55 protein-coding genes, 3 tRNA genes and 2 pseudogenes (2 of these 60 only partly in view) are annotated in these 55949 nt (G+C 64.5%); 31 read left to right on the forward strand and 29 right to left on the reverse strand.

Annotation, left to right across the window (positions count from 1 at the left end; translation table 11 throughout):
* From priS to NO887_RS04735, 3 genes are all read left to right on the forward strand, one after another.
* Nucleotides 1–578: the 3' end of a DNA primase small subunit PriS gene (gene priS, locus NO887_RS04725; RefSeq protein ID WP_256417314.1), read on the forward strand. The gene continues 586 nt to the left of window position 1, outside the view; only the last 578 of its 1164 coding nucleotides appear in the window; its start codon lies off the left edge, out of view; its stop codon occupies nt 576–578.
* Complete coding sequence (locus tag NO887_RS04730; RefSeq protein WP_256417315.1) at nt 575–1714, forward strand: DNA replication complex subunit Gins51; 1140 nt, start codon at nt 575–577, stop codon at nt 1712–1714. The genes priS and NO887_RS04730 overlap by 4 nt, the downstream gene beginning before the upstream one ends.
* 71 nt (nt 1715–1785) lie before the next feature.
* The gene (locus tag NO887_RS04735; protein WP_256417316.1) at nt 1786–3081 is read left to right on the forward strand and encodes an MBL fold metallo-hydrolase; all 1296 of its coding nucleotides are present in this window, start codon (nt 1786–1788) and stop codon (nt 3079–3081) included.
* A gap of 22 nt (nt 3082–3103) precedes the next feature.
* Here the strand turns inward: NO887_RS04735 and NO887_RS04740 are convergent, their stop codons facing one another.
* Complete coding sequence (locus NO887_RS04740; RefSeq protein WP_256417317.1) at nt 3104–3361, reverse strand: hypothetical protein; 258 nt, start codon at nt 3359–3361, stop codon at nt 3104–3106.
* A gap of 181 nt (nt 3362–3542) precedes the next feature.
* Here NO887_RS04740 and NO887_RS04745 point away from each other — a divergent pair, with 181 nt between their 5' ends.
* The gene (locus NO887_RS04745) at nt 3543–4361 is read left to right on the forward strand and encodes an inositol monophosphatase family protein (protein WP_256417571.1); all 819 of its coding nucleotides are present in this window, start codon (nt 3543–3545) and stop codon (nt 4359–4361) included.
* 61 nt (nt 4362–4422) lie between these two features.
* Here NO887_RS04745 and NO887_RS04750 read toward each other — a convergent pair whose 3' ends face one another.
* Complete coding sequence (locus NO887_RS04750; RefSeq protein ID WP_256417318.1) at nt 4423–5691, reverse strand: hypothetical protein; 1269 nt, start codon at nt 5689–5691, stop codon at nt 4423–4425.
* 313 nt (nt 5692–6004) lie between these two features.
* On the opposite strand from NO887_RS04750, the gene NO887_RS04755 reads away from it, so the two are divergent.
* A complete protein-coding gene (locus NO887_RS04755; protein WP_256417319.1) occupies nt 6005–6226 on the forward strand; it encodes a DUF8028 family protein in 222 nt (73 codons plus the stop codon).
* Nucleotides 6227–6412: 186 nt separating this feature from the next.
* The gene (locus NO887_RS04760; protein WP_256417320.1) at nt 6413–8071 is read left to right on the forward strand and encodes a DUF255 domain-containing protein; all 1659 of its coding nucleotides are present in this window, start codon (nt 6413–6415) and stop codon (nt 8069–8071) included.
* Nucleotides 8072–8125: 54 nt separating this feature from the next.
* On the opposite strand, the gene mptA is transcribed toward NO887_RS04760, so the two are convergent.
* The gene (mptA, locus tag NO887_RS04765; protein WP_256417321.1) at nt 8126–9055 is read right to left on the reverse strand and encodes a GTP cyclohydrolase MptA; all 930 of its coding nucleotides are present in this window, start codon (nt 9053–9055) and stop codon (nt 8126–8128) included.
* Between the two features lie 205 nt (nt 9056–9260).
* Between mptA and NO887_RS04770 the strand changes: the two genes are divergently transcribed.
* Nucleotides 9261–9554 carry a 50S ribosomal protein L21e gene (locus NO887_RS04770; RefSeq protein WP_256417322.1) on the forward strand — a complete coding sequence of 98 codons (294 nt, stop codon included), beginning with the start codon at nt 9261–9263 and terminating at the stop codon, nt 9552–9554.
* A 1-nt stretch (nt 9555) separates the two neighbouring features.
* Nucleotides 9556–9912 (forward strand): RNA polymerase Rpb4 family protein, encoded by a 357-nt coding sequence (locus NO887_RS04775; RefSeq protein WP_256417323.1) that lies wholly within the window; start codon nt 9556–9558, stop codon nt 9910–9912.
* Nucleotides 9913–10020: 108 nt separating this feature from the next.
* On the opposite strand, the gene NO887_RS04780 is transcribed toward NO887_RS04775, so the two are convergent.
* The 4 genes from NO887_RS04780 to NO887_RS04795 form a co-directional block, all read right to left on the reverse strand.
* On the reverse strand, nt 10021–10785 hold the full coding sequence (locus NO887_RS04780; RefSeq protein ID WP_256417324.1) for an ABC transporter ATP-binding protein: 765 nt from the start codon (nt 10783–10785) through the stop codon (nt 10021–10023).
* Nucleotides 10785–11501 (reverse strand): ABC transporter permease, encoded by a 717-nt coding sequence (locus NO887_RS04785; protein ID WP_256417325.1) that lies wholly within the window; start codon nt 11499–11501, stop codon nt 10785–10787. The genes NO887_RS04780 and NO887_RS04785 overlap by 1 nt, the downstream gene beginning before the upstream one ends.
* A 2-nt stretch (nt 11502–11503) precedes the next feature.
* Entirely contained in the window at nt 11504–12493 is a 990-nt protein-coding gene (locus NO887_RS04790) for an ABC transporter substrate-binding protein (RefSeq protein ID WP_256417326.1), read from the reverse strand.
* 509 nt (nt 12494–13002) lie between these two features.
* The gene (locus NO887_RS04795) at nt 13003–14241 is read right to left on the reverse strand and encodes a mandelate racemase/muconate lactonizing enzyme family protein (RefSeq protein ID WP_256417327.1); all 1239 of its coding nucleotides are present in this window, start codon (nt 14239–14241) and stop codon (nt 13003–13005) included.
* 138 nt (nt 14242–14379) lie between these two features.
* Here NO887_RS04795 and NO887_RS04800 point away from each other — a divergent pair, with 138 nt between their 5' ends.
* The gene (locus NO887_RS04800) at nt 14380–14847 is read left to right on the forward strand and encodes a TRAM domain-containing protein (RefSeq protein ID WP_256417328.1); all 468 of its coding nucleotides are present in this window, start codon (nt 14380–14382) and stop codon (nt 14845–14847) included.
* Nucleotides 14848–14875: 28 nt separating this feature from the next.
* Here the strand turns inward: NO887_RS04800 and NO887_RS04805 are convergent, their stop codons facing one another.
* Together NO887_RS04805 and NO887_RS04810 are read right to left on the reverse strand one after the other, a co-directional pair.
* Nucleotides 14876–15976 (reverse strand): geranylgeranyl reductase family protein, encoded by a 1101-nt coding sequence (locus tag NO887_RS04805; RefSeq protein ID WP_256417329.1) that lies wholly within the window; start codon nt 15974–15976, stop codon nt 14876–14878.
* Between the two features lie 131 nt (nt 15977–16107).
* Nucleotides 16108–17400, reverse strand: coding sequence for an HAD family hydrolase (locus NO887_RS04810; RefSeq protein WP_256417330.1), 1293 nt, complete (start codon nt 17398–17400; stop codon nt 16108–16110).
* Between the two features lie 143 nt (nt 17401–17543).
* Between NO887_RS04810 and pyrE the strand changes: the two genes are divergently transcribed.
* From pyrE to NO887_RS04825, 3 genes are all read left to right on the forward strand, one after another.
* Complete coding sequence (gene pyrE, locus NO887_RS04815; protein WP_256417331.1) at nt 17544–18092, forward strand: orotate phosphoribosyltransferase; 549 nt, start codon at nt 17544–17546, stop codon at nt 18090–18092.
* Between the two features lie 70 nt (nt 18093–18162).
* A tRNA-Ser gene (locus NO887_RS04820) sits at nt 18163–18247 on the forward strand.
* 121 nt (nt 18248–18368) lie between these two features.
* Nucleotides 18369–18743, forward strand: coding sequence for a group I truncated hemoglobin (locus tag NO887_RS04825; protein ID WP_256417332.1), 375 nt, complete (start codon nt 18369–18371; stop codon nt 18741–18743).
* Between the two features lie 12 nt (nt 18744–18755).
* Here NO887_RS04825 and NO887_RS04830 read toward each other — a convergent pair whose 3' ends face one another.
* The 4 genes from NO887_RS04830 to NO887_RS04845 form a co-directional block, all read right to left on the reverse strand.
* Nucleotides 18756–19067, reverse strand: a complete 312-nt coding sequence (locus NO887_RS04830; RefSeq protein ID WP_256417333.1) for a DUF8081 domain-containing protein — start codon at nt 19065–19067, stop codon at nt 18756–18758.
* A 61-nt stretch (nt 19068–19128) separates the two neighbouring features.
* Nucleotides 19129–20697 carry a (R)-citramalate synthase gene (locus NO887_RS04835; RefSeq protein ID WP_256417572.1) on the reverse strand — a complete coding sequence of 523 codons (1569 nt, stop codon included), beginning with the start codon at nt 20695–20697 and terminating at the stop codon, nt 19129–19131.
* 244 nt (nt 20698–20941) lie between these two features.
* Entirely contained in the window at nt 20942–21658 is a 717-nt protein-coding gene (locus tag NO887_RS04840; protein WP_256417334.1) for a CRISPR-associated protein Cas4, read from the reverse strand.
* A 55-nt stretch (nt 21659–21713) separates the two neighbouring features.
* Entirely contained in the window at nt 21714–22973 is a 1260-nt protein-coding gene (locus NO887_RS04845) for a DUF7115 domain-containing protein (protein WP_256417335.1), read from the reverse strand.
* A gap of 172 nt (nt 22974–23145) precedes the next feature.
* Here NO887_RS04845 and NO887_RS04850 point away from each other — a divergent pair.
* Nucleotides 23146–23299 (forward strand) — tRNA-Met (locus NO887_RS04850).
* Nucleotides 23300–23325: 26 nt separating this feature from the next.
* Here NO887_RS04850 and NO887_RS04855 read toward each other — a convergent pair.
* Nucleotides 23326–23595 (reverse strand): hypothetical protein, encoded by a 270-nt coding sequence (locus tag NO887_RS04855; RefSeq protein ID WP_256417336.1) that lies wholly within the window; start codon nt 23593–23595, stop codon nt 23326–23328.
* Between the two features lie 135 nt (nt 23596–23730).
* On the opposite strand from NO887_RS04855, the gene NO887_RS04860 reads away from it, so the two are divergent.
* The 4 genes from NO887_RS04860 to NO887_RS04875 all read left to right on the forward strand — a co-directional run bounded on the left by NO887_RS04860 (nt 23731) and on the right by NO887_RS04875 (nt 27476).
* The gene (locus tag NO887_RS04860) at nt 23731–24225 is read left to right on the forward strand and encodes a CBS domain-containing protein (protein ID WP_256417337.1); all 495 of its coding nucleotides are present in this window, start codon (nt 23731–23733) and stop codon (nt 24223–24225) included.
* Between the two features lie 91 nt (nt 24226–24316).
* Nucleotides 24317–26089: a glutamate--tRNA ligase gene (locus NO887_RS04865; protein ID WP_256417338.1), complete on the forward strand. Its 1773-nt coding sequence runs from the start codon at nt 24317–24319 to the stop codon at nt 26087–26089.
* Between the two features lie 112 nt (nt 26090–26201).
* Nucleotides 26202–26531: a 4Fe-4S dicluster domain-containing protein gene (locus NO887_RS04870; RefSeq protein ID WP_256417339.1), complete on the forward strand. Its 330-nt coding sequence runs from the start codon at nt 26202–26204 to the stop codon at nt 26529–26531.
* Nucleotides 26532–26555: 24 nt separating this feature from the next.
* The gene (locus tag NO887_RS04875; protein WP_256417340.1) at nt 26556–27476 is read left to right on the forward strand and encodes an ATP-grasp domain-containing protein; all 921 of its coding nucleotides are present in this window, start codon (nt 26556–26558) and stop codon (nt 27474–27476) included.
* A gap of 40 nt (nt 27477–27516) precedes the next feature.
* On the opposite strand, the gene NO887_RS04880 is transcribed toward NO887_RS04875, so the two are convergent.
* Complete coding sequence (locus NO887_RS04880; protein WP_256417341.1) at nt 27517–27906, reverse strand: Hsp20/alpha crystallin family protein; 390 nt, start codon at nt 27904–27906, stop codon at nt 27517–27519.
* 175 nt (nt 27907–28081) lie between these two features.
* On the opposite strand from NO887_RS04880, the gene gap reads away from it, so the two are divergent.
* Both gap and NO887_RS04890 read left to right on the forward strand, forming a co-directional pair.
* The gene (gap, locus tag NO887_RS04885) at nt 28082–29134 is read left to right on the forward strand and encodes a type I glyceraldehyde-3-phosphate dehydrogenase (protein WP_256417342.1); all 1053 of its coding nucleotides are present in this window, start codon (nt 28082–28084) and stop codon (nt 29132–29134) included.
* 95 nt (nt 29135–29229) lie between these two features.
* The gene (locus NO887_RS04890) at nt 29230–30453 is read left to right on the forward strand and encodes a phosphoglycerate kinase (protein ID WP_256417343.1); all 1224 of its coding nucleotides are present in this window, start codon (nt 29230–29232) and stop codon (nt 30451–30453) included.
* 24 nt (nt 30454–30477) lie between these two features.
* On the opposite strand, the gene lrp is transcribed toward NO887_RS04890, so the two are convergent.
* Entirely contained in the window at nt 30478–30939 is a 462-nt protein-coding gene (gene lrp / locus NO887_RS04895; protein ID WP_256417344.1) for an HTH-type transcriptional regulator Lrp, read from the reverse strand.
* A 126-nt stretch (nt 30940–31065) separates the two neighbouring features.
* Between lrp and glnA the strand changes: the two genes are divergently transcribed.
* Entirely contained in the window at nt 31066–32436 is a 1371-nt protein-coding gene (glnA, locus tag NO887_RS04900; RefSeq protein WP_256417345.1) for a type I glutamate--ammonia ligase, read from the forward strand.
* A gap of 197 nt (nt 32437–32633) precedes the next feature.
* On the opposite strand, the gene NO887_RS04905 is transcribed toward glnA, so the two are convergent.
* From NO887_RS04905 to NO887_RS04915, 3 genes are all read right to left on the reverse strand, one after another.
* The gene (locus tag NO887_RS04905) at nt 32634–33620 is read right to left on the reverse strand and encodes a phosphatase PAP2 family protein (protein WP_256417346.1); all 987 of its coding nucleotides are present in this window, start codon (nt 33618–33620) and stop codon (nt 32634–32636) included.
* A gap of 43 nt (nt 33621–33663) precedes the next feature.
* Nucleotides 33664–34980 carry a YihY/virulence factor BrkB family protein gene (locus NO887_RS04910; RefSeq protein WP_256417347.1) on the reverse strand — a complete coding sequence of 439 codons (1317 nt, stop codon included), beginning with the start codon at nt 34978–34980 and terminating at the stop codon, nt 33664–33666.
* A 104-nt stretch (nt 34981–35084) separates the two neighbouring features.
* Nucleotides 35085–36221: a tRNA (guanine(26)-N(2))-dimethyltransferase gene (locus NO887_RS04915; protein ID WP_256417348.1), complete on the reverse strand. Its 1137-nt coding sequence runs from the start codon at nt 36219–36221 to the stop codon at nt 35085–35087.
* Nucleotides 36222–36450: 229 nt separating this feature from the next.
* Between NO887_RS04915 and NO887_RS04920 the strand changes: the two genes are divergently transcribed.
* Complete coding sequence (locus tag NO887_RS04920; protein ID WP_256417349.1) at nt 36451–37395, forward strand: hypothetical protein; 945 nt, start codon at nt 36451–36453, stop codon at nt 37393–37395.
* 71 nt (nt 37396–37466) lie between these two features.
* On the opposite strand, the gene NO887_RS04925 is transcribed toward NO887_RS04920, so the two are convergent.
* The gene (locus tag NO887_RS04925; RefSeq protein WP_256417350.1) at nt 37467–38438 is read right to left on the reverse strand and encodes a zinc-dependent metalloprotease; all 972 of its coding nucleotides are present in this window, start codon (nt 38436–38438) and stop codon (nt 37467–37469) included.
* 170 nt (nt 38439–38608) lie between these two features.
* On the opposite strand from NO887_RS04925, the gene NO887_RS04930 reads away from it, so the two are divergent.
* The 4 genes from NO887_RS04930 (at nt 38609) to NO887_RS04945 (ending at nt 45518) form a co-directional block, all read left to right on the forward strand.
* Entirely contained in the window at nt 38609–39673 is a 1065-nt protein-coding gene (locus tag NO887_RS04930) for a zinc-binding metallopeptidase family protein (protein ID WP_256417351.1), read from the forward strand.
* A gap of 115 nt (nt 39674–39788) precedes the next feature.
* Nucleotides 39789–39863, forward strand: a tRNA-Glu gene (locus tag NO887_RS04935).
* Nucleotides 39864–40092: 229 nt separating this feature from the next.
* On the forward strand, nt 40093–42678 hold the full coding sequence (locus tag NO887_RS04940; RefSeq protein ID WP_256417352.1) for a PD-(D/E)XK nuclease family protein: 2586 nt from the start codon (nt 40093–40095) through the stop codon (nt 42676–42678).
* On the forward strand, nt 42675–45518 hold the full coding sequence (locus tag NO887_RS04945; RefSeq protein ID WP_256417353.1) for a UvrD-helicase domain-containing protein: 2844 nt from the start codon (nt 42675–42677) through the stop codon (nt 45516–45518). Before NO887_RS04940 ends, NO887_RS04945 begins: the two co-directional genes overlap by 4 nt.
* A 70-nt stretch (nt 45519–45588) precedes the next feature.
* Here the strand turns inward: NO887_RS04945 and NO887_RS04950 are convergent, their stop codons facing one another.
* From NO887_RS04950 to NO887_RS04970, 5 genes are read right to left on the reverse strand one after another with little or no spacing between them, the layout of a single operon-like run.
* Nucleotides 45589–46053 (reverse strand): PTS fructose transporter subunit IIB, encoded by a 465-nt coding sequence (locus NO887_RS04950; protein ID WP_303652233.1) that lies wholly within the window; start codon nt 46051–46053, stop codon nt 45589–45591.
* Entirely contained in the window at nt 46050–47738 is a 1689-nt protein-coding gene (gene ptsP, locus NO887_RS04955; RefSeq protein WP_256417354.1) for a phosphoenolpyruvate--protein phosphotransferase, read from the reverse strand. Before ptsP ends, NO887_RS04950 begins: the two co-directional genes overlap by 4 nt.
* A gap of 2 nt (nt 47739–47740) precedes the next feature.
* Nucleotides 47741–48001 carry an HPr family phosphocarrier protein gene (locus tag NO887_RS04960; RefSeq protein ID WP_256417573.1) on the reverse strand — a complete coding sequence of 87 codons (261 nt, stop codon included), beginning with the start codon at nt 47999–48001 and terminating at the stop codon, nt 47741–47743.
* Complete coding sequence (locus tag NO887_RS04965; protein ID WP_256417355.1) at nt 48001–48468, reverse strand: PTS sugar transporter subunit IIA; 468 nt, start codon at nt 48466–48468, stop codon at nt 48001–48003. Before NO887_RS04965 ends, NO887_RS04960 begins: the two co-directional genes overlap by 1 nt.
* 55 nt (nt 48469–48523) lie before the next feature.
* Complete coding sequence (locus tag NO887_RS04970; RefSeq protein WP_256417356.1) at nt 48524–49678, reverse strand: PTS fructose transporter subunit IIC; 1155 nt, start codon at nt 49676–49678, stop codon at nt 48524–48526.
* A gap of 357 nt (nt 49679–50035) precedes the next feature.
* Here NO887_RS04970 and glpR point away from each other — a divergent pair, with 357 nt between their 5' ends.
* On the forward strand, nt 50036–50797 hold the full coding sequence (gene glpR / locus NO887_RS04975; protein WP_256417574.1) for an HTH-type transcriptional regulator GlpR: 762 nt from the start codon (nt 50036–50038) through the stop codon (nt 50795–50797).
* Nucleotides 50794–51717: a 1-phosphofructokinase gene (gene pfkB / locus NO887_RS04980; RefSeq protein WP_256417357.1), complete on the forward strand. Its 924-nt coding sequence runs from the start codon at nt 50794–50796 to the stop codon at nt 51715–51717. The genes glpR and pfkB overlap by 4 nt, the downstream gene beginning before the upstream one ends.
* Before the next feature lie 50 nt (nt 51718–51767).
* On the opposite strand, the gene NO887_RS04985 is transcribed toward pfkB, so the two are convergent.
* The gene (locus tag NO887_RS04985; protein WP_256417358.1) at nt 51768–52676 is read right to left on the reverse strand and encodes a class 1 fructose-bisphosphatase; all 909 of its coding nucleotides are present in this window, start codon (nt 52674–52676) and stop codon (nt 51768–51770) included.
* A 235-nt stretch (nt 52677–52911) separates the two neighbouring features.
* On the opposite strand from NO887_RS04985, the pseudogene NO887_RS18630 reads away from it, so the two are divergent.
* Nucleotides 52912–53025, forward strand: a pseudogene (locus NO887_RS18630) (IS6 family transposase); the annotation flags it as partial.
* A gap of 285 nt (nt 53026–53310) precedes the next feature.
* Here NO887_RS18630 and NO887_RS18570 read toward each other — a convergent pair.
* Nucleotides 53311–53529: pseudogene (locus tag NO887_RS18570) on the reverse strand (RNA-guided endonuclease TnpB family protein); the annotation flags it as partial.
* A gap of 185 nt (nt 53530–53714) precedes the next feature.
* The gene (locus tag NO887_RS18635; RefSeq protein ID WP_379811647.1) at nt 53715–53804 is read right to left on the reverse strand and encodes a hypothetical protein; all 90 of its coding nucleotides are present in this window, start codon (nt 53802–53804) and stop codon (nt 53715–53717) included.
* Nucleotides 53805–53814: 10 nt separating this feature from the next.
* Here NO887_RS18635 and NO887_RS04990 point away from each other — a divergent pair, with 10 nt between their 5' ends.
* From NO887_RS04990 to NO887_RS18640, 3 genes are all read left to right on the forward strand, one after another.
* Entirely contained in the window at nt 53815–54162 is a 348-nt protein-coding gene (locus tag NO887_RS04990; RefSeq protein ID WP_256417359.1) for a hypothetical protein, read from the forward strand.
* Nucleotides 54162–55094: a tyrosine-type recombinase/integrase gene (locus NO887_RS04995; RefSeq protein ID WP_256417360.1), complete on the forward strand. Its 933-nt coding sequence runs from the start codon at nt 54162–54164 to the stop codon at nt 55092–55094. Before NO887_RS04990 ends, NO887_RS04995 begins: the two co-directional genes overlap by 1 nt.
* 153 nt (nt 55095–55247) lie before the next feature.
* Complete coding sequence (locus tag NO887_RS18640; RefSeq protein ID WP_425601546.1) at nt 55248–55448, forward strand: DUF7534 family protein; 201 nt, start codon at nt 55248–55250, stop codon at nt 55446–55448.
* A gap of 126 nt (nt 55449–55574) precedes the next feature.
* Here NO887_RS18640 and NO887_RS05000 read toward each other — a convergent pair whose 3' ends face one another.
* A protein-coding gene (locus NO887_RS05000) for a hypothetical protein (protein ID WP_256417361.1) crosses the window boundary here: on the reverse strand, nt 55575–55949 show its 3' portion. It continues 96 nt past the right edge of the window; only the last 375 of its 471 coding nucleotides appear in the window; its start codon lies beyond the right edge, outside the window; it ends in the stop codon at nt 55575–55577.

The following is a 55949-nucleotide window of genomic DNA, read 5'->3' on the forward strand; positions in this document are numbered from 1 at the left end:
AGCGCGTGCTCCGCACCGAGGGCGGGTGGGGCGCGCGCGTTCACGAGGCGCTCGTCGAGTACGCGGACGACCTCCGCGACATGGACGAGGACGCCGCCCGCGAGCGGTTGATGGAGTTGGAGGGGATCGGCGAGGGGCGCGCGGAGACGATCCTCGGCGCGTTCGAGCGCAACCCGACCGCGGTCCGCGAGGGCAACGTCGAAGCCGGCGGGCCCGGGGTGCGGCGGCTCGTCTCTGCGCTCGCCGCGCGCGTAGCCGCGACCGACACGGCCCCGATCGACGAGCCGGTCACGACGGACACGCGGCGGCTCATTCGGCTCCCGAGAACGCTCCACGGCGGCTCCGGGCTCGTCGTCACCCCGATCGACCGCGACGACCTCGACGACTTCGACCCGCTTCGAGACGCGGTTCCGGAGCGGTTCGTCGGCCGCGACATCCGGATCGAAAGCGACGCGGATCGGACGGTAGAACTAAACGGGGAGAGGGTGTTAGTGGAATCCGGTAGAAACACCGTGCCCGAGTTCGCGGGGATATTTCTGATGACCCGCGGCGAGGCGCGGAAATCCTCCGAACGATGAATCTCGACGAACTCAGGTCGGCGCAGGCCAAGGAACGCCGTAAGGACAGCCTCCAGCACCTGCGGGACTCGTTTTACGACGACGTGGCCGCGTACGTCGCTGACCTGCGCGCGGCCCGCGACCGGCGCGCAGCGCAGGTGGACAAGCCGTTCTCCGACGACGACGTGCGGCGCATGTCGGACGAGGTCGAGACCGCAGAGGAGGTCGCAGAGGCCCTGTACGAGCGCCGCGTCGGCAAGGTCGTCAAGCTCGCCTCCTTCGCCGCGGCCGACATGCCCGTCGAAGACGAGGGGATGACGACGGAGGAACGCGAGCTGTTCGACGACCTCGTCGACCGGATCGGCGAGAACAAGTCCCGCGTTCTCGACGTGCTCTCGGGTGAAACGCCGCCGTCCGGCTCGGATGAGTCCTCTCCCCTGTCCGAGCCGGACGCGAGGGCGTCGCCCGCGGCGTCAGAATCGACCGCCGAACCGGACGGGCTGACGCCCGGTTCGGCCGCAGCAGAGTCAGACGCCGCCGTGTCAACATCTGATACGTCGGCAGCCGATGCTACCTCGACACCCGACGCTACTCCCCCACCCGATGCCGCGGATTCCGGCGCGCTCGCGGGAGCGATGGGGGGATCGGAGTCCGACGCGGCCGAGGACGTGTCGCTCGGAGACGCCGACGAAGCGTCTCCCGCAGGCGCTGGCAGTGCGGCCTCAGAGAGCGCTGGCGACGCGGTTCCCGACATCCCCAACGCGCCGGCCGCGGACCCGACAGACGCAGCTGACGGATCGACTGCGTCGGGGGAGGCGACCGCAGTGCCGCCGGAGCCCGCGCCGCCGGGTGCGCCGGGCGTGGAGGACGCGGAGCCGCGGGGCGACGCATCGGACGCAGCCGGCGACGCGGGTACCGACCCCGAGCAGCGCGGGGACGGCGGCGTCGCCCGCCACGCCGAGAACACCGAAAATCCCGATACGGCCGACCCGTCGGCGCGCGACGACCGCACCACGGTCAAGATCACCCGCGACGTGGGCGCGATCCTCGGCGTCGATGACCGGGAGTACGAGCTCGCGAGCGAAGACGTGGTGACGCTGCCGGCGGAGAACGCGGATCCGCTCGTCCAGCGCGACGCCGCCGAGCGGCTGGACTGACGGCGCGGGTCCGATTTTCCGCGAGACTCCGACCGACGGACACTAACACCGAGAGCGACTATGCTCCGGCGATGGAGATCGAGTTTCTCGGCGGAGCCCGCGAGGTCGGTCGAAGCGCCGTCCTCGTCGACGACGCCCTCCTGCTCGATTACGGGCTGTTGACCGGCGAGCCTCCGCAGTATCCGATCCGCGATCCCGAACCCGACGCGGTCGTCGTCTCGCATGGCCACCTCGACCACGTCGGGGCCGTTCCGGCGCTGTTGAAGGGGTCGCGCCGGCCGACCGTACACTGGACGCCGCCGACCGCGGAACTCGCTCGGACCCTCGCACGCGACACGCTCAAGCTCCACGGAACCAGCCCGCTGTGTCCCTTTTCGCAGGAGCACGTCGCGCGCCTCGGCGAAGTCGAGGATCGACACGGGTACGCGGAGCCGTTCGAGGTGTGCGGCGGCCCCGCGGCCGGCGGCTACGAGGTGACGCTGTTCGACGCGGGTCACATCCCCGGCTCTGCACACGTGCTGGTGGACGACAGCGTGGGACGGAGTCCCACTGGCGATCGGACGAAGTCCGATAACGGAGACACCCGGCTCCTGTACACCGGCGACTTCCACACCGACGACCAGCGGTTGGTGTCCGGAACGACCGCCCGGCCCGACGCCGACATCGTGATCTGTGAGGCCACGTACGCCGACGTGTGCCACGAGGACCGGCGCAGGGTCGAAGAGCGCTGGATCGAGCGCGTTCGGACGACCATGTGGGAGGGTGGGACGGTCGTCGCGCCCGCGTTCGCCATCGGCCGGACCCAAGAGATGCTGCTCGTCGCCGACGCCGCCGACCTGCATCCGTACGTCGACGGGATGGGCGTGGACGTGACGCGGATGCTTCGGCAGTACCCGACCTTCCTGCGCGATCCGGACGCGTTCGGTCGGGCGACGAGCGCGGCCCGGTTCGTGACGGGGCGAGACGGCCAGCGCGAGCGGATCGCCGGCGACAACGAGCTGATCGTCACCACGTCGGGGATGCTCGCCGGCGGCCCGGTCCGCTCGTACCTCCCCGCGATCCGGGCGAATCCGACGAACGCGGTCACGCTGACCGGCTATCAGGTGGCGGGAACGCCCGGCCGCGAGCTACAGGACCACGGGCGAATGGAGATCGACGGGCGAGTCCGACCCGTGAGCGCGGCCGTCGAGTCGTACGACTTCTCCGCGCACGCGGACCGAGGCGGACTGGAGTCGTTCCTCGGCGACTACGCCGACGCGCGGGTGATGATTGTCCACGGGGACCGATGCGAACCGTTCGCCGACGATCTGAAAAAAGCGGGATTCGACGCGATCGCACCCGAACTTGGGGAGCGAATCGACGCGTGAAGCGGAGGCCGCAGCGGACGAGTCAGGCTCCGCCGTCGGTGTACGCCCAGCCGTCGAGCACGCGCTCCGCGGTCGCGTTCGCCTCCGCCGGGGTGGGACAGCAACCGTCGTCGACCTCGTCGGAAAGCGCTCCCGCGAGCGCGTAGACAGCAGCCCCGTCCGCGCGGTCGGCGACGCGCTCGAACGTCGGCCGGTAACCGGCGGCGGCGCGCTGTCCGATCTCGTCGAGCGAAGCGTCGATGGCGTATTCGAGCTGCCGGACCGCTTCCTCTGGTTCCATATCCGTCCCTCCGCGTCCGACTCACTTAAAGGTACTCTGATTCGGAATCGAGTTAATAGCGGTGGAGATTCGACGGTGTTCACCCGATGGTTCTGTTCGTGACCACCCAATGGCGCTGTTCGACCCGATGGCGCTGTTCGTGATCGACGCGCATACGCGTCGCGAGCGCGGAGGACGCGGCATGAGTGATACGGACGACGACACGGTCGACGCAGCCGAGCGCGCCGCCGTCGCGGAGCGCGCGGCCCGGGCCGGCGCGCGGGTCGCACACGACAGGTTCCGGAGCGACATCGCGGTCGAGACGAAAGGCCAGATTGACGTGGTGACCGAGGCCGACCGCGCGGCCCAGCGAACCGTGATCGCGGAGATTCGAGAGTCATTCCCCGACGACGCGATCGTCGGCGAGGAGGAGGACGAGCGGAAGACCGTTCCCGACGAGGGTACAGCGTGGGTGATCGACCCGATCGACGGCACGAGCAACTACGTCAGAGACATTCGCGTGTGGGGGACGGCGGTCGCGGCGGTCGTCGACGGCGAGCCCGTCGCGGCCGCGGTCGTCGCGCCCGCGCTCGGCGACGCCTACACCGCCGACGCCGACGGCGCGTACCGCAACGGCAAGCCCATCGTGGTCAGCGACGTGAGTGACGTGCGTCGGAGCACCGTCGCTCCGACGCTCTGGTGGGACCTCGACGCCCGCGACGAGTACGCGGCGGCCTGCGAGGCGATTGTTCACCGATTCGGCGACATGCGACGGCTCGGCTCGGCACAGGTCACGCTCTCGACGGTCGCCGCCGGCGGGCTCGAAGGGACCGTCTCGAACCTGCGCGCGAACCCGTGGGACTCCGTCGCGGGCGTGTTCATCGTTCGGCAGGCTGGCGGCCGCGCCACGGATCTCGCGGGCGACCGCTGGCGACACGACTCGACCGGACTCGTCGTCTCGAACGGCTGCCTCCACGACGAACTACTCGCGGCCGCGAGAGCGATCGGCGAGTCGACGTGACCTTGTCGGGGCCACGTCGTCGATATCGGATTCGTCAGAGGTTGGATTCGTCGGAGGTCGGTCAGCCAACGTAGTCGAACGCGACGGCGAGGTCGTCGCCGCCCCAGAAGACGAACCGGTAGCGACCGGCCGCAAGATCGGGACAGACACGGAGAACGTCTGCGTGCGGCCCCCCCTCGATCAGTCCCGATTCCGTCATCTCGAACTCCCACGTGAGCGACTCGCCCGGATCGACGCCGATCGCCTCGTCTGTGTATCCGAATGGCCCCTCGCCGTCGGTACCGCGGATCTCCGTCCAGCCGGCCTCCGTCCGGAGTTCGAGGTTGTACTTGCCCTGATTGCCGATGTGAGCCGGCCGATCGGAGACGTTCGTCAGCTCGATCCGGAAGGGGTCGCCGCGAGCGAGTGGGCCGGCAACGGGGGCGGTATCGCCGCCGGTTCCGTCCTCGTCTTCCATTTCATCGCCAGCGCTGTCACTTCTCTCGTCGTCGGGACTCACGATCCGGAGCGCGAGCGGCCCCGCGTCATCGTCGTCGTCGGAGCCAGCGTCGTCGGCGTCGGATCCGTCGTCGCCGTCGCCACCCACTCCGCCACCGCCGCCCCAGTTGACCGCGCCCTCGTACACCTGCGGATGTCGCTCGAACCCCTCGGTCTCGCAGTCGAATGAGGCGGGGATCGCGGTCGGCTCGCCGTCGGGACGGACGACGCCGGGCAGCACATCGGGGTCGACCACGCCGTCGTCGCAGACTGTTCCCGTCTCACCCCAGCCGTCAGTGACCTGTAGCCGCACCGACACCGGGCGGGGATCGGACTCGATCCGCACCATCGCGGCGGGATAGGTGATCGCCTGTCCGCACCCCTCGTCGACTGCCGCGGTGTCTTCGACTCGGACGCTCGCGGTCAGCGTCCCGTCCTCGATGGTGATGTCCTCAAACGACAGCGCGGAGTGACACGTCGTCGGTCCGACCGACTCGACGTACACGACGACGGCGCGCTCGAAGTCGGTCTCCGAGACGAACGTGCGCGTCTCCTCGGACGCGTCGTCGAGCAGCCAAGTCGCGTCTTCCTCCGCCGCGATGCGCGTGCAGAATCCCCGCCGCGACCGACGGTCCCACGCCGGCCCGGACAGCGGCGACTCGACCTGCAGCACGGTCCGTTCGGTCGGGGCGTCCGCGTCGCCGTCAGTTCCGTCGTCTCCGTCGCCACCGTCGGTTCCGTCACCGTCGCTGCCGGGTCCATCGCTACCGTCTCCGCCCGTACAGCCGGCGAGCGCGCCGACACTTCCCGCGACGACGCTGCGGATCGCCAGTCGACGCGTGATCTCGGTCATACCTCTTCTACGGCGGGAGCAGATAAGTGTCTCGTGTACGGACAACCGACTGTTTGTGTTATCCCGCTCTCCGTGCCACTCGGGATCTTCGCTGGGGAATGGCCGAACCAGTTGCCCACGACCGGAGCGGCCGAGATCGACGTCGGTTCGGAACAATAACGAGAATCTGAGAAAAAGGATGAGAATAGTCGATAAACGATTAAACGCATTCTGCGTGCGTTGTAAAACGTCCCGCGACCGCCGAGAAATGAGGTGAAAATCCCCGAACCCTCTCCCGGCTATATGTGGGTCCCCGTCGTAGGCAGAAGTGAGCATGTCAACCCCCGCTTCCACTCGCCTCGTCTCCGGTCGGCACGTCGCCGACCTGATGACCGGCACGGTGAAGGCGGTCGCCTTCTGGGCGGCCATCGCCATCCCGCTCGCGTACCCCGTGTTGCTGTACGAAGGGCTCGACGGAACGACCGGACTGTGGTTCGTCGGTTTACTGATCGCCAACGTCGCCGCGCTCGCGCTCGGTCACGACCACAAACGCTGACTGTCACAAACGCTGACCGTCACGATCACGGGCGTTGATCGGCCGACTGCACGCGGCCGGCATCGCGCGGTGCGTCCCGCCGACATCTCCCCGGCGGCCACCGGATCCACGCCCTCCACAGCCGTCGACCGCCCGCGCGCCGGCCCGTCTCGAAGCGCTTACCCGCGATCCGACCCGACTGCGCGTATGACCGACGAGACGCACGTCGAGTGGCGCGACTGGGGCCCCGAGGCGTTCGCCGAGGCAGACGATCGGAACTGTCCGGTGCTGCTGTCGCTGTCCGCGACGTGGTGCGAGGGCTGTCACGAGATGGATGCGGTCACGTACGCCGAGCCGCGGATCGCCGCCAACGTCAACGAGGGGTTCGTCCCGATCCGCGTAGACGTCGACCGCCACCCGCGGGTGCGCGAGCGGTACAACATGGGCGGGTTCCCGACGACCGCCTTCCTCACGCCCGAGGGCGAACTTCTCACCGGTGCCGGCTACCTCGACGTGGACGGGATGCGGCAGGTACTCGAATCTGTCCGACAGATGTGGACCGAGAAGGGCCGCGAGGCCGGCCGCGTCCCGCGCGCGCTCGACGCCGACCTGCCGCCCCGCGGCGAGCTGACCGACGCCGTCGAGAGTCACCTCGCCGGACAACTGGAGGTGAAGTACGACGAGGAGTACGCCGGCTGGGGGACGGACGCGAAGTTCCCGCTCCCTCGGACCGTCGAATTCGCCCTGAAGCGCGACCGGGACCGCGCGCTCCGCACGCTCGACGCGGTCCGTGATCACCTCGCCGACGAGGTCGACGGCGGCTTCTTCCGATTCGCGGGGACCCGCGACTGGGGCGACGTGGCCTACGAGAAGCCCCTCGACACGAACGCCGCGGTCACCCGCGCATTCGCGAACGCCTACCTCTACACCGGCGACGAGGCGTACCTCGACCCCGCGCTCGACGCCGTCGGCTTCCTCACCGACGACCTCTGGACCGGCTACGGCGTCGGCGGGAGCCTCGGCCCCGGGCTCGGCCGCGCCTACTACGCCGCGTCCGCCGAGGACCGCGCCGATCTCGACGCACCGCGACGCGACTTCACCGTCTTCGCCGGCGGGAACGCGCTGGCGGCCGACGCGCTGCTCACCGTCGCCGCCTACACCGACGACGACCGCGCCCGCGAGTACGCGAGCCGGATCCTCGACGGACTCGAACGCGACCTGATCGACGCCGACACCGGAAAGGTGACCCGCTACCGCGGCAGCGACGCAGTCGGGGAGTCTGACCTCCTCGACGACGCCGCTCACGTCGTGAGCGCGTACGCCCGCGCGGCGGGCGTGCTCGGTGAGGGAGTGGCCGTCGCCCGAACCGTGGCGGACCGTGCGATAGAGCGACTGCACGTCGACGGCTCGTTCGTCGACGGCCCCCGATCAGGAGCTGGTCTGCTCGACCGTCCGTTCCGGCCGCTCGACGGGAATGTGGAGATGGCGACCGCGCTGCTCGATTTAGCGGCGCTGACCGGCGAGGATCGGTACCGGGCGGTCGCTCTGGAGACCGCCGAGTCGTTCGCGGGTGCGACCGAGCGGCTCGGCGTCCAAGTCGCCGGGTACGGCAGCCTCGTCGGCCGACTCCTGCGCGGGACGACGGCAATCGCCGTCGGCGACGAGCCGGGAAGCGACTTGCACCGCGCCGCGTGGCGCGTCGCGGACCACGAGAAGGTCGTCGCGCCGAACGCCAATCTACCGGGCGCACCAACTCCCGAGACGGTTCCGGAGGGAGCGGCGGTGGTCATCGCCGGCGACGCCGTCTCGGACCCCGCAGACTCGCCCGACGCGCTGCTGGAGCGGGTAGCGACGCTCGCTGAGTAGGTCCTCCAGTCTGTGGCGCGAGAGACGCCTGCGCGACATCCCTGCGTGATATCCCTACGCGGCGTCCACTTCGTTGCGGAGGTTGCCCATGCGAACCTCGCGTTCGGCGTGGGCGTTGTGCTGGTGGATCGACTCGTCGTTCGACTGTTTCATGTGGATGACGGCGTCGTCCGAGAGGTGATCGAACTCCGTGACGGTCCCCTCAGCCAGCGCGCGGACACAGTCCTCAACGAACTTCGCGTCGGCGTGGGCTGCATAGGTCATGTGGTCTTCGTCGGGGCGCTTCGCCATGTTGTAGATGCGCGCGCTCATCGCGTCGCGGGCGACGTCGATCACGTCTCGGAGGTCGATTTCGGGGTGGCCGTCGGTCGTGATCGTTAGCGTCGCGTGGCCGCGCTGAGAGTGGCCCGGCTGCGGGACGGCCTCTAGGAACTCCTCTGTCGTCTCCTCGTCGACGCCAAGTTCGGCGAGTTTCTCTCTCGCACGCGACTCGCTCATCCCCTGTGAGCACGGACAGACGGTCATACCCGTGACCTCCGCACCGATCTCCTCGCGGGTCCCCTCCTCGGTCGCGGTGGCGCTGGCGACGATCTTCGCCGTGCTCTGCGTCTCGATACCGGACGCGGGCGTGTCCTCGCGGGTGACGAGCTCCGCCGACATCGACACCTCGGCGGTGGTGGTGTAGTCGTGTTTCTCCAAGAGTCGCTCGGCGGCGTCGCCGCAGACCTCCTCGACGCGATACGCTTCCTCGCGGGTTATCTCCTCCAATATCTCATCGATGGTCGCGAGGTTCCGGGACATGTCGATCCCCTTGCGGCCGCTCGGGAGGTCGACGAACACCTCGAACTCGGCCATGAGGACGATCGGCCGATCGCCGTTCCGCGAGATCTTGACGAGCTTCTCGACGCCGGTGACGCCGACCTGCGAGAGCCCGACGGTCACGTCGGGTGCCGACGCCTGTACGTCCGGCAGCTGATGACTCATTACGTTCCCGGTAGGGAAGTCACGGGATTAGCCCTTTCGAAAGGGGGGGCTCCGATCGGGTGTTCTCGGCATCGGTGGCCGGATTTTCGAGTGCGGCCGCGAAACGACGAAGCCGCGATCGCGCGGTCACGGTGTGCGATCGGCTCCCGGTCTCGGACCGTAACGCACCATTTATAACCGCGGCAGCGGAAGAGTGCGCAAGACCATGCCGAGTTCCAATGGGCCTCAGAAGGCGACTCGCGACAAGCTCTCGAACAAACCCCGCGACCGCGGCACGTCGCCCCCGCAGCGCGCGATTCAGGAGTTCGAGGAGGGATCGCGGGTCCACCTCAAGATCGACCCGAGCGTCCAAGAGGGTCGCTTCCATCCGCGGTTTGACGGCCGCACCGGAACGGTAACGGGTAAACAGGGCGCTGCGTTCACCGTGGAGATCTCCGACGGCGGCAAGACGAAGACGCTCATCGTCCGAGCCGCCCACATGAGCGCGCAGCAGAACTGAGATGACGATATTCAAAGAGAAGGTTGACGAAGAGTTTGTCACCACGTCGGAGGCGAAAGAGATCCTCGTCGAGATCGAGGCCGAGCGAGCGGACGACGAGGACCGCGACCTCCGATACGAACTCGCCCGCGCGATCGAGCACGTCAACCGGTTCGCCCGCCTCGACGCCGACGAGTCCCGCGAACTCGTCGAGGAACTGACCGAGTTAGAGCCGATCGACGTTCCGACGGCCGTGAAGATCGCCGACCTCCTGCCCGAGGACCGGACCGAACTGCGCTCGGTGTTCGCCCAAGAACGCTATTCGCTCGACGGCGACGAACTCGACGATGTCCTCAACGTCGTCGCGAAGTACGCCTGAGCAGACGGCTTCACGACCCGCGGACCGCCGCATATTTCTCGAAGTTCGTCGCAGACCCCAACAAGGGTTCCGGCGGTCTCGACCGCACCGTTCTAACGCCGGTCCGCGTCAGTACACAAGTTCGCCGTCGATGAACTTCTGCGTACGCTCGTCGGACGGGTTCTCGAAGACGACTTCCGTCGGAGCCATCTCGGTGATTCCCTGATCTAAGAGCACCGCGACGCGGTCGGCCACGCGGCGCGCTTGATGCATGTCGTGTGTCGCCACGACGACGCCGATACCGCGGTCTCGTGCCGCCGCGATCGCCGATTCGATGACCGCGGTGTTTCGCGGATCGAGGTCGGAGGTCGGTTCGTCGAGCAGTAGGACATCGGGTTGATACGCCAGTGCGCGGGCAAAGGACACACGCTGGGCCTCGCCGCCCGATAGCGATCCCGCGTCCTGCTCTACTGCGTCCGCGAGGCCGACGACATCGAGGGCGTCGTGAACGGCGTCCGCGGTGGAATTCGATCCGACGAGCGACGCGACCGTACTCCGGAGTCGATCGCGCCAAGGTCGCCGAATCCGGAGGCCGTACTCGACGTTGCGGGCGACGGGGGCGTCGAAGAGACTCGCCTCTTGAAAGACCATGCCGACACGTCGCCGAAGCGAGAGCCGCGCCGATTCGTCCGCGGCCCAGACATCCGTTCCGTCGAGCGTGACGGCACCTTCGTCCGGTTCGAGCGAGAGTGAGAGCAGTCTGAGAAGTGTCGTCTTCCCGACGCCCGAGGGGCCGATGACGGCGACGACTTCGCCCGCGTCAACGCCCATCGAGAGGGTTCGAAAGACGGGGTCGGATCCGTACGACATCGTCACGTCCGTCGCGCGCAACATCACTGCTGCACCCCCCGATCGCCGAAGCGGACGACCACGGCGTTAACGAGCAACACGAGCGCGACGAGCACGGTCCCGAGAACCAGCGCAGTCTCGTACTGTCCCTGTCGGGCTTCGAGCTGGATGGCGGTCGTGAGCGTTCGGGTCTTCGAGATGCCGTCCGCGCTCGTGATGTTGCCGCCGACGATGAGCACGGATCCGACCTCGCTGATCGCGCGACCGAACCCGGCCAACACGGCCGTCGCGATGCCGTACCGCGCCTCCTTAACGACCACCAGTGCAACGTCGAACCGGGTGCCGCCGAGCGTCCGCGCGGCGTCGCGAACACCCTCGTCCACGCCGGTGACCGCCGCGAGGCTGATCGCCGTGATCGGCGGCGTCGCGAGCACGAACTGCGACATGATCATCGCCTGTTTGGTGAAGATAAGGTCGAGCGAGCCGAGCGGCCCCTGATTCGAGACGGCGAAAAGCACCATCAGTCCGACGACGACGCTCGGAAAACCCATCCCCGTGTTGATGACCGACTTCACGAACTGCTTTCCGGGGAACTCGCTCAGGCCCACGACGATCGCGACCGGAATGCTGAACAGGGTGCTCAGCGCCACGGCGGCGAGGCTCACGTACAGCGAGACGTAGATGATACTGGAGACGTACCCCTCTCTGAACGAGACGTCGAGAAGGGCCGGAACGACCTGTGCGATCGGTTCGAGCGGCACGCTCACTCCTCTGTGGACTCGCCACTCCAGCCTTCCGGAACGTACTGCTGGAAGTTCGGGTCCTCCGAGACCGCCTCGGGGAAGAACAGCTGCTCGCCGTTCACTTGGTACTCCGAGACAGCGTCTTGGACGCCGGGGCTCGTGATCCAGCCGATGTACGCCATCGCGAGGTCGTAGTTGGCGTTGTCGTGCACGCCGGGGTTGACGGCCATGATTCCGTAGGGGTTCGCGAGAATTTCCGGTCCGTCCTCGATGGGTCCCTGCACGAGTATCGTCAGGTCAATCTCCGACCGCTGCGAGATGAACGTCCCTCGGTCGGCGAGCGTGTACGCCCTCTGCTGGTTCGCGACGTTCAGCGCCTCACCCATCCCGGTGCCGGTCTCCTGGTACCACTCGCCGCCCGGATCGGTTCCGGCGGCCTCCCAGAGGTTGAGTTCCTTGGTGTGTGTCCCCGAGTTGTCGCCACGCGAGACGAACATCGCCTCGGCGTCGGCGATGCTCGTGAGCGCGTCGGTCGCCGACTCCATCCCTTGGATCCCCGCGGGGTCGTCTTCGGGCCCGACGATCACGAAGTCGTTGAACATCAGGTCGCGACGGTTGACCCCGTACCCGTTGCGCAGGAACTCGTCTTCGAGCCCGCGGGCGTGGACCATCACCACGTCGGCGTCGCCGTTGCGAGCCGATTCGAGGGCGGCACCCGTCCCCTGTGCGACCGCGTCGACGGACACGTCGTACATGTCTTCGAAGTCGGTGTGGATCTCGTCGAGAAGTCCCGTGTCGTAGGTACTCGTCGTCGTCGTGAGCGTGAGCGTCTCGCCTGCGACGCCCACCTCGCTCCCGTCGGAGCCGTCGCTCCCGCTCCCCCCGTCGGTACCGTCCTCGCCGTCGGCACCGTTTCCGCCACTGTCTCCGTTCGACTGCGAACAGCCGGCCGTGCTCGCGACCGCCCCAGCGCCGAGCGCGGCGATAAGTTCTCGTCGTTGTATCGTCATAGACACACCGTTGGACTGATACTAAATATAGCTTATGCCGCGTAGTGCAGGTGGCGTGGTGGAAATAACCGAGCGAGCGGCGTCGCTAGCGGGTATTTGTCTGTCGTTACTGACACCGGGAATGATCTCGAAGTCCAGCCCGCACGATCCCCGCACCTCACGCCTCCCCAGCCTCGCGGCTCGCTGCTCGCGGTTTCACCGCTCGCAATCGAGGTGTTCGCTCCGCTCACACCTCGCTCGCCGCATCCCTCGCGGGCGGTTCGCGCCGCGCCGCGTCGCTCACCGGCGCGCCGACCGCCGCGTTCGGTTGTCAGCCGTCGCCGACGCTCGTCGCTGGCTCGACTTCGCTCCGCTCGGTCGAACTGCGGAAATCGAAGATTTCCGCGCTTGACTTCGGCTTACACCCCGTCAAACAACGCCTGACTGCGTCAGGCGGGCTCGACGAGGAGTGAAACGACTCGTCGAACACCGATAGACTCGCTTCGCTCGTCTATCGAGCCCGATCCGGCTTACGCCGGATCGAACAGCGTCTCGCCCTCGACCATGTGCGCCTCGACGGCGTCCATGTCGAGCGTGACGCCGAGCCCCGGCTCCTCGGGGACCTCGATGTGGCCGTCCTCGATGACGTTCTCTTCGACGAGGTCGCCCCACCAGCCGAGCTCGTAGGAGTGGTACTCGATCGCGAGCGAGTTCGGGATCGACGCGCCGACGTGGGCGGCCGCCATCGTCGCCACCGGCGACGCGACGTTGTGCATCGCGACCGGCACGTAGTACTGGTTCGCCACGTCGGCGATCTTCCGCGTCTCGCGCATGCCGCCGACCTTCGGCAGATCGGGCGCGACGATGTCGACGGCCTGATTCTCGATGAGCCGACGCAGTTCGGTGACGCGGTAGCGGTTCTCGCCGACCGCGATGGGCGTGACGGTGTTTTTCGTCACTTCCTCCTGTACGTCGAGGTTCTCCGGCGGCACCGGGTCTTCGAGCCACCACACGTCGTACTCCTCGATCGCGTCTGCGAGGCGCTTCGCCGACCCGCCGGAGAACGTCCAGTGGCAGTCGAAGGAGACATCGGCCTTGTCTTTGACGCGCTCCGTTACTTTCTCGACAATCTCCGCCTTGTGGCGGATCTCGCCGGGGCGGAGGTGGCGGTTCGCGCGGTCCTTCTCGTGACCCGAGGGCACGTCGAGGTCGAACTTCAGCGCGTCGTAGCCGAGTTCGTCGACGACGCGCTCGGCCTCGTCAGCGCAGGCCTCGGGGTCTGCCTCGTCTTCGGTGTGGCAATCGCAGTAGACGCGCATCCGGTCGCGGTACTTCCCGCCGAGCAGCTGGTAGGCGGGCACGTCGAGGATCTTCCCCGCGAGGTCGTGGAGCGCCACCTCTATACCGGAAATTGCGGTGACCGTGACACCCTCGACGGAGCCCTCACCGGACATCTTCTGGATCAGGTGCTCGTACAGCCGATCGATGTCGAGCGGGTTCTCGCCGATCACGAACGGCTTCATGCGCTCGATGAGTTCCGGCACGCCAGCACCCCAGTACGCCTCACCGGTACCGACGACTCCCGCGTCGGTGTACACGCGGACGAGCGTCCACGGGAAGTTCCCGTCGACCATCGTCGTCTGCACGTCCGTGATCTCGACATCGCGGCCGCCGCCCCGAGACCCGGTAACGCCCATCGTTCCCGCAGAGAGTTCCCGCATCGTGTACTCCGCGTTCGGGTCGTGAAGCGACTCGTAGTTTCGGCTCATGGTCGAGTCGTTTATTCGAAACAGGGTAAACTTTTATGTTCGATCGCGGGTCAGTTGCCTCGGGACGCCGCCGCTGACGGCGGCCGGCCCGGACACGAAGATAGGGAACTTTTCAATGCCGCGCCTGCAACGGGCCGCATGGTCGAAATCACCGACTCGCTGGCGTGTCTCTTTACCGGCGAGATCGAAGAGCGAGACGGCGAGCACGTCGTCACAGTCCCGGAAAGCGAGATCGAACACGGCACCCTCGAACCGGGGAAATCGTACCGCGTCGCGCTGATCGCCCGCGAGACGGCGGAGTCGACGAGCGACGGATCCGAGACGGATCCCGGACAGACGTCCGGTCGGTCTCGCTCCGGTAACGGCGCAACCCCCGGCACTTCGAGCAGCTCGGCGACCGACACTGCCCCGTCCGGACCGCCGGTTTCAGAAGGAGACATCCGAGAAGTGACGATCGAGACGCTCGGCGACAAAGGCGACGGGATCGCGAAGATTGAGCGAGGCTACGTCGTCATCGTCCCCGACTCCGAACCGGGCGATCAGCCGACAGTGGAGATAACGAGCGTCCGCGAGAACGTCTCGTTCGCCGACGTCATCGACGAGTAGCGGGAGTCCGTTTCGGTTCAGCGGCGTGTCACTCCGGCGGATCGCTCCGCGAGAACAGCGTCCGGAGGTGTGTCGGCGAGAAGACGGAGGACGGGCGGTCCATGTGCACGCCGATCTCACCCGACAGAGCCCACAATCCGGCTCGCTGGATCGGTTCCGGCAGCGAGTAGCAGGATCGGATCGCGTGACCGAGCCTGATCTCCGTTCCGAGTTCGTCGCGCCACGCCGACTCGTAGTCGGCGAGCGTATCGGGGTCGGCCGGGTCGATCGTCTCCGCAGCCGCGTCCGCCGCGGTCATCCCGTACAGAATCCCGCCGCCCGTGAACGGTTTCGTCTGTGCGGCGGCGTCGCCGATCAGGAACGCTCGGTCGGTTGTCACGCGATCCGGAGGACCGATCGGGATCGCGCCCGAGCAGAACCGGTCAGTCGTCACGCCGTAGGCGTCGGTGAGCGCGTCGAATCGTGCGGAGACGTCTTCGCCCGGCGGCGCAGCGAGCCCGTACTCCACGCCGGCGTCGCCGCGGGGGATCCGCCACGCGAAGAACGTCGGAGCGGTGAGGTGCACGTCCACGAGGTCACCGTCGTCCGGCTCGTCGTCGAACGCGAGCACGCCGTGGAGCAGCTCGTCTGGCTCGGGCAGGTCGAGCGACCGGCGGACCCGCGAGGTGGGACCGTCACAGCCGGCGATCATCCGCGCCTCGAAGCGCTCGGTGTCGCCGTCGCCGACGCTCGCCTCGACGGCGACGCGGTCCGCACGCTCCTCGACCGAGACGACCGTGTGGCCCTCGCGCACGTCGGCACCCGCGTCGCGGGCGGCGACGGCGAGCCTCCGGTCCATGCCGACCCGATCGATCACGTTCGACACCGGCTCGCGCTTGTAGAACGGGGACGCTCGCGACTCCGGCCCGCCGACGTGAAACCGTGCGCCGTACACGCTGTTCTGGAGCAGCCGCTCGCGCGCGTCGTCGGGGACGAACTCCCAGATGTCGTCGGAGACGTGTCCGGAGCAGGCCAGCGGCTCGCCGACCCTCCCCTTCTCGAGGACGAGCACGTCGCTGCCCGCGGCGGCCGCGCGACGGGCGAACCGCGAGCCCGGCGGGCCGGCCCCGACCACCACGAAGTCGTACATGTGCCGATGGTCGTCACGCTCACACATAACTGCGACGAGGACAGCGCAGGGCGTGGCGATTCAAGGACACTCAGCCAATCGACAAACGAGAGGACACTCGATCGACCCGCCACTCCGCGACCCGACTGGGGCTACTCCAATCTAGCGAACAGGTTGAGGACGTAGGCCGTCCGAAGCATCTTCGCGGACTGTCCTCGATCGAATACCAGTTCGTCGCGGTCGAGAACGTGTGAAAGCACGTCGGCGGAGGCGTGCTCCGGCGCGGCCGCGACGCCGGCGTCGTTGGCAGCGGTCCACTCCATCACCCGGAGGTCCGACTTGCTGTCGCCCATCACGAGTGCGAAGGGGTCGGGTACGTCGAGCACATCGAGAGCGGCCTCCACACCGGCGACCTTGTCGAGTTCCAGCGATCCGACCTCCGCGGCGTCCCCCCGGTAGTACGCGACATCGATCCGGTCGAACAGCGACGCGACGGGATCGGGGATGTCGGTCGACGCGTCCGTCTCACCGGCCACCGATGCTGCCTCCGACGCCTCTAGAACCTCCTGTATCTCCGGGTCTGCAGCCGCGTAGTGTGCTCGCGCCCACGCGGCACCGTGGTCTTCGTGGTCCTCCGTGTCGTCGATCTTCGGGTCGTCGATCTCATCGACGACTCGTTCGACCACCGACGCGCCGAGCACGTCGATCAGGTGGACCAGTCCGTCGTCGATCACGGCCTCGGCGTCCGCGCTCCCCGTCTCGAAGTTCGGCTTCAGCGTCACGTTAAACTCGTTGCCTTGGAGGTGACAGCCGCGACGGACGTTCTCGGGCGCGGCCGACAGCGCGCGCGATCGAACGGTCTCGAAGGTTTCTCGCACGTCGGGGCCGAGGTCCTGATACAGCAGGCGCTTCGTGCGTGACCCGTGGCCCGGCGTAAACACGCCGTTTCCGGCCTCGTAGACGATAGAGAGGTTCCCAGAGTGGACCAGTTCGTTGCCGAGTCCCTGGATCATGAACCCCTTCACGTTCTCCAGCGTCTGGCCGGTACAGATGACGATTGGAACGCCAGATTCGTATATCTCCGTTAGGATGTGGAGCGTTTCGCGGGGGATCTCATTGTCGGTCTGTCCCGCCGACCGGAGCGTCTCGTCGACATCCAACACGAGCGCGTTGATCGCGCGGTCGTATCGCGCAAACAGGTCGAGCGCAGTGAACGCCGTTTCCCGATCGGCGTGCGCCGCGATCTCCGCGAACGTGCCCCCGGCGGGGAACGATTCGTGGATCTGGCGTTTCAGTCGTTCGAGTTCGTCGTTGACTTCCTCCCAGTGGTCGAGCGCCACGCGCGAGTCGACCAGCGGAAAGAGATCTACGAACGTCTGGTGCTCTCGCAGCACCTCCACGTCGAACTCGTCGTACAGCCGATAGAGGAGATCGTACCGCTCCATGGCAGCCCTCCGGTCCGAGGTCCGTAAAACGTGCCGTCTCGGATCGGGCCCGACGACAAGCGCACCGTGCGCAGAGCGGAACCCGGAAAGCGTCACCGAGACGTTCCGACTGGTTTATAATCGCCCGCGAGCGCCTCACGGGTATGATCGACGACGAGCGACGACGCGACCTCATCGCCGCGCTCCGGGCGGCCGACGCCGTCAGATTCGGCGAGTTTGAACTCTCACACGGCGGGACGAGCGACTACTACGTCGACAAGTACCGGTTCGAGACGGACCCGGATGCGCTGACGCTCGTCAGCGAGGCGTTCGCCGACGAACTCGCCGCGACAGACGCGAAGCTCGCTGGCGTCGCGCTCGGCGCGGTGCCGCTCGTCGCCGTGACCGCCGCCGAGTTGGGACGCCCCTATGTGATCGCCCGCAAACAGGCGAAAGCGTACGGCACGGGTAACCGGATCGAGGGCAAGTTGGAGGACGGCGAGGAGGTCGTCGTGATCGAGGACATCGCGACGACTGGGCAGTCCGCCGTCGACGCCGTCGAAGCCCTACGCGAGGCTGGCGCGACCGTGAACCGCGTGCTCGTGGTCGTGGATCGAGAGGAGGGCGCTGCGGAGTTGCTCGCCGACCACGACGTGAAGTTGGAGTCGCTTATCACCGCATCGGCGCTGTTGGCGGAGCGCGACGACGAGTAGACGAGCGGATCGCCCCGCCGCGGTCCGCGATCGAAACGCATAACAGCGGAACCGGCCAACCGGGAGACGAGCCGAGGTAGCCTAGCCTGGCCAAGGCGGTAGATTCGAAATCTACTGTCCATTCGGACACCGGAGTTCAAATCTCCGCCTCGGCGCTTCTTTCGCGTTTCCGACCGACGAGCGATGTCACCGCCGCGCGTCGCGTCCGTACTCGATCACACGGGCACCGTCCGTCCCGAGGGAAAGAGCCATACATCGAGGCCACGACCCCGGAGTATGTCCGACGCGACGCTGTACGACCGACTGGGCGGCGAGCCGGCGGTCGGAGCGGTCGTCACCGAGTTCTACGACCGAGTGCTGGCCGACGACGAGGTCGCACACCACTTCGACGACATCGACATGAGCGAGCAGCGCTCCCACCAGACGAAGTTCCTGAGCGCGGTCGCCGGCGGCCCGATGCAGTACGAGGGCGACGACATGGAGACGGCCCACGAGGGGCTAGAGATTACGGACGCCGAGTTCGACGCGATCGCCGCACACCTCGACGGCGCGCTCCGCGAGTTCGATGTCGACGACGCGGACCGCGAGGCCGTGCTGGAGGCTGTGGAAGGGTTTCGGGACGATATCGTGGAGGCGGCGTACGGTCTGTGAGCGGAGACGGCGTCACGGCTCTCCGCCGAGCGACCGCTGTTCGGGCGTGGGATCGCCGCGGAGCCGACGGCGGCGCTTGTCGTAGGCCGCTTCAAGCTTCGCGTTCGTCGCCCGAGAGACGAGGTAGAGGTCGGCGTCGTCGCCGTCGCGCGGATGCGCGCTCGCGACCCAGACGTGGCCGTCGCCCGTCGAGAGGTCGTCGGCCCACCGCTCGGCGGCGACGCGGCTCTCGAAGGCGTGGCGGGTCCCGTCCTCGAAGACTAGCCGTCCCACCTTCGCGTTGCGCTTGCGAGCGGACGGTTTGACCGCGACGACGACGCTCACGGGTTCCACTAGGGCGTCATCGATTAAAATCCCCGTCAGACGAGCGCGCGCTCGAACGATTTCAGTCGTCGGCGACCGCGCTCGGCTCCGCGCCCGCGGCGTCGGCCTCGGCGGCCAAGAGGCGATCGAGCCCGTCGACCATCGCGACGACGCTGGCGCGGGTGATGTCCGCGTCCGTCGCGGAGACGCTCACCGACCGGTCCCCGCGCGAGAGATCGACCTCGACGGTGACGACCGCGTCGGTGCCGCCCGTGATCGCGTCGACGTGGTAGGAGTCGAGATCGAAGGAGACGCCGGCCGACCCGTCGGCGTCCGCGCCGTCGGCGTTGCCACCGGCGAGCGCGGTCCGGACAGCTTCGAGCCCCGCGTCGACGGGACCGGCACCGGTGCCGGACGCGACGCGCTCGTCGTCGCCGACGCGGAGCCGGACCGACGCGGTCGGGAGGTTTCCGCCGGAGGTCGCAGACAGATCGACGAGCTCGACGTGGCGGTCGCGCTCGCGGCCTTGGACGTCTTCCGTGATCGCGAGTAGGTCGGCGTCGGTGACGCGCTTGCCGCGGTCGCCGAGTTCCTTCACGCGGCTCACGACCTCGCTCAGTTCGTCGTCGTCGACGGCCACGTCCTGTTCGGCGAGCGCGGCCTTGACGCCCGCGCGTCCCGCGTGCTTCCCGAGCACGAGGCGGCGCTCTCTGCCGACCGTCTCCGGCGGGTACGGCTCGTACATCGTTCCGTCTTTGAGCGTGCCGTCGGTGTGGATGCCGGACTCGTGTGCGAAGGCGTTGGTCCCGCAGACCGCCTTGTTGGGCGGGAGCGCGACGCCGGTCGCCTCGCTCACCGTGCGACAGAGCCGATAGAGCCGCGCCAACTCGACGGTGTCGACGTCGTACGAGCGATCGAGCGCGATAGCGATCTCTTCGAGCGCGACGTTGCCGGCGCGTTCGCCGACGCCCATCACCGTGCCGTGAACGGTGTCGGCACCGGCGCGCAGCCCCGCGTGGACGTTCGCCATCCCGAAGCCGAGGTCGTCGTGTGTGTGGAGGCTCGTCGGACCGAGGTCGGCGAGCCGGGAGACGACCTCGGCGGTTCGCTCGGGGTCCGCCGCGCCGACGGTGTCACAATAGCAGATCCGGTCCGCGCCGGCGTCGAGGCCGGCACCGAGCAGGCGTTCGAGGTAGTCGAGGTCCGCCCGCGAGCCGTCCTCGCCGAGCACCTCGACCCACAGCCCGTGATCGGTGGCGTACTCGACGAGTTCGACGGTCGTCTCGACGACCTCGTCACGGCTCGACCCGACCTTCGTCTCGACGTGTTTGTCGGAGGCGGGGACGACGAGGTTCACGCCGTCGACGCCGCAATCGAGCGCGTGGTCGACATCGGCTTTGACCCCACGAGCGAAGCTCGTCACCGTCGCGTCGAGGCCCTCGGCGGCCACCCGACGGATGGCCTCGCGCTCTCCCTCAGAGGTACACGCAGAGCCCGCCTCGACGAGGTGGACGCCCGCCGCATCGAGCTCGCGCGCGATGTCCACCTTTTCTTCGGGAGAGAGCGAGACCCCCGGCATCTGCTCGCCGTCGCGCAGGGTGGTGTCTAAGAGCTGTACCTCGTCGAGGGTAGTGAGTGGTGTCTGAGTCAAGAGCGGATCCGTAGCTGTGTCGGCTGTCTCGGGGCCAGTGCCGCCGTGGGGCGGACGCGCCCCGGAGTCGTTATCGTCGGAGAATTTCGCAGCCAGCCGCCGCAAGGCGACTTCCTCTATCCCCCGAACGATCACGATCGTCTCGTGTCATTCGTGTGCGTGCCGACGCGTCACACACTGATAAATGGTCGGATTCCGACGGTCGCAGCGAGACCCGTCGAGTCTTGGATTCGCGGCCTGTAAGTCACCCTAGAAGCGATCGGAGAGATCGCCTTCCGACGCCGCACTGTTCGCGGTAGTCGCACCCGGAACAGCGGTCGTCGTCGATGCGGGGCGGCGGACCGTCTATCGCGCGAGCGGCCCGCAACGCCCGTCGATAGGCGGCGCGCGTCCGACGCGTGAGACGGACCGACCGGACGACGCCGACGGTCGGGTACTCGACGAGCGCGCTCGGCACCGTCCGCTTGCGCTCCCACGAGAGCGCCTTCGCGGCCGCAACGGCCCTGACCGTCTGCGGTTCCCAGACGCCGTTCTCCGGCGGTTCCCCCGGCGAGACGATCACCGGCGTGGGCGGGGGGTTGTCGGACGCGTCGTCTGTCTCGGCGTCGCCCGATTCGTCGTCCGTCGCATCGCCGTCCGCGCCGGTCGTGAGCACCTTGTGGACCGTGCCGTGACAGTCCTTTCCGGCACAGAACGCGCGCGTTCGGTCGGGAGCGACGAGCCGGTCGTAGTCGTCGCGCTCGTGGAGCCGCGAGAGGTTCCGTCGGTAGGCGGCCGGCGACCGGCGGATCGGGAGGCGGCGGAGTGTCGCGTCCGACGCGTCGACGAGCGACGGATACCGAAACGCGAGATCGATGCGAGCGCGCGCTTCCGGCGGAACCTGTCGATCATCTTCGCGCCGCGCGTAGTAGAGCTGCCTCGGACAGTAGGCCGCGCGGGCCACGTCGCTGAACGGGATCACAGCGGTGGTGGGTCGGATTCAGTGATAAGGTGCGTGGCGATTTCGGGCCGACCGTTCAGCGACCGCGGCGGAGCTCTTCGATCAGCTGTTCGATGAGTGCGGACTGTCGTTCGAGCCGTTCAGACTGCGTCTCGACCTCCCGGCGGAGCGCGGCGACCTCCGTCGCCAGATCCTCTCCTTCGAGGCCGGCACTCTCAAACGGCGATCCGTCGAACGCGTCGGCGTCGATCGGCCCGTCGCCGGAGGCGTCCGAGACGGGCTCGTCGAGCACGTCGGTCTCGGTCGAAGTCCCTGTTGCGGAAGGGTCCGCCGATCCGGCCGCCGCGTTGCCGGCGCGGTGCGTCTCGGCGGTCGGATCGTCCGTCGCCGCGTGTCCGGACGCCGTCGACTGGTCCGTCGCGGTTGAGGCCGGCTCGGTCGGTGACTCGGCCGCCCGAGCGTCCGCCGTGTCGGCCGTTGGATCGGTTTCCGGTTCGGTCGCCGCGTCGCCCGCCGCTCCCGAGTCGGCCTCGCGGATACCCCGTACCGCCTCGTCACTGGCGTCGACACCCGGTTCGGCAGAAACGGCGTCGGACTCGGCTTCCGCGTCCGCGACGGGCGACGCCGACAGCGGGTCGGGACCCTCGCCGAAGTCCGTGGTGCTTTCGGCCTCCGATCCGTCGGCATCGTCCGCATCTGCGGCGACGGTCGCACGGAACTCGCCGAGACTGTCGACATCGTAGAACGAACAGACCGCGTCGACGAGGGTTTCGCGGACCGCCCGTGCGGACTCGTTCGGAGCCTTGAACCGCTCTGAGCGGTTGTCAAGCGCGAGTACCACCGCCGTCGCGACCGTCCCCTCCTCGAAGTCGAGGTCGGTCAGATCGGCGTAGGGGAACTCTTCGAACTCCTGGTCCCAGACTACCGATCCAACGTGTTTAACCAGCCGGTCGCTGGTGACGACGAGGGTCAGCTCCGAGAACCGGAACGTCCGCACCACGGACTCTCCGGGGTCCGTGACGCCCGTCGCCGAGAGGATGCCGGCGAGGATCGGGTGGAGCACGTCGTCGACGCGCTTCGCCGGCACCGATATCGTCTCGTCGCCGTCGAGACCGTGGCTGAGGGTGAGTTTCGCCTTGCGGCGGCCCGCAGAGACCGCGAGTCGCTCGACATCGTGGGAGTGCTCCGCGACCGACTCGTCCGACAGCAGCCCGTCGCTACGGTACACGAGCGTCCGGGTCGGCGTGACTGCGAGCCGGTCGGCTCCCCCGAGCGAGACCTCGGCGACGACGTTCTCGTCGCCGATGGCCTCGGCGAGCAGGTCGGGAAGGCTCATGTCGCGGATATCCGCCCCGCCCGTGATAAATCCGCGGGGTCCGCGGCGGTCGACAGCTCGGAGCGCTCGCGTCGCGTCGTCGCTGCTGTACCTCGATCCATATCTGTCACGGACTCGCACGCGTCGAGCGGATGGGAAGGTTAAAGAGTATCATGGCGGTACGGAGACGTGAGGCCGGGTGGCTTAGCTGGACATAGCGCCGCACTCATAGGGTTCAGAGATTCGGTGCGGTGACGCCTTGGAAGCGTCCGCGTCCTTCCCGTGGCTCCGCCGAGCCTCGGACCTGGGACATGCGGAGATCGTGGGTTCGGAGCCCACCCCGGCCATTTCCTTTCGAGCCGTACCACGTCTCTCAGCGGAGTCTCGCGGTCGATAGCAGTTTCACTATCACCGGAAACACGAGGAAGAACACGAGCACGCCGCCGAAGGTGCGAAGCAGCACGAACAGCACGTCTCGCGCGCCGAGGTCGACGAGCCGGTCACCGGAGACGAGGATCAGCACCGTCACCGAGAGGAACGTGAGCGTCCAGAGGACCGCGCCGAGCACCTTGATACGACCGTCGTGGAGACTCGCAGCCGGCCCGTCGATCGGCTCGTCGCCACCCGGCGGCGATCCGGTCATACCCGCTATTTGATTCTCGATTGATAAATAACGGTCTGTTTGGTATCAGGTACCGTACCTAACTCGACCTCGCGACGACACGGTTCGCGTCGGGCGGCCGAAACGCCTACCACGGCGCGACGAGACGGCGACCACATGCAAGCGCGCGACCTGATGGTGACCGACGTGAAGACCGTCGCTCCCGACGACGACGTGGCGGACGCGTTCAAGCGATTCGCTCGCTACCCCTTCAGCGGGTTTCCGGTCGTCGACGGCGAGGGACGCGTCGTCGGCGTCGTCACCGAGTCCGACCTCGTCGACCTGTTCGAGCCCGACGACGAGACGCTGTGGATCCCGATCGGGCTTCCACCGTTCGTCGACACGCTCACGTATCAGGTGAAGCCCCCGTGGGCCGACCTCGATCTGGGCGTCGACATGGTTCGCAATGCCGACCGTCCCATCTCCGACGTGATGAGCACCGACGTGGTGACGGTAACGCCGGAAACGGACGTAGACGAAGTTCTCGACCTGCTCGCGGGCGACGATCCGGATATCAACCGCGTTCCCGTGGTCGATGACGAGGGAACACTCGTCGGTATCATCGCTCGACAGGACGTGGTTCGAGCGTTTCGGGACCGCCGGCTGGAGTGAGCACGAACGCAGCGAACCACGGACGAGGCGTCCGGTCCGCTGCGCCCGCGGTTCCGCGGCGTTTTTTTAGCCACCCCGGGTAGCGAGGGGCATGGACGACGAACTTCGCGAGCGCGTCGAGGCGGCGGGCGAGACCGCCGCGCTGTACAACGCGCTCAAACACGACAGCGACCCGGACGTGGGCGCGATCATGGGGCCGCTCATGGGAGAGAACCCCGAGTTCCGCCCGCACGGCGACGAGATCCCCGGTGTCGTCGCGCCGGTCGTGAACCGCGTCGCCGGAATGAACGAGGCGGAGCGCCGGGATCGACTCGCCGAGTTGGCCCCCGATCGACTCGCCGAACTGGAGGCCGACGACGAGGAAGACGAGCACGTCCTCCCCGACCTGCCGAACGCCGAGGACGGCGAGGTCGTGATGCGCGCGGCCCCGAACCCCAACGGTCCGTGGCACATGGGTCACGCGCGGATGCCGGCCGTCATCGGGACGTACAAACGGCGGTACGACGGCGAGTTTATCTGCCGGTTCGACGACACCGATCCCGAGACGAAGCGACCGGATCTGGACGCGTACGACGCCATTCTGGAGGATATTTCGTATCTTGGATTCGAGGTCGACCGCGTGCTGAAGGCCTCAGACCGGCTGGAGACGTACTACGACCACGCCCGCGACCTCATCGACGCCGGCGGGGCGTACACCTGCTCGTGTTCCGGCGAGGCGTTCTCCGAGTTGAAAAACGCCGGCGAGTCGTGTCCACACCGCGGGAAGGACGCGGAGACCGTCCACGAGGAGTTTTCCGCGATGGTCAACGGCGAGTACGACGCCGGCGAGATGGTCCTCCGCGTCCGGACCGACATCGAGCACAAGAATCCCGCGCTGCGCGACTGGGTCGCCTTCCGGATGATCGACACTCCCCACCCGCGCGAGGTGGCCGCCGACTACCGCTGCTGGCCCATGCTCGACTTTCAGTCCGGTGTCGACGATCACCTTACCGGGGTCACCCACATCATCCGCGGCATCGACCTCCAAGACTCCGCGAAGCGCCAGCGGTTCGTCTACGACTACTTCGACTGGGAGTACCCCGAGGTGCTCCACTGGGGCCACGTCCAGGTCGACGAGTACGACGTGAAACTCTCCACATCGACGATCAAGGAGCTGATCGAGACCGGCGAGTTGACGGGGTGGGACGACCCGCGCGCGCCGACGATCCGGTCCGTCCGTCGTCGCGGCATTCGCGGCGAGGCGCTCGTCGAGTCGATGACCGAACTCGGGATGTCCACCTCCGATGTCGACCTCGCAATGTCGTCCGTCTACGCGAACAACCGGGACATCGTCGACGACGAGGCGGACCGCTACTTCCTCGTGCGCGACCGCGCTGACGACCCGGCGGTCGAACTCGACGTGGTCGACGGCGACGCGCCGGCACCCGAGGCGGGCCACCCGCCGCTCCACCCCGACCACCCGGACCGCGGCGACCGCGAGGTGCCCGCCGGTCGAGTCGTCGTCGAGTCCTCCGATCTCCCGCCCGAAGGCGAGCGGGTCTGGCTCAAGGGATACGGCTGCGTCCGGTACGCCGGCGACGAGCTCGCGTTCCTCGACGCCGACATCGACGTGGTCCGCGACGGCGACGTGGATGTCGTCCACTGGGCTCCGGCCGCGGAGAGCCGCGAGACGCTTCTGCGGACGGTCGAGGGCGACGTGCGGGGCTACGCCGAACCGGCGGTCGCCGACGCCGCCGTCGACGACGTGGTCCAGTTCGAACGGATCGGGTTCGCCCGGATCGACGCGTTCGAGCCGGAGGCGACCGACGAGGCCGACGGGCCCGACGGCACCGAGGACCTGCTCGCGTACTACGCCCACCGGTAAGTCGGGGTAAGTCGGGAGATGCGGGGGTCGAGCGGGCCCTCTGTGCCACCCTCTCCCGGCCGAGGGCGTCCGTCGCGGAGTTTAAACCCTCGACCGGCGAATCACGGGTACGATGGCCATCGACCCGAACTTCGAACAGAACCGCGAGCAGGTCGGCGAGGAGGACGGCGTCGCCGTGTGGGGGCCGGTCGAGCCGCCGGAAAAGCAGGGGATCCGCGGCACGCACGTCGCGGTCGACTTCGACATCTGTCTCGCCGACGGCGCGTGTCTCGAAGACTGCCCCGTGGACGTGTTCGAGTGGGTCGACACTCCGGGCCACTCCGAGTCCGAGCGGAAGGCGAATCCCGCAGACGAGGATCAGTGTATCGACTGCATGCTCTGCGTCGATGTCTGCCCGGTCGACGCGATCGACGTGGACCCCGGCCGCGAGAACCGACTTTAAGTCCGAACGACCCGCAGCTAGCGCATGCTCCGGCTCGCGATGACCACCGACGCCGAGACGTTTGAGCGCGTGCGCGAGCCGCTCGCCGACCGCGACATCGCCGTCGAACACGTGCAGGCGAAAGAGCGCGCGCTGTCCGTGTCTGGGAGCGGAGCGCGCGACGACGAGACGGAGTGCGACGATCCCGCCGATCGCGGTGAGTTCGACGAATTCGACGTCGGACTCGTTTATCCCTCCCGGCTCATGGAGGGCGCGGTCGTCGACCGGCGGCTGGGCGTCCCGTGGGTGAATGGCCGCGACACGGTGGTGACCTCGCGGAACAAGGCCGGTGTGCTCGCGGCGCTCGATGATGCGAGACTCCCCACCCCGCAGACGACGCTTGTGTCGAACCCCGTCGACGAGTCGGTCGTCGAGGCGGCGGCGGCCGACCTCTCGTATCCGATCGTGGTCAAGCCGAACTCCGCGACTCGCGGCGTCGGCGTCGCGGTCGTGGACGACCCCGACTCCCTGCTCGGCGTCGTCGACTACCTGAACCTCGTTCACGACTACCGCGCGACCGGCGACAAGTCGTATCTCTTACAGGAGTTCCTCCCGAACGCCGCCGACTACCGGGTGATGGTCGTCGACGGCGCGGTCGCCGGGGCGGTCCGCCGGATACTCTCATCGGACGCGATCAAGGCAGGGCGGTGGAAGCACAACGTCCATCGCGGAGCGGAGGCGGTCGGCGTCGACCTCAGCGACGAGGCCCGGGAACTCGCCGAGCGCGCCGCGACAGTTCTCGGGATCGACTACCTCGGCGTCGACCTGTTGGAGACGGACGGCCGATTCGTCGTCAACGAGACGAACGCGCGTCCGACCGTCGACGCGGCGACGAAGTACGAACCGGATTTTTACGATAGGCTCGCGGGACTGATACGGCGGACGGCGAACAAACGTGAGAGCTGAAGAACGGGCGTGAAAACTGCGGTCGACCGCGGAGTGCTGGCTACGAGAGGTCGATTGACGCGGAGTCGTCGTTACGGTCGAATTCGACCTCTAGCACGCCGTTGTTGAACGTCGCGTCCGCGGAGTGCTCGTCGACCGGGGCGGGGAGGTCGATCGTCTCGTCGTACTCCCGCCGGTCTGAGACCGCGGAGATGGTGAGCGCCTCGCCGTCACACTGCAGGGAGAGTTCCTCTTTCGAAACGGCCGGGAGGTCCGCGATGAGTCGGACGCCGTCGTCGGTCGCGTACGCGTCCACGTGTGTCGCGGAGCCGAACCCAGCGTCGTCAGCGCCGGGTCCCGCGCCGGCGCTGGCGTTGGCCATCTCGTTCATCATCCGCTCGATCTCCTCGAAGAAATCGCCGAACGGATCGTCACGGTCGTCTCTGTCCATACGTCACCTGAAGCGGGTAATCCCGATAAGCCTTCTGTCGGTCACCGTATTGACCGCAGATTGACACGGAGCGGCCGCCAAGTCACCGATACCGTCCGTAACAAATACGAACGTCTGTGACGGACACAGCCCGACTGAGTCGGATTTAAGTGCCTGCGGGTGTCCTATTTCGGATATGAGTAAATCATATCTCGCTGCGGGTGATGACGTGAGCGACGATGAGGTCGTCCGCGTGGGGCTCAACGGGTTCGGCCGGATCGGGCGGAACGTGTTTCGCGCGGTCCTAGAGAGTCCGCGGATCGAACTGGTGGGAATCAACGACGTGATGGACTTCGACGACATGGCGTACCTCGCGAAGTACGACACCGTCATGGGCCGGCTCGACGGCGTCGAGCGCGACGGCGACGCGCTCGCGGTCGGCGGCACGTCGGTCGATCTGTACAACGTCCAAGACCCGGCCGGCCTCCCGTGGGACGAACTCGACGTGGACGTGGCCTTGGAGTGTACGGGCGTCTTCCGCACCCGCGAGGACGCGAGCGCGCACCTCGACGGCGGCGCGGACACCGTCATCATCTCCGCGCCGCCGAAGGGCGAGGAACCGGTCAAACAGCTCGTCTACGGCGTCAACCACGACGAGTACGACGGTGACGACGTGATCTCGAACGCCTCCTGTACGACGAACTCCATCACGCCCGTCGCGAAGGTTCTCGACGCGGAGTTCGGCATCGACGCCGGTACGCTCACCACGGTCCACGCGTACACCGGCTCCCAGAGCCTGATCGACGGGCCGAAGGCAAAGACCCGACGCGGCCGCGCCGCGGCTGAGAACATTGTTCCCACGTCGACCGGAGCCGCCGGGGCCGCCCAAGAAGTCCTCCCGCAACTCGATGGAAAGATCGACGGGATGGCGATGCGCGTTCCCGTCCCCTCTGGCTCTATCACCGAGTTTGTGGTCAGCCTCGACGAGACCGTCACCGCCGAAGAGGTCAACGCCGCCTTCCGCGACGCCGCCGACTCCGGCCCGCTCGCGGGCGTCCTCGGCTACACGGACGACGAGGTTGTCTCAAGTGACATCGTCGGGCTCCCCTTCTCCAGCTACGTCGACCTCCAGTCGACGAACGTGATCGCCGGCGGGAAGCTGCTGAAGATCCTGACGTGGTACGACAACGAGTACGGCTTCTCAAACCGCATGCTCGACATGGCCGCGTACGTCCACGACGAGGCGTAATCCGCCGCGTCGAAGTCGTCGCGTCGAAATCGCCGCATCCCCAATCGACCGCCCGGAAACCCACCACTAAGTAGCATACCGTTCACCATTCGCTCATGTCTACGTTCGCAACCATCGACGATCTGCCAGCCGACTCGCGCGTCCTCGTTCGACTCGATCTGAACTCGCCGATAGAGGAGGGACACCCGCAGGACAACCGCCGCTTCGAGCGTCACGCGGAGACCGTCCGCGAACTCGCCGATGCGGGCCACCGCGTCGTCTGTCTGGCCCACCAAGGCCGCCCCGGCCGCGACGACTTCACCAGCCTCGCGGGGCACGCCGACATCCTCGCCGAGCACGTCGGCCGCGTGGTCGGCTTCGTCGCTGATACCTACGGCGACGAGGCACTGGACGCGATCGACGCCCTCGACGCCGGCGAGATACTCCTCTTGGAGAACACGCGGATGTGCGACGACGAGCTGCCGGAGGAGTCGCCCGAAGAGAAGGCCGAAACCGAGTTCGTTCGGACGCTCGCGGCGCACGTCGACGCGTACGTCAACGACGCCTACTCGGCGGCGCATCGCAAGCACGCGTCGCTGGTCGGCTTCCCGCTCGTCCTCCCGTCGTACGCCGGTCGCGTGATGGAGACGGAGTACGAGGCCAACACCGCCATCGCGACCCGCGAGTTCGACGGCCCGGTGACGATGGTCGTTGGCGGAACCAAAGCGACTGACGTGATCGGCGTGATGGACGCCCTAGACGACCGGGTCGATCGCTTCCTGCTGGGCGGCGTCGCCGGCGAGCTGTTCCTGCGTGCCGCGGGCCACCCGGTCGGCCACGACGTGGGCGAGATGGACCTGTTCGACGAGCAGTGGGAGCGGAACCGCGAACTGATCGAGTCGGTATTCGACGATCGCGGCGACGCGATCCGCCTCGCGACCGACCTCGCGTACGTGGGGGAAGACGGCGGTCGCGCCGAGGTCGCCGTCAACGACATCGACGAGAAGACCGAGGGGTTCCTCGACGTGGGGTCGGAGACGGTCGCCGACTACGAGCCGCCGATCCGCGAGTCCGACGCCGTCTTCGTGAAGGGGGCACTCGGAGTCTTCGAGGACGAGCGGTTCGCCGACGGCACCGTCGGCGTGCTGGAGTCGATCGCCGAGACGGACTGCTTCTCCGTCGTCGGCGGCGGCGACACCTCGCGGGCCATCGAGATGTACGGCCTCGACGAGGGCGACTTCTCGCACGTCTCCATCGCGGGCGGCGCGTACATCCGCGCGCTCACCGGCGAGCCGCTCCCGGCGGTCGAGGTACTGGAGGCGGCAGCGGACCGACAATAGGCACGTAGCGGCGCGTTCGACGGTCTATTCCTCGTTGAGGTCGAGATCGAACTGTTCGTTTTCGGAGACCGCGTTGAGCACAACGCTCGTGTTCGACTCGCGGATGTCGGCGTCGGTGAGGATCGACTTGATCTGGTCGTTCATTCCGTCTGTGTCAGTGAACTTCCCGATCGCGATCACGTCGTAGTCGCCCGTGACCTCGTAGACGCTCACCATCTGTTTCTCCTGACGGAGCTTCTCCGTCACGTCGGGGAGCGCGCTGCCCTCTACCTTGAGCTGGAGCACTGCCGTCACGTCGTAGCCGAGCTTGTCGTAATCAACGATAGGCGTGTAGCCGCGGATCACACCCTCGTCTTCGAGGTCCCGCAGATGATTCGAGACGGTCGTGACCGACACGTCGAGATCGTCGCCGAGGCTTCGGAGGCTCGCGCGGCCGTTACTGAGAAGGGAGTTGACGAGTTTCGCGTCGAGGTTTTCGTACGTCATCACACCTAACCACGTGCTCGGGGGTTTATAATTTTACGAACGTCCAGCATTCTCGCGCCACTGGCGGTTCATGCGCCAAGCGATAAGGCCTTTATACTGGCAGATAACGAATGAACCGTCCAGAACATGACGGACGAACACGCAAAACCTGACGGCGGTCTGACAGAGAAGGAACAGGCGGTACTCGACGAGATCGAAGAGGAGAACGTCGACTTCCTCCGCCTCCAGTTCACCGACATCCTCGGGGTCGTGAAGAACGTCTCCGTCCCCGCCCACCAGGCGGAGAAGGCGTTTACCGAGGGCATCTACTTCGACGGCTCCTCCATCGAGGGGTTCGTGCGCATCCAAGAGTCGGACATGCGGCTCGTCCCCGACCCCGACACGTTCGCGGTGCTCCCGTGGCGCAGCGACGGTAACGGCGACAGCGGGACCGCGCGGCTTATCTGTGACATCGTGACCACGGAGGGAGAACCGTTCGTTGGTGGCCCGCGTCAGGTTCTCAAGAGCGTTCTCGAGGACGCAGAGGAGATGGGGTACTCCGTTTCGGTCGGTCCCGAGCCGGAATTCTTCCTGTTCGAGAAGGACGACGACGGCAACGCGACGACGATCCCGCACGACAACGGCGGCTACTTCGATCTGGCTCCCAAAGACCTCGCGAGCGACGTCCGCAAGGAGATCATCTTCACGCTCGAAGACATGGGCTTCGAAATCGAGGCATCCCACCACGAGGTCGCCGAGGGCCAACACGAGATCAACTTCAAGTACGACGACGCGCTCACGACCGCGGACAACATCGCGACGTTCCGCGCCGTCGTCCGCGCGGTCGCGGAACAGCACGACCTCCACGCGACGTTCATGCCCAAGCCGATCTCGGCGATCAACGGCTCGGGGATGCACAGCCACATCTCGCTTTTCGACGAGGACGGCAACGCCTTCGCCGACGACGACGACGAATTCAACCTGAGCGAGACCGCCTACCAGTTCATGGGCGGCATCCTGAACCACGCGCAGGCGTTCACGGCTGTCACCAACCCGACCGTGAACTCCTACAAGCGGCTGGTGCCCGGCTACGAGGCACCGATCTACGTCGCGTGGTCCGACACGAACCGCTCGGCGCTCGTCCGTGTCCCCGACGCCGCGGGGGTCTCGGCGCGCTTCGAGGTTCGCAGCCCCGACCCGTCGTGTAACCCCTACCTCGGCATGGCGTCGCTCATCGCCGCCGGCCTCGACGGGATCAAAAACGACGCCGACCCCGGCGATCCGGTCCGCGAGGACATCTACGAGTTCGACGACGAAAAGCGCGAGGAGTACGGCATCGACACGCTCCCGCCGAATCTCGGCGCTGCCGTCGAGGCCCTCGAAGCCGACGACGTGATCCAAGACGCACTCGGTCCCCACACCTCCGAGAAGTTCGCTGAGGCCAAGTCTCAGGAGTTCAGCGAGTACCTCACCCAAGTCTCGGAGTGGGAAGAAGATCGCTACCTAGAGACGTTCTAAGAGCACTCTCGACGCCGCGTTCTGTCTTTCTATTTTTCCGCTTCGCTACGTCTCTCAGTCCGTTTGTCGCTGCTCCCCGCACTATCGACGGTCCGTCTCGCGCGACTGGATCGTTCTCGCATCGTTCGCTCGCAACAGCGGTGCGGCCGCAGTCGCCGAATTCGATCGGCGGCGCGGACGGAATCCGAATTCACCGGTCAGTGCCGTCCGGGACGGGTTGCGTCGCGTCCGCGATCGGCCACGGCCGGCAGCGCGATGACGACCACGACCGCGACGGTAGTCGCGACGAGCGTGACGAGAAGCGAGTCCGAGAGCGCGTACGCGCCGACCCAGAGCCCGCCCGTGAGCGCCAGCGCCGGGATGACGACCCGAACCGGCACGGGAGGTTCGTCGCCGTCGACGAACCGCCAGCCGACCGCGCCGCCGACGCCGGTGGCGATCCCGATGCCCGCCTCGACGACCTCACCGGTGTGACCGGCGGTGACCGCGAGGCCGGCGGCGACGACGGAAAGGGCCGCGGCCGCTAAGAACGCCGGCGTGGGATGGAGCGCGGCGGTCGGGTCGTGCGGTGCGGTGTCGCGTTTGCACCGGAACCGGGGATCGCCAGCGAGCCGGAGTCCGCCGGCGACGACGCCAGCGCCCATGGCGACACCGACGACCACGTCGACGAGGTAGTGAACCTCGATGACAACGCGGGAGGCGGCGACCGCCGCCGCGACCACGCCCGCGCCGAGGAGACGGGACCGCTGCGTCCAGAATCGGTCGTACAGCAGCGCAAGCGCGCCGTACGCGGCCGCTCCGCCAGTCGCGTGGCCGCTCGGGAAGCCGAATCCGTCCGAGAGCACCTGCGCCTCAAACCAACCGGCGAGCAGTCCGGGAAGCCACGTCGGTACGTCCGCTGGCGACATCGCACCGGGCGGTCGCGGCACCGCGAACCACGCCTTGCCCACCGCGACGACGGCGTACGCGCAGGTGACGACCGCGATCGCCGTCGCACCGGCGCGTCGCGGCGAGCCCGCGATCCCGTCGCCGGCGAACCAGTAGCCGACCGCGAGCAGCGCGAAGAGAAACCACGGATCCGCGAGGTGGGTGACGGCCGCGAAGACGACGACCGCGAACTCCGGGATCGCGTCGACTGCGACCGTCTCGCCGACACCGCGCTCGGTTGGGACGAGTCCGGTCACGCCGAGACCACAACCCGACGGACGGCCTCACTATTCATACCACTCATTTTCGATCGCGTGCGTAGTCGAGCGCCTGTCCCGGCGTCTCGAGTAGGTTCAGACCGACGCCGACGAGGATGAAGAGCGTGTACAGCCCGAGCGTTGACAGCCCGAGGATCACCATCGCGGCGATCGCGTAGAGCCCGTTGAGCAGCGAGAACGCCCCGAGCGTCAGCACCGTTCCGTACAGCAACACGAGGTACGGCCCCCAACCCCGGGCGTGGCCACGGCGCATCCGGCTGCGAACGTATCGTTTTAGCTCGGCTTCGACCGCGGGTTTGTCGACGGTACGCTGCTCGACGTCGTCCTCGAACTCGTCGAACTCCGCGCGCAGGTCGCTGAGTTCCTCTCGCAGCGCCGCGACGTCCGGGGCCCCGCGCGGACGCTCCTCGTCGCCGGTACCGGCGGCACCGTCCGACTCGCCGTTCATACCCGTGGGTCGACCGCGGCCGTGTTGTAACTGCCGGTCCACGCCGTGGTGGCGCGGGGCGTCACCGGAGCCGACCGGAGGGTCCCCACCCGGGGACGCCCGGAGCCGATCGCGGTCGGCGAGCACGACGTTGACCACGCCGCCAACGACGACGACGACGGCGGCGAGGTACAGCCACGTGACGAGCAGCAGAATTCCGCCGATGACGCCATACACCTGATACTGTCCGGCGCTCGCGGCGTACACCTGAAACCCGGCCTGCAGGAGCGTCCAGCCGATCGCCGCGAACACCGCGCCGGGGAGCGCCTCCCGAACGGAGACCGACGGCTCCGGGAGCAGGAGGTACAGCGGAAGGAACACGACCGCGAGCACGGCCGGGAGGACGAGAATGCTTGCCACCTCGACCGCCGGGATGGCGTCCGCGGCCGCGACGAACGCGCCGACCCCGACCATCGTCCCGATACCGACGCCAACGGCAATCACGACCGCGATCGCGTCGGCGATCTGCTCGGAGAGGGTCGGCCGATCCTCGACGCCGTACAGCGTGCCGAACGCGGTGTCGAGCCCGCGGAACACCTTCAACGTCGACCAGAGCAGAACTGCCAGTCCCAGCACGCCCGCCCCGGTTCGGCCGCCGGCCGAGGAGATTGCGGCGGCGACCGTGTCCTGTGCGGCCGGCGTGAGGAACTCGCCGGTGGCCGCGACGAGTCGTGCGGCGATCGCCTCGCCGAACACCGCGCTCGCGACGACGACGAGCAACAGCAGGGCGGGGACGAGCGAGACGAACGCGTAGTAAGCGATCGCGGCGGCGAGAAACGTCACCTGCCGATCGGCGGCGACGCCGGCGACGCGGCGAACGGTGTCGACTGCGGCTGTCGGGAAGCGGGACACGCTCGGGAGTTCGCGCGATCGCGACAAAAACGGAGGGGTACGGCGGGACGCCGGCGACGCGCGTCCTCGACGAGACTGCCGCCCGGGCGGGCGGCGACGTGGTATCAGACGTCTGTGCCCTCGCTACCGAGCACCGCCTCGCGCATCGCCGGGATCGACGCCGTGCTCTTGACCGCAGTACCGCGGTAGTGGGCGCGGCTCGCCTCGTAGCCGGCCGCCCGCAGGCGCTCGACGAACTCGTCCATGCCGATCGCGGGCTCGCCCCACTGCTTGTACAGCCGGTGCTGGTCGTAGTGTGTGGGGGTGTCGATCTCGATCGCGACCGTGTCGAGCAGCTTCCGCGCGCGCTTCGCCTCGCCCATGTCGTCTGTGACGCGGTCGCGGACCGCGCTCGCGAAGTTGGGGTCGGCGACGGGACCGAGCCAGATCGGGCCGGCCGTGAGCACGCGATCGCTCTCACAGACCGGACACGACTCGACGGGGTCGGCTATCAGCCCGGGGGTCGGTTCGCGCCAGAGGCAGTCCTCGCAGCCGTCGACGTAGCCGAGTTCGTCGATGCAGGCGTCGGCGGCCTGCGCGCCGGACTCCAGTTCGAGGTACGTCCGCGCGTAGTGACGCGAGACGTGCGAGCAGATCGGCCGGGCCGCCTTGTCGTAGCGCGCGGCGGTCCGGACGAGCGCCGATATCAGGGTCCGAAGACCCATCTCGGGATGATAGTCGGTGTTGCGGGGGACGGCACCGTACTTGCGGATCCCGCTCTGCAGGTGCGCGCCACAGAGCGGAGCGGTGTCGGTGGCCGTGACGCAGATCAGGTTCCGCCCGTTCGCGAACGCGGCGTCGGCGAAGGGGATCGGGGTCCCGTACGGGTCGAGATCGACGATGTCGAACGGCCCCTCATCGTACAGGAGGGCGTTCACGTCTCGCTTGACAGCCGCTCCATCGAGGCCGTTGTCGGCGAGGTTCTCGGCCGCGAGGTCGACGGCGTCGGGGTCGATGTCGGCGCACGTCACGTCGTATCCCTCCGCGGCGGCGCGGACGCCCCGGACGCCGGAGGCCGCCATGGCGTCGAGGTACGACGCCGCGCGGGGCTCGCGGTCGCGGTACGCGCGCAGCACCGCGACGGTGACGTCGCGGTTCAGCTCCTGTGTTGGGTTGAAGAAGACGCCGCCGCCGGTTCCCTCGCTCGCCCCGTCGCGTGCTTCCGGTACGGAGACGGTGACGCCGCCCTCCTCGATGTCCATGCTCCGCGTTCGCCCATCCGGCACAAAAGGATCGCGCTCCGCGAGCGACGGGGAGACCGACGAGAACGGGGCACCAATCGCGGCGTCGCGGCAGAAGCACGGTGACTTTAGCCCGTCAGCGCGGATACACGGATATGTTCGTGACCACACCGAAGCGGCGAGTGGAGACCGAAGGGTTCTGGCAGCCGGGAGCGGCGGGCCGGATTTTCGGTACGGAGGGGATGTGACGATGGCGAGTCCCGCCCGCGTCGACGCGCTCACAGACATCGCGTACGGCGCGCTGATCGTGTTGTCCATCGCGCTCATCGCGACGTTCGAGCCGAACAACATCGGCGTCGCGTTCGGTATCGGCGTGTTCGCGTCCTACGTTGTCCACGTCGTCTGGAAGATGGCCCGGTTCGATCCCGACTGGATGACCCGCGAGGTCGCAGACCAAGTCGGCAAGGAAGTCGAGAAAACCGTCGGGGACACCGTCGACAAGGAAGTGGCCGGTAAAGTCGAGGAGACCGTCGGCGAGACGGTCGAGAAGACGGTGGAGAAAACTGTCGACGAAAAGGTAGGCGAGACGATGGAGAAGACTGTCGGTGAGACGGTCGAGAAGACTGTCGACGAAAAGGTAGGCGAGACAGTGGAGAAGACCGTCGGAGAGAAGGTCGAGGAAACGGTGGAGAAAACCGTCGGCGAATCGGTGGAGAAAACCGTCGGCGAATCGGTGGAGAAAACCGTCGAAGAAACCGTCGGCGAATCGGTGGAGAAAACCGTCGAAGAAACCGTCGGCGAGAAGGTTGAGGAAACGGTGGAGAAAACCGTCGGCGAATCGGTGGAGAAAACTGTCGAAGAAACCGTCGGCGAGAAGGTCGAGGAAACGATGGAGAAGACCGTCGGCGAATCGGTGGAAAAGACCGTCGAGGAAACTGTCGGGGACAAAGTCGAGGAGACCGTCGAGGAAACTGTCGACGAAAAGGTCGAAGAGACCGTCGAGGAAACGGTCGATGAAAAGGTGGAGGAAACGGTGGAGAAAACGGTCGTCGAAAAGGTCGAAGAGACCGTCCAGAACGCCGATGTAGACGATGAGGAGTCCGGTGAAGAGAACGGCGACGAGGCTGACGAAGACGACGAGGCTGACGAAGACGACGAGGCCGACGACGAAGCGACGGACGACCGAAAACAGTAGGGCGACCGTAGCGTCCGCAGCGCTGTTCGGCCTCTCAGGCGAACATTTTGCGTTTCAGCGAAGGACAGTTGTCACGGATCGACGCGCGTGATCCACGCCGCCGGGTTTTCGATCTCGTCGTCTGTCGGGAGGAAGTCCGGACTGTCCCAGACGACGCTTGCAGCCTCGATACCGCGGGCGTCGGCGACGTGAGAGAAGAAGGCCGCACCGCGCTCGTACTGCCGACGTTTGAGTCCGAGACCGAGCAGTCGGCGCGCGAGCCGCTGTACCGGGCCGCCACCCCCGCGGCGGGCGTCGAGCTTCCGGCGCAGGTCGGCGTACTCGCCGTCGAACGCGCGGTCCATGAGCAGTTCCGCGTACCCCTCGACCGCCGTCATCGCGGTCTGCAGCTCCGCGAACGCGGCGGGGTCGAACCCGCCGGATGAGAGCCCATCGACGCCCCGCTCGACGCGGGATTCGAGGTATTCGGGGAGCCACGGTGCCGCGCCGAACTCCGCCGCGTGTGTTACCTCGTGGAAGGCGATCCACCGCCTGAACCGGGGCGTCTCGACATCGAGCATCGACGCGACCCGGACGATGTTTGGGTGAACGAAGTACAGCCCGTGGTCGGCGTCGGGCTCGTCGGCGAGCAACAGCGGGTCGTACTGGCCGAGCACGTTTCGCGCGAGGAACCCGAGCGCGAACGCCATCGATCCGGTGTTGGCGATTCGAGAGAGGTCACGAACCGGACTCCACGGCACGCCGCTCGCGGTCGCCTCGATCGGGGCCATCACCCGACGGAAGGTGCCGGCACTCGCGTCGATCCAGTGGTGTCGGTTCTGTACCTCGATCGACGCCGGCACGTCGAAGTCGATCCCCGCCACCTCGCGGAGCCGCGCGTTCGCGTCGCGGACGTCGGTCGCGTATCCTTCGCGCTCCGCGCTCGTGAGCGCGATCGACCCGGGATCGGTGCTCTCCTTCGCGGCCGCGGCGGCCCGATCCCAGTCGACGACGCCCGAACCGGCGGCCTCGGAGACGACTCGGGCGCTTCGGAGGAAGTCCATACGGACTGGAGGCAGAGCCGCCTCAAATCCCTTGTGCCGCTTTCGTCGACGAGCGGGGAGTGCGGGTGGCGGCGGCGACCGTCGTGGCGAGTACGGATACCGGAGACAGTCATTGTGCCGTCAGGCGTCGGATCCGGCGGTTTCTTACTCGTGCCGCGACTGTCGTACCCATGAACGAACCACAGCGAGCGTTCCTCGACGACCTGCTCGCGACAGCCAGCCCGTCCGGCTTCGAGACGGCGAGCCAGCGCGTCTGGACGGAGTACGTCCGCGAGTTCGCGGACGACGTGTCGACGGACGCCTACGGTAACGCGGTTGCCGTCCACGAGGGAGAACCCGACGCGCCGACAATCGCATTCACTGGCCACGCCGACGAGATCGGGTTCATCGTCCGAGACATCCTCGACGACGGCTACCTCCGGATCGGCCGGATCGGCGGGTCCGACCGCACCGTCTCGAAGGGGCAACACGTCACTGTCCACGCCGACGAGCCCGTCAACGGCGTGATCGGGCAGACCGCGATTCACCTCCGGGACACCGGCGACGACGAGTACGAGGACATCGCGGGGCAGTTCGTCGACATCGGCGCGACGGACGCCGACGAGGCCCGCAACTACGTCGAGATCGGCGACCCGGTTACGTTCTCGACCGCTGCGGCAGAGTTGGTCGGTGACCGGATCGCCGCGCGCGGGATTGACAACCGGACCGGGACGTGGGCGGCCGCCGAGGGGCTCCGGCGCGCCGTCGACGCCGACGCGGAGCCGACCGTCTACGCCGTGTCCACGGTGCAAGAGGAGGTGGGACTCCAAGGCGCTCGGATGGTCGGCGTCGATCTCGACGACGTCGACGCGTTCGTCACAGTCGACGTGACCCACGCCACCGACAACCCCGATGTCGACAGAGAGCACCGGGGACCGATCGAACTGGGAGCCGGGCCGGTCGTGAGTCGAGGGAGCGCGAACCACCCCGCGCTCGTCGACCTCGCTACGACCGCCGCGGCCGATGCCGACGTCGAGGTGCAGCTGCAGGCCGCGGGCACGCGGACCGGCACCGACGCGGACGCGTTCTACACCGCTCGCGGGGGCGTCCCGTCTCTCACCGTCTCGATCCCCAACCGCTACATGCACACGCCCGTCGAAGTGATCGACACCGGCGACCTCGCTGCGGTCGCCGACCTCCTCGCTGCGGTCGCCGAGGGCGCGTCCGACGCGATGCCGCTCGCCGTCGACGTGTGATCAGGTGCCGGCAGGTAACGTCTCGCCGTCCCACGGTAAACCGGGACACGGAAGCGGTGAAACGGAACTGTTTTACAATCACCATTCGTACCGACAGGTACGTCAGAAGACGTGCGCTCTGGTGGTGTAGTCCGGCCAATCATATTGCCCTCTCACGGCAATGACCTGGGTTCGAATCCCAGCCGGAGCATCCTTTCCTCTCGCAGTTTTGGGGTTTAGCTAAAAGTAGACGCTACGCCCCTTCCTCAGCGAGCACCGACTGAGGGGAAGGCGCGAGCAGGGGGGATACAGCGTTCACGAGAGTGAACTCCCGTGCGCGGACGAGACGCGAGCGTCTCGTCCGCGCACGGTTCCTATATACGATTCGGAGTTGTAGTATTCTAACGAAGATTTAACCGACACCGCAGACTTCTCAGAGTGTGCCAGTCCCCCGCGCAAAATCGCCACGCCGACTCTACGATGAGGTCAAAACGTACGATCGGGTGATCACTCCGGATGGCCCGCTCGCAAGTGCGCTCAATCGCCATCTCGATCGTCCACATCTCGGCCCGTTCGCTATCCCACCACGCCGACTTGCAGTCGGTCAACGCCAGAAGTCCGAGGACCGTCTCGCCTTCCTCGGCATGCTTGACCACGAGGACATCCCGTGGAAGCGTTGCGCATACGCGATTGGGAACATCCTCCAGTGTTGGGAACACCGAGGGTCACACGACGCCATCTTCGAGTACGACGGCTACGTCGACGACGCCACCGAACGCGCCGTGGATCGAATCGGGGAACTCGAGACAGCTTCGATGAAACTCACAAACGAGACCATCGATCCGGAGCTCGACGTGGTCGTCGTCGAACCGGCGATGCTCACCCAACTCGAACGAGCATATCTACCCACCGAGTACGACACAGTCGATCTCTTCACTGACAGAGAGTTCGAACTCCCGCCGTTCCGCATTCACAACTCGCCGACGGAGATCGTAGAGACCGTCGTCGATTCCGTCGACGACGAGAACGCTGATTCCGTCGGGATTGTTCTTGACCAAGAAAGCGAGTACTCACCGCTTATCGAGTCCGCGCTCGAAGCGGCCGACATTCCGTTTTTCGGCGGGCCGGGGTTCACCGATCGTAGCGAACATCGGCTGTTCCTCCATCTTCTCCGGACCGCCCACCGTGGGAGTGATACCCGAATAAGCGAGATCCGGTCGCTGTTGACAGTCTTCGATTGCGACGTTGACGACGCTGACACAGACAAGCGACTGTACGAGCTTGACAATGGAGACCTCGCGTGGCTGATCGACTTCTGTCATGATGTCGAAGAGTACACCTTCTCTGACGCCCTCTCTGTGTTTGAACGCCACACCGACGACACGCTTGACGACTTCCGCGAGGAGCTTGCGACGCTCGACATCGCCGACGAATACATCACGGAAGCGCGTCTCGACGAGTTATCGTTTTATCTTCAGACCTACGAGGTGCCGGTCGATCGAGAGAACGAGGGCGTCCTGCTCGCCGACGCGAAGTCGGCGGCGTACGTGGGTCGTGAGGTCGTCTTCTACTTGGGGCTCGACGACCGCTGGACCCACTCGGCACCACGTCGGCCATGGGTCGATCAGGACGCCCAGTTCACGCGGAACCTCAAGAGCTTCCAGCTGCTGTTACAGAGCGGCAGCCAGCAACACTATCTCGTCCAAGACGCGACCGGTGGATCGCCCGTCACGCCATGCCTGTACTTCGAAGAACTCCTCGAGGCAGAGTACGACCGATTCTCCGATCTGCCTTCGACAACTCACCAGATCCAAACCGCAGCACGAGCTGGTGGCGGATTCGAGAACGAACCCGTTGACGTGTCCCCAGAGCCGGTCAAGACGATCAGCAAGTCAAGTCTCAATACCTACGTGAACTCACCGCGGGACTACTACTTCAGTCGGATCGTCGACGGTCCGGAGAAGGCGTATCTCACCGAGGGAAACCTGCTCCACGACTTCGCGGAGTTCTACGTCAACCATCCGGACGCGGTTGATAAGGAGACACTGACGGAGGTCGTCGACCTCATGCTCGAGGAAGTCCGTCCGCTGGTTCGCTCCGTCGATGAACGGACCCGGCGCACTGAGTATCGTGCGAGCCTCGAAACGATCGTCTCATATCTTGATGCGAACCAGCCGACCGAGGGCACGTTTCTGACGCCGTCCAGTGGGGATGACAATGCCGTCGCCGCTCACTTCGGTCGGGATGTCGACTCCCCCGTGACTGAACGCCGGTTTACTGATGAAGAACTGGGCATCAACGGAATGATCGACCTCGTTCAGTCGCAGCGAGACCTGCTCGACTACAAGAGCGGCAGCGAGAGCAGCGCCACCTCGATCGTCAAACACGCCGCGATCGACGAGCCGACAGACGAGCCTGACTTTCAGGCGTTGCTTTATCTCACCTATTGGCGATCACAGCGTCCGGGTGAACACCTCTCGTTCACGTTCTTCTACGTGACTGAACTCGTCGACGACGTAATCGCTGGCGACACCAATGTCGACGATGCGCTGACGACTGTATCGTATTACCCGGAACCACTCACCGCGCACGTGCAACGTGAGGAGTTCTTCGCGTATCTCCGTGAGGAGGGGGCACAGAAGTGCCAGAAGATCCTCTCGAAGATCGACTATCAGACGTACGCCGCGCTCTTCGATGCCGCGCCGCTCGTCGAGACGACCGACAGCGACGAACTCATCGAATCGGAGTTCGGAGAGACAATGATTGACCGGCTCGAAGCCGAGATTGGCGAGTACAAGTATGTGACGACGGGGAGCAAGCAGGTGATGCGAGCAATCGTCGACCGACAGAAGGGTGCGTTCTTCAAAACCGATCTCGATGCGTTCGAATCGTTTGTCGACGAGCGACTGGCGGAACTCAATCGACGCCGCACTGGCGACGAGGCGTTCCCCATCGAGGGGCTCGCCGGCGAGCCGAACTACCGACGGGTTGACAATCGGGATCTCCTCTTGGAGGGTGAACAATGAGCGGCGTCGACCCGAACCCGGAGCAACGCGAGCTCATCGAGGCCATTGACGGCCTCTATCTCGTCGATGCGGGTGCTGGAACCGGGAAGACGTTCACCGTTACCCGGCGGTACGCCAATATCGTGGCCCAAGACGGCGTCGATCCCGAAGACGTGCTGTTGGTGACCTTTACGAACAACGCGGCCGAGGAGATGCGGGAACGGATTGTGCGTCACAGTGAGTACGGGATGCGGGAGCTCGCGAACGCGCCGATCCAGACGTTCCACTCGCTGTCACACGACCTGCTCGACGAATACGGACACGACGCACCGACGTCCCTCGGGATTGATGAGACGATCACCGGATCGACACGGATTATCGAGGACAACATCATCGAACAGGCGCTGTTTCGTGAGTTCCTCGGCCAGTTCATCGATAATCACCCGAGGTTCGAAGAGTTCTTCACGGCACTATCGGAGACATCGGAACTGCTCGATCTGATCAAGGAACTGTCCGCAAAGGGTGTGTTCCCCACTGCGGATGGCTGGTACCGGGACGGCGAGTCACACCTCGACGGGGACTTCGAGGCATTCGAGACGCTGTTCACCGACCGGAACGAATCACGGAACGGCGGGAGCAAGCAATCGAAGCTTCGAAAGAAGCTCTATCAGTATGGTGAAGACAAGACGTACCTCCCGGAAGCGCCTACAAAATGGGACATCCGCGGCGATGGCAAGCAAGTCCCGACGGACCTCGCTGAACGCGTCTTTGAGGAGGACAGAACGGCACTCAAGCGGTTCGTCCACGACGTGTACCACGCCTATCTCGAGTTCGCGCTTCGGCGGAACTACCTGAACTTCGGGTTCCTCCAGCTCTTCGCGTTCGTCCTCCTGTGCGAGGATCACGCCCTCCGGGAGCGTCTGGAATACGAGTACGTGATGGTCGACGAGTTCCAAGACTCCAGTGAGATCCAGTTTAAACTCACGTTGCTGCTCGCCGGCACGAACAACATCTGCGTGGTCGGCGACTGGAAACAGAGCATCTATAGTTTCCAGTACGCAGATGTCGACAACATCCGCGAATTCGACGATCGGATCGGACAATTTACCGCGGAGCTGAATCAGGACACAGATCGAGTCACGTTCCCGACGACGCCGGTGAACGACAAGCAATTGACGCGGAATTATCGGTCGACGCAGTCCATCTTGGACTTCTCTACCCACGCGCTGACTGCCCGTGCGACAAAGAACGAATCGCTGGATGCGGAGGCTATCTCCGAGCAGATTACACCACTGACCGCCGATACAGACCGAGACGATAGCTACATCGAGGCGCTCACGAGTGAGGACGAACACGAGGCCATTCTCGCGAAGATCGATGCGATCGTCGACAACGACGCCTACGCCGTCGAAGGCGACGACGGCACGTATCGCGCTCCGGAGTACGGCGACATCGCCGTGTTGACGCGAACCCGTGATTTCGGGCGGGATCTGCTCGATACGGCGAGTGATTTCGGTCTGCCAATGGCCTACGAGGGCGGGATCGAGGTCTTCCGGACCGACGCCGCGAAGTTGGTGTTAGGGTGGTTGCGTATCCTCGAACGCGACGCCGAACGCGGGTGGGTGCTCGTCCTCGAAGAGGCGGGCTACACGATCGACGAGGTGAAGGCGATCATCGAGCGCGAGGCGTACCCCGACGAGATGGTCGCCTTCCGAGAGGATCTACGGGATCTGGAGACGTTCGGCGGCGTCGCTCGGCGCGTGTTCGAACAGTACGGCCGTTCCGGCCCCACCGCAGACGTCGTTCTCGACACTATCCAGTCGGTTCACGGGACGACGACGTTCACCCGTGGAGAGCTGATCCGATTCATCGAGGAGGCGATTGCTGATGGGGGTACACACGACGTCGACGCCGGGGCTGGGACGAATGCGGTGACTGTCCAGACGATCCACGCAACGAAGGGGCTCGAATATCCGATCGTCATTCTCGCGAATATGAACGCCAACAAGTTCCCGTCTTCCGGCGGAAACGGGAGCGATATCGCGTACACCGACCCAATTGGTCTCCGGCAGCGGAAGGTGTACTCGGTAGAGGCACACGGCGTCCCGCACGTCTACGACAGCTGGAAGACAGACGTTCTCAATCGCTGCCTCCCCCAGAACTACGAGGAGGAACGCCGTCTTCTCTATGTGGCTGTCACGCGCGCTGAAAGCCATCTCGTCTTGACCGGTGGCGCTGACCCGAATTCGTTCCTCGATGCACTCCCCGTTGCTGTCGAAGATGTCGATCCCGATCTGTCTGCGTTCAATCCGGAAGACGACGAGCATTCGACGTACACGGTCGACATTCCCGAGCCCGATGGACCGACGAGTTACTCACCGCACACCTTCATCGATGACGCCGTCTTCGAAGGGAATACCGGTGGACGGGGAATGGAGTTCGGGTCAGACGTCCACGAGTTTGCGGAACGGTATGTTCTCGGTGAGGCAGTTGAACCCAATAATCCTGACAAGGAGCATGTGAAGGCGTTACTCGACTCACTCGATGGTGAGACGAGAGCCGAGATCGATGCGTTCCTCCCGCTTACCGTCGACGGCGAGGAGGTAACGATCGGCGGCATCATCGACCTGCTTCACGTGACGGCAGATCGTGTCGAAATCATCGACTACAAAACCGATCTCACAACGCACGCAGAAGACGAATACCGGAAACAGCTCAGTATCTACTACCACGTCGTCGCCGACCAATATCCCGATCGGTCAATCACTGCGTCTATTTTCTACACCGATGATAGCACTCGTTACAATATTGACCCGCTCGATAAAGGGGCTCTTCGAGAGCTAGTACTACAGAGCGTTTAGCTCCGTTTATCGCAATTGAACTCCCCAAAATGGCGCTTCCGGTTCATTTCGAATCGATCTCTTAACTCGATCAGGAGAACAGCTTCTTGAGCCGGGCGACAAGACCACTGTCCGATGACCGATCTACGGACTGCGATCCGGCATCAGATGTCGACTCGTCCACGTCGTCGGACGGCGTAGCCGCCGCGGTGTCCGCCTCGCTTTCGTCTGTCGCGGCAGCCTCGTCTTCGGCCTCGGCGCGTTCGATAGCCTCGTCGATCATGCCGTCAGCGTCGTTGACGCCGTCTTTGACCGAGCCCTTAACGACGACCTTCCCGTTGAAGCGGTCGGTCTGAACGGAGGTGTCGGCGGCGATAATCACCGCGTCGGCCTCGACGATCGCGTCGGCCGGGATCTCGTTTTCGGTTCCCATCGCGCCTTGGACTTCCACGTGAATATCGTGGCCCCGTTCTTCCGCCGTGGTCTCCAGATTCTCGGCGGCCATCTGGCTGTGTGCGATGCCGGTTGGACAGGCGGTGACTGCTACGAATTTCATGATTCTTGGTTAAGTATACGACGTACGTCCCCTTTAGTGCTTGCCGCGAGCGCCCGGTCGGCAACCCCGCGGGCGTCGGCAGTGTCGATCTCTGCAACGCGAGCCTTGACATCGGGAATCGTCACGGCGCTCATACTCAGTTCGTCGAGGCCGAGGCCAAGGAGTAGCTCGGTCAGTTCGGGATCGCCAGCCATCTCCCCGCACATCCCGATCCAAGCATCCTCGTCGTGGGCGGCCTGGATAGCCCTGTCGATCGCCCGGAGTACGGACGGATAGCGCGGGTCGTGGAGGTGGGATACGGCGTCGTTTTCGCGTGCAGCGGCCATCACATACTGGGTGAGGTCGTTCGTCCCAATACTGAGGAAGTCGACGCGTGCGGCAAACTCGTCGGCCATCAGCGCGGCCGCAGGAGTTTCAACCATGACACCGAGTTCGGGCAGGGCATACGTGACCCCCTCTTCGTCCAGATCGGTTGCGACTTCGTCGACCCGTTCGAGCGCGGTAGCGAGCTCCTCGACGGTCGCGACGAGCGGGAACATTACTGATAGCGTGCCCGCTCCCTCGGCGGCGGCCCGGAGCAGCGCGCGTAGCTGTGTCTCGAACAGGTCGCCGTCGTCTCCCAGCGATCGCCGGATACCGCGGTTTCCAAGGAACGGATTCTCCTCTTCGGAGAGATCGAGGTACGGGACGGGCTTATCGCCGCCGATGTCGAGCGTCCGGACGACGACACGTCCCTCTGGGAACGCGTCGAGTGCCTCGACGTACGTTTCGACCTGCACCTCCTCGTCCGGCGGCGACTCGCGGTCGAGGAAGAGGAACTCTGTCCGGTAGAGGCCGACGCCGTCGGCTCCCTGCGCGTCAGCACCCTCCAGTTCGGCGGAGGTGCCGAGGTTGGCGGCCACCTCGACCTCGCGACCGTCAACGGTCTCGACGCGTTCTTCCCTGACATCAACATCACGCGTGGCAGATACTCGCTCGCGTGTCTCCCCGTCGGGTTCAACGATCACGGCGTCGTTCTCGGCGTCGACGGCGACCTCGGTGCCGTCTTTGATCTGTGTGAGTGCGTCGCCGACGCCGACGACCGCCGGGATGCCAAGCGATCGCGCGAAGATCGCAGCATGGGAGGTTCGCCCGCCGGTCATCGTCGCGAATCCGGCGCAGACATCGGGATCGAGTTGGGCCGTATCGCTGGGCGTGAGTCGCTCGGCCAGTAGCACGGTTCCCTCGGGGAGCTCGGCAAGATCGATCCGATCGCTGCCCGAGAGAATCCTGAGGAGCCGATCTCGGATGTCGCGCATGTCGTCTGCGCGCTCGGCCATCGCCCCTTCCATCCCCTCAAACTGCTCGATGGCGGCGTCGAACGACCGGGCGACGCCGGTTTCGGCCGCAGCGCCGTCATCGATCGCATCCTGAACGCCGTCGGTGATCTGCGGATCGTCGAGAAACTGCAGGTGGGCGTCGAACACGGCAGCCTCCTCCTCGCCGACGCGCTCAGCAGTGCGCTCGCGCTCGGCCTTGAGTTCTTCGCGTGCGGTTGCACGCGCCTCATCGAACCGCTCTCGCTCCGTCGCGGGGGCGGCGACTTCGACATCTTCGGGATCCGGGTGGTCGTTGGGACGGTACCAGCGTACCGTGCCGAGTCCCGACAGCGGTGTGACGCCGACGCCGTCCAAGGTCTGGCACATCCTCACTCCTCCGGCGTGGTGAGCACGTCTTCGAGCGCCTCGATCGCGGCTTCCTCGTCGGGGCCGTCGGCGATGAGCACGACGGTCTCCCCGGATTTGGCTCCGAGCCCGGTCACCGCGAGCATGCTCGCAGCGTTGACCGGTTCGTCGCCGTTCGCGGCGACGGTGATCTCGCTTTCGTACTCGTTTGCCGTCTCGACGAACTTCGAGGCCGGGCGAGCGTGCAGGCCGTCTTCTGGGACAATCGTGACGGTGCGTTCGATCATTCTTCGACCGCCTCCAGCACGATGTCCCGAACCCGCTCTTTCGAGTCGGCCTCGTGGAGATTCTCGCGAGTTTCCTCGTGCATCAGCGAGCGGGACAGCGAGCTGAGCATCTGAAGGTGCTCCTCGCCGCCCTCTTCGGGGACCAGCAGCATGAATATCAGCGTCGCCGGCTCGTCGTCCATGGCGTCGAAGTCGATCCCGTCGGAGACGCGGGTAAAGGCGATCGTCGGCGATCGGACCGCCGCGCTCTTGGCGTGGGGGATGCCGATCCCCATGCCGACGCCGGTCGTCGCCTCCTCTTCGCGTTCGAGCAAGTCGTCGAGTGCCTGCTCGCGATCGGCGACGCGATCTGCCTCAACCGCGAGATCGAGCAGGAATTCGATGACGCCGCGCTTGTCGGCGGGCGCACCATCGAGGGCGATCAGGTCTGTCGTCAGTGGGGTGTGTTCCGAGTCGGAGTTCATATTGGTATCGTGCGTTTGACGTGGTAAATAGTATCTTGGTGAGCGGACGAGTCGATTAGGCCGTCGCGCCGGCCTCCGGTTCGTCTGTGGCTGCCTCCTCGTGGTCAGGCTTGAGCAGCGCCACGGCACCGGCGGTCACGAGCGTACCCAGCGCGATACTACCGAGGAATCCGAGGATGTTGTCGGCAACGAATATCACGAAGATACCGCCGTGGGGCGCGGGCATTCCGACGCCTAGGCCCATCGCGGTGCCGGCGGCGACCGCGCTCCCGACCATGATACTCGGGATTACGCGAAGCGGATCGGCAGCGGCGTAGGGGATCGCACCCTCAGTGATGAACGACAGCCCCATCGGAACGGCGGCGACGGCGTTTTCCTTCATTTCGGGCGCGAACTTGTGTGGCACGACGAAATTTGCCAGCGCCAGCCCCAGTGGCGGCGTCATGCCGCCGATCATCACGGCGGCCATCGGCCCGAAGATGCCGTCGGCGACCAGCACGGTCCCGAAGACGTACGCGACCTTGTTGACGGGGCCGCCCATGTCGAAGGCCATCATGGCACCGAGGATCAACCCGAGGATGACGGCGTTCGATCCCTGTAAGCCTTCGAGTGTGGTCGTCAACCACGAGTCGACGAGGGCGATCGGAACGCCGAGCACGAGGATCACGACCGGTGCGAGCAGCGCGGTCGTCAACACCGGGATCACGAGGATCGGCATCATCGGCTTGATCGACGAAGGGACCGACCAGTCCTTCATCCACTGTGCGACGTAGCCGGCGAGTAGTCCGGCGGCGATCGCTCCGAGGAAACCGGCGACGGCACCCTCGGAAGCGATACCGACCGTTGAGCCGGCCGCATCGATGATGGCGGCCTGCTGGATCGCGTACGAGAGGATGAACCCCGGCGCGAGCCCCGGTTTGTCAGCGATCGCGTACGCGATGTAGGCACCGAGTATCGGCACCATAATCGTGAGGCCCAGCCCGCCGATCTGTGCGAAGTACCACGCCAGTGTTCCCTCAACGAACGCATCAGCCGTCTCGATGTTACTGGCGACGAGCCCGAAGCGTGATTCGACCAAGAACGCCATCGCGGTGAAGATCCCGCCGATCGTGACGAACGGGATCATGAACGAGACCCCCGTCATGAGATCCTCTTTCACTGACGTGACGTGTGACCGCAAGCCGTTTTCTGCCTTGTCTTTGATTACCATTGTCTCTCTGAAACCTATTACATCCACATATGCAAAAGTATTTTCGAATATGATTGTTTTCTACTGTTCTCTCGCGATTGGAGCATAACATCGATCATGAAGGGGAAAAACAAGTGTCAATAGGGATATTTGAGCCGCTTTTGGGCGTCAGTTAACTATATTCGATATCTATGACATCCTCTTGTGACATGCTGTGCAAATCCAATCATTTTAGAGAGTACTCTCGTATAGTACCTCGAAAATTGCCGCGATAAACGTCAATAGCGGTATCAACTATATATTCCAGTCATATTCACGCAAAAACTGTGATAAACAGTTATAGCAGTGGCACCTAATATGTCGAACGAACGGAGACCCATGCTACCGGAAGTACGCCAGCGAAAGATCGTCGAACTCGTCTCCGAACAGGACGGCTGTTCGGTCGAGACACTCGCCGAGGAGATGGACTGTTCGAAGGCGACGATCCGCCGGGATCTCAACAAGCTGGCGGACCGCCAACTGATCGAGCGCTCCCACGGCGGCGCTGTCCCAGCGACCTCGGTCGGCAAAGAGCAGACCTACCCCCAAAAGGAGGTCCAGAACCTAGATGCCAAGGTCGCGATCGCTAAACGGGCGGTCGAGGAGGTCCACGACAACCAAGTTGTGTTCTTCGATGCCGGTTCGACAACAATGCAGGTTGCGAAGCAATTGCCTGCGAACGACACGGTACTGGCGGTCACGAACTCGCCGTTACAGGCTATGGAGCTTGATGATGATGGGACTGAGGTCAAACTCACCGGCGGCTCGTTGCGTAGCCCGACCCGGGCACTCGTAGGGCCGAGCTCCGAGCGGTTCATGGAGCGTATGAGCTTCGATGTACTGTTCTTGGGGACTAACGCTATCGACGCCGAGGACGGGTTGATGACACCCAACGAAGATGAGGCTCGACTCAAGGAACTGATGATCGAGAAATCTCATCGAGTCGTGTTAGTCGCAGACAGTTCGAAGTTCGGTGAGCAGAGCTTTATCAGCTTCGCAGACGTTTCGGATGTCGACGTGTTCGTTACCGACGCCGCCGTCCCGACCGTCCTCGCCGAACAATTGGAGGCCGACGACGTCACCGTTGTGGAGGTACAATGATCGTCACCGTGACGTTCAACCCGGCGGTTGATCACACCATTCAAGTTGACGCAATGCCGGATTCAGGTACTGTCGTGCGCACCGACGAGGCACAGTTTGACGCCGGAGGCAAGGGGATCAACGTTTCACAGTATCTAACCGGATTAGGTGCTGACACTGTCGCGACGGGACTTGTCGGTGACTTCCTCGGTGAATACATCCGGTCCGAGCTAGAAGACGAGGGAATTCCAGCCGATCTTGTTGAGATCGACGGGAAGACTCGGCTCAACACGACCATCCTCTCGGACGATGACGAATTCAAGATCAACCACGATGGGCCAAGTGTCGATTCTGCCGTTGTCAGCGACACGATTGACGCCATCGGGCGCTACGATCCCGAGATGGTGCTGGTTGCTGGAAGCCTTCCCCCTGGACTAGACACGGACGCCATCGACCGGATCGCCAACGCTGGCGAGTGGAACGCCGTCGTTGATGTCGGCGGTGCGACGCTGCAGGCCCTCGACACCGAATACGCCCTGTGTAAGCCCAACCGTGAGGAACTCGCCGTCGCCACCGACCGATCAGTCGAGACCGTCAAGAGCTGTCTGTCCGCCGCGGATGTGCTTCGTGAACAGGGATTCGAACGGGTTGTCGCCTCGCTAGGTGCCGATGGCGCTCTCCTCGCGAGCTCGGACGCACTAGTCCACGCCGCAGCGCTAGACGTTGAGGTAGCCGATACAGTCGGAGCCGGCGACGCGATGCTGGCCGGTGTCCTCTCGGAACTCGTCGTGGGCGGTGACGATCGAGCAGCTTTATGCCGCGGCGTCGCCGTCGCCTCGCGGATCGTCGCCAATACCGGGACGACAGTTCCCTCGTTCGCAGAGCTGGATGACTCCGTGGGTCGCGTCGAACTCACCGACTACGCCGCGCTGCGCGAGTGATCGGAGCCAATCTTTCCGGCGCGCCGTCTACTTCCTTGGAGCCCAGCCGATCACGTGCCGATCCGCTCTTCTAGCTTTTCGATCATTGTGGGCGAGCCGAAAAACGTCGGGATCCGCTGGTGGAGTCCCTCGGGCTCGACATTGAGAATGCGCTCGTGGCCGGTCGAGGCCGCACCTCCGGCCGATTCCACAACGTAGGCGACTGGATTTGATTCGTACTGCAGTCGGAGCACCCCGTCGGGACGTGACTGCTGGACGGGATAGCCGACAATGCCCCCCTTCGCTAGCAGATGCTGGACATCGGCGACCATCGCACCGGTGTATCGGAGCTTCGTTCGGTGATACAGATCGTCAGCGAACGCGGTAATGGGATCGAACCACTCGTCGGGACCGCCAGCGAACCCCCAGATGGGGTTCTCACCAGTTAGTATGATAGGGGATGAATCTATGATCTCCCCGTCTGCAATCACGTATTCCGTCACCTCACCGTCTACCGCGACGGTCAGCGTCGTTGTCGGACCGAACACCAGAATCATTCCTGCGATCACATCTCCACCGGTAGTCGGTAGCTCGCCATCGTACACCGCTAGAATCGTCCCGACAGTCGTGTTCGACACCAGATTCGAGGAGCCGTCGAGCGGATCGGTCGCGAGACTGAGCCCCCCACCGACATCGACGACTGTCTCACGTTCCTCGCTGGCGAACGAACCGATGCCATCGATCGGCGTCAACGCGTCGTAGAGCAGTTCGTCGAGTTTCCTATCGGCGAGTGACTGCTCGTCGCCACTGGGATTCCGGCCGCCTTTTGCGCCGCGATGATCGGCCAGCACCGCCCGCAATTCTGGCGCGATCTCAACCACTGCGTCGAAGACCTCGTCGACGATGTCGCTCATTTCACGCTCATTGGCCTGACTTCGGATAGCTGTCTGTTCATGCTCGAAATTCCGTGGGGTGTTCACTAACCAGTTGCGGACGTGATTATTTGTGTCTTGATTCCGCGGTAATGCGAATCTTTCAGCACGATCGATCAGATCTGCCTAGAAAGTGGCCGCGACTATTGACATCCTCTCCGCGCTGAAGGGCGAAGATTCCCGCGGCTCCGGGGCCGCTGAGCTGGGATATTGTGGTTTGTAGCTATCGGGCATGGAGAACTACTGGCTGTGCCAACCGGCGGTGTTCAGATAAGGTTTGAATCGTGAGATAAAACGTCGAACTACCTGTTTCTCAAACTGTTTCAGCAACGCCGAAGCAGAAACTGCTGACGAGTGGCTGAGATCGTTCACTTTTGCATGGAATCAGCTTATCTGAACACTACCGTGCCAATCAGCCGGTACTCCTATCCCGACATGGGATTCAGAGGTACTTTTGACTGCACCCTCGATCATACCACAGTAAGAGTTCTTTCTGCGTATCGTGAGGGAATCCCGGTATTGTCCGATTACGTGGGCGGATAGCCCGCCTCGGATACCCGATTATACGGTGTGTTTGTATGTAAAATATCCGTTCAATACGCCGAACGTGGTTTGTGTAGGCAGTGTCGGATTCATCCCCGCGCTAAAGCGCAGGCTTTCTCCTTGAATCTCCGTAGGACCGTGAGTAGACTTTGTTGAGATCTGGCCGCCAGTTTTTCAACGCGGGGAGGGTATCGCGCACGCTCCAGACGCGTCGCCGGAGCGTCCCCGCGTCTTCGGGGATTTTGTTGAATTCGCGGGGGGCGTGGTTGTACAGTTGTCACACGGTGTCTCGTTTCCAGTCCATCGCGCCGCGTTGCCCTTCAGTTGGAAAGAGTCGGTAGCGGGGACTGTACGTCATGCGACGTAGCTACGTCTGCAATTTATTGGTAGTTGAGAATTCTGATTAAAAGTGTTTGTAACTCGTACGGGCGCTGTATCCCCACCCTACTCGCTCGGCTTCGCATCGCTCCTTGAGGACGGGGGCTTAGCCCTCCCTTTCAGCAAAACCACGAATATGCCGAATATGACAGCCACTGGTAGATCTTAGTTGTATCCCCGCCAGCGATGGCCGCACTCTTTGCATTTAAAAAATGGAGTTGCTATATACAGAACATATAATACACGCCTTATCATTCATCTTAGCATGGGAGACGACGATAAAACCATGGTTGGTACTCAGATCTCGGATGAGAGGCACAAGCGGTGGAAACAAGCTCTTCAAGAATCAACTGAATTTACCTCAATAGCACAGGCAATCCGTGTTGGAGTAGAACAGGTCTTGTTTGAGGCTGAGTCAAATGGCGAACAGCCGATAGACGATGAGCGGATACTCAGTCGGTTAGATGAGTTAGAAAATGAGATGATAAAAACACGTGCTGAAATCATTGAGACAAGCGAGAAGACGCCAACCATAGAAGAAATATCTGAAGAAGTGGTGTACAGACTCGCAGACGTATCTCATCAGAAAAAGCAAGAAGAAGGGAGATACTAATGTCTGACTTAGATACAGAGGAGTTCAACCAATTCATATTAGCGAGAAAGGGTCGGAAAGCAAAATCAACACTCCAAAATTACAAATCAGCTCTAAGAATCTTTGAAGACTATTGCCTAGAATACGATGTGGATCCCCGTGAAATTAGTGGACGCGAGATGGACACCTTTTTTGGATATTTACAATCGAACGTGAGCGAAATTACCGCAGCACAGTACCTTGGAAACATATCCCAATTTTATGAATGGTTCTACATGGATAGTGAATCTGAGAATCCAGTCTCAAAACTCCCACAAGAATTTGACTCGAAGTCAACCGAGCATAAAAAACCAACCTTAGATATAGAACAAATCAAAGACCTCGTTGACTCCGCGGAGACTGTTCGCGCAAAGGCTCTCTTGTCGTTAATGGCTAGCACTGGACTGAGGCTAGCTGAAGCCTGTCAATCTGAGTTATCTTGTCTAGACCTCGAAGAGAGAGAGTTGGAGGTTGAAACGGTTAAAACCGACTTCGGAGATAGATTTGTATATTTCGATAGAAAAACACGAAGACTGCTTGACAAGTATATAAACGACGGATACAGAGCTAAGTACCATCTTCCAGATTCAGACTACATATTTATAGCGTCTAATACGAATCAATACGGAACAGACGCCCACATATCCACTGATGTTGGCAGGAGACTATTCATGAAGGCACTCGAAAATAGCTCGATCGACATCGAATACGAAGAGTATTCAGACGGACGAAAACGTTCCATATACACTACACATATACTCAGACGCACTTTTTGTCAAAATTGGATAGACAAAAATGGAGACATAATGAGTCTAAGGAACATTGTCGGCTGGATGAATCTTGAAACAGCTAAGCATTACGTGGATGATACAGCCAGTATCGACAAAAGAGATCGGTATGGAGTTACTCTCTAAGTCTCAATTCTATAAGTCTCCATCTGGCTCTGTTGAAACCCTCAACAACTGATATATTTTGACCCAGTTGTGGTCATATAGGCCATTTAATTCCCATTACTCCGGTGTGGTAAAAGACGCAAAACACATATCTCGTGGTAGTGGCTCATCATTATGGACTATACAAGGCTTAGTGAATTTCTACTCACAATACTTGTATCGAATATGATTGCGTTCATGATTGGGGCAATAGTATCTCCACCCGACCCGTTCACACAATTTTACTATTATTTACCATTAGTACCGGTTACGGTGGTTGTTTCGTATCTCCTTGTCTACAGAGGCGGGTTCGATTACATCAAAGATAGAATCTAGTGTCGGTCAGTACGCAGCTCTCATCGACCGGCTGTTTCAGCCCAATTTGTGTCTGAAGAAGATGATTTCAACAGAGCCCTCCATCTTTATTGAAATCAGTTCTCCTTTTTTGGCACTCAACGGCGCTTAACCAGACTTCCAAAAATCAGACGGTGTGGCTTCTACCACTACTAGGCAGATAAAAATGAGAATAAGCGCCAATATACTCGTTTCCTGGTATGGTAAGAAGATCCCTCCCAAGAACGCTCCGAGAAAGGCGAGTGCGCCCACCCAACCACTTCCATCTACCATCTTGACGACTCCGAATAGCAGTTCTAAAACCGTACCGATCTGAACAATCCGAGACACCACATCCACATATTCTGAGTTGAAGAGCGTGGATAGTGGAACCAATTGGGCAGCTATTGTGGTCATGGGCGCGAGGCCAATTCCAATTACGATGCCATTTGCCACTGCTACTGATGTCAGCACCCGCTTTTGTACGTCTGGAGTATTAATTGT

Source organism: Halorubrum laminariae, assembly GCF_024494655.1.
Lineage (GTDB): Archaea > Halobacteriota > Halobacteria > Halobacteriales > Haloferacaceae > Halorubrum > Halorubrum laminariae.

Excerpts from the sequence above, each read along its gene's own strand:
- NO887_RS04870 (WP_256417339.1), top strand. The coding sequence starts at position 26,202 with ATGGCCATCGACCCGAACTTCGAACAGAACCGCGAGCAGGTCGGCGAG.
- NO887_RS04925 (WP_256417350.1), bottom strand. The coding sequence starts at position 38,438 with ATGGACTTCCTCCGAAGCGCCCGAGTCGTCTCCGAGGCCGCCGGTTCG.
- NO887_RS18640 (WP_425601546.1), top strand. The coding sequence starts at position 55,248 with ATGGACTATACAAGGCTTAGTGAATTTCTACTCACAATACTTGTATCG.
- NO887_RS04990 (WP_256417359.1), top strand. The coding sequence starts at position 53,815 with ATGGGAGACGACGATAAAACCATGGTTGGTACTCAGATCTCGGATGAG.
- NO887_RS04755 (WP_256417319.1), top strand. The coding sequence starts at position 6,005 with ATGTCAACCCCCGCTTCCACTCGCCTCGTCTCCGGTCGGCACGTCGCC.
- NO887_RS04970 (WP_256417356.1), bottom strand. The coding sequence starts at position 49,678 with ATGGTAATCAAAGACAAGGCAGAAAACGGCTTGCGGTCACACGTCACG.
- NO887_RS04880 (WP_256417341.1), bottom strand. The coding sequence starts at position 27,906 with ATGGACAGAGACGACCGTGACGATCCGTTCGGCGATTTCTTCGAGGAG.
- NO887_RS04795 (WP_256417327.1), bottom strand. The coding sequence starts at position 14,241 with ATGAGCCGAAACTACGAGTCGCTTCACGACCCGAACGCGGAGTACACG.
- lrp (WP_256417344.1), bottom strand. The coding sequence starts at position 30,939 with ATGACGTACGAAAACCTCGACGCGAAACTCGTCAACTCCCTTCTCAGT.
- NO887_RS04745 (WP_256417571.1), top strand. The coding sequence starts at position 3,543 with ATGAGTGATACGGACGACGACACGGTCGACGCAGCCGAGCGCGCCGCC.
- pfkB (WP_256417357.1), top strand. The coding sequence starts at position 50,794 with ATGATCGTCACCGTGACGTTCAACCCGGCGGTTGATCACACCATTCAA.
- NO887_RS04760 (WP_256417320.1), top strand. The coding sequence starts at position 6,413 with ATGACCGACGAGACGCACGTCGAGTGGCGCGACTGGGGCCCCGAGGCG.
- NO887_RS04965 (WP_256417355.1), bottom strand. The coding sequence starts at position 48,468 with ATGAACTCCGACTCGGAACACACCCCACTGACGACAGACCTGATCGCC.
- NO887_RS04890 (WP_256417343.1), top strand. The coding sequence starts at position 29,230 with ATGTCTACGTTCGCAACCATCGACGATCTGCCAGCCGACTCGCGCGTC.
- NO887_RS04845 (WP_256417335.1), bottom strand. The coding sequence starts at position 22,973 with ATGAGCCTTCCCGACCTGCTCGCCGAGGCCATCGGCGACGAGAACGTC.
- NO887_RS04770 (WP_256417322.1), top strand. The coding sequence starts at position 9,261 with ATGCCGAGTTCCAATGGGCCTCAGAAGGCGACTCGCGACAAGCTCTCG.
- NO887_RS04945 (WP_256417353.1), top strand. The coding sequence starts at position 42,675 with ATGAGCGGCGTCGACCCGAACCCGGAGCAACGCGAGCTCATCGAGGCC.
- glnA (WP_256417345.1), top strand. The coding sequence starts at position 31,066 with ATGACGGACGAACACGCAAAACCTGACGGCGGTCTGACAGAGAAGGAA.
- ptsP (WP_256417354.1), bottom strand. The coding sequence starts at position 47,738 with ATGTGCCAGACCTTGGACGGCGTCGGCGTCACACCGCTGTCGGGACTC.
- NO887_RS04730 (WP_256417315.1), top strand. The coding sequence starts at position 575 with ATGAATCTCGACGAACTCAGGTCGGCGCAGGCCAAGGAACGCCGTAAG.
- NO887_RS04805 (WP_256417329.1), bottom strand. The coding sequence starts at position 15,976 with ATGTACGACTTCGTGGTGGTCGGGGCCGGCCCGCCGGGCTCGCGGTTC.
- NO887_RS04930 (WP_256417351.1), top strand. The coding sequence starts at position 38,609 with ATGAACGAACCACAGCGAGCGTTCCTCGACGACCTGCTCGCGACAGCC.
- NO887_RS04735 (WP_256417316.1), top strand. The coding sequence starts at position 1,786 with ATGGAGATCGAGTTTCTCGGCGGAGCCCGCGAGGTCGGTCGAAGCGCC.
- gap (WP_256417342.1), top strand. The coding sequence starts at position 28,082 with ATGAGTAAATCATATCTCGCTGCGGGTGATGACGTGAGCGACGATGAG.
- NO887_RS04740 (WP_256417317.1), bottom strand. The coding sequence starts at position 3,361 with ATGGAACCAGAGGAAGCGGTCCGGCAGCTCGAATACGCCATCGACGCT.
- pyrE (WP_256417331.1), top strand. The coding sequence starts at position 17,544 with ATGATCGACGACGAGCGACGACGCGACCTCATCGCCGCGCTCCGGGCG.
- NO887_RS04780 (WP_256417324.1), bottom strand. The coding sequence starts at position 10,785 with ATGTTGCGCGCGACGGACGTGACGATGTCGTACGGATCCGACCCCGTC.
- NO887_RS04775 (WP_256417323.1), top strand. The coding sequence starts at position 9,556 with ATGACGATATTCAAAGAGAAGGTTGACGAAGAGTTTGTCACCACGTCG.
- NO887_RS04915 (WP_256417348.1), bottom strand. The coding sequence starts at position 36,221 with ATGGACATCGAGGAGGGCGGCGTCACCGTCTCCGTACCGGAAGCACGC.
- NO887_RS04920 (WP_256417349.1), top strand. The coding sequence starts at position 36,451 with ATGGCGAGTCCCGCCCGCGTCGACGCGCTCACAGACATCGCGTACGGC.
- NO887_RS04810 (WP_256417330.1), bottom strand. The coding sequence starts at position 17,400 with ATGGAGCGGTACGATCTCCTCTATCGGCTGTACGACGAGTTCGACGTG.
- NO887_RS04750 (WP_256417318.1), bottom strand. The coding sequence starts at position 5,691 with ATGACCGAGATCACGCGTCGACTGGCGATCCGCAGCGTCGTCGCGGGA.
- NO887_RS04825 (WP_256417332.1), top strand. The coding sequence starts at position 18,369 with ATGTCCGACGCGACGCTGTACGACCGACTGGGCGGCGAGCCGGCGGTC.
- NO887_RS04790 (WP_256417326.1), bottom strand. The coding sequence starts at position 12,493 with ATGACGATACAACGACGAGAACTTATCGCCGCGCTCGGCGCTGGGGCG.
- NO887_RS04855 (WP_256417336.1), bottom strand. The coding sequence starts at position 23,595 with ATGACCGGATCGCCGCCGGGTGGCGACGAGCCGATCGACGGGCCGGCT.
- mptA (WP_256417321.1), bottom strand. The coding sequence starts at position 9,055 with ATGAGTCATCAGCTGCCGGACGTACAGGCGTCGGCACCCGACGTGACC.
- glpR (WP_256417574.1), top strand. The coding sequence starts at position 50,036 with ATGCTACCGGAAGTACGCCAGCGAAAGATCGTCGAACTCGTCTCCGAA.
- NO887_RS04800 (WP_256417328.1), top strand. The coding sequence starts at position 14,380 with ATGGTCGAAATCACCGACTCGCTGGCGTGTCTCTTTACCGGCGAGATC.
- NO887_RS04995 (WP_256417360.1), top strand. The coding sequence starts at position 54,162 with ATGTCTGACTTAGATACAGAGGAGTTCAACCAATTCATATTAGCGAGA.
- NO887_RS18635 (WP_379811647.1), bottom strand. The coding sequence starts at position 53,804 with ATGATAAGGCGTGTATTATATGTTCTGTATATAGCAACTCCATTTTTT.
- NO887_RS04950 (WP_303652233.1), bottom strand. The coding sequence starts at position 46,053 with ATGAAATTCGTAGCAGTCACCGCCTGTCCAACCGGCATCGCACACAGC.
- NO887_RS04860 (WP_256417337.1), top strand. The coding sequence starts at position 23,731 with ATGCAAGCGCGCGACCTGATGGTGACCGACGTGAAGACCGTCGCTCCC.
- NO887_RS04865 (WP_256417338.1), top strand. The coding sequence starts at position 24,317 with ATGGACGACGAACTTCGCGAGCGCGTCGAGGCGGCGGGCGAGACCGCC.
- NO887_RS04875 (WP_256417340.1), top strand. The coding sequence starts at position 26,556 with ATGCTCCGGCTCGCGATGACCACCGACGCCGAGACGTTTGAGCGCGTG.